Source organism: Sphingobacterium sp. UBA6645 (genome assembly GCF_002455685.1).
GTDB lineage: Bacteria > Bacteroidota > Bacteroidia > Sphingobacteriales > Sphingobacteriaceae > Sphingobacterium > Sphingobacterium hotanense.
This window is the reverse complement of record NZ_DKLH01000003.1, coordinates 1-57,671: the sequence shown is the minus strand read 5'-3', so window position 1 is coordinate 57,671 and position 57,671 is coordinate 1. Positions and strand designations below refer to the sequence as shown.

At 40.5% G+C, this 57,671-nt stretch carries 49 protein-coding genes and 1 pseudogene (1 of these 50 running past the window's edge); 32 read left to right on the top strand and 18 right to left on the bottom strand.

What is annotated here, in order from left to right; genetic code table 11:
* From B2400_RS00475 to B2400_RS00435, 9 genes are all read left to right on the top strand, one after another.
* Positions 1 to 1,360, top strand: partial view of an acyl-CoA dehydrogenase family protein gene (locus tag B2400_RS00475; RefSeq protein WP_286651329.1) — the 3' portion only. It extends 143 nt beyond the left edge of the window; only the last 1,360 of its 1,503 coding nucleotides appear in the window; the start codon falls outside the window, past its left edge; it ends in the stop codon at positions 1,358 to 1,360.
* 683 nt (positions 1,361 to 2,043) lie between these two features.
* A complete protein-coding gene (locus B2400_RS00470) occupies positions 2,044 to 2,481 on the top strand; it encodes a hypothetical protein (RefSeq protein ID WP_149525505.1) in 438 nt (145 codons plus the stop codon).
* Positions 2,482 to 2,534: 53 nt separating this feature from the next.
* Positions 2,535 to 3,212: a hypothetical protein gene (locus B2400_RS00465; RefSeq protein ID WP_286651328.1), complete on the top strand. Its 678-nt coding sequence runs from the start codon at positions 2,535 to 2,537 to the stop codon at positions 3,210 to 3,212.
* Positions 3,213 to 3,433: 221 nt separating this feature from the next.
* Complete coding sequence (locus B2400_RS00460; protein ID WP_149525507.1) at positions 3,434 to 4,567, top strand: NAD(P)-binding domain-containing protein; 1,134 nt, start codon at positions 3,434 to 3,436, stop codon at positions 4,565 to 4,567.
* 292 nt (positions 4,568 to 4,859) lie between these two features.
* Positions 4,860 to 5,837 carry a helix-turn-helix transcriptional regulator gene (locus tag B2400_RS00455; RefSeq protein WP_286651327.1) on the top strand — a complete coding sequence of 326 codons (978 nt, stop codon included), beginning with the start codon at positions 4,860 to 4,862 and terminating at the stop codon, positions 5,835 to 5,837.
* Positions 5,838 to 6,077: 240 nt separating this feature from the next.
* A complete protein-coding gene (locus B2400_RS00450) occupies positions 6,078 to 6,269 on the top strand; it encodes a hypothetical protein (protein WP_223110877.1) in 192 nt (63 codons plus the stop codon).
* Positions 6,270 to 6,315: 46 nt separating this feature from the next.
* Positions 6,316 to 8,229: a fimbrillin family protein gene (locus B2400_RS00445; protein WP_293930121.1), complete on the top strand. Its 1,914-nt coding sequence runs from the start codon at positions 6,316 to 6,318 to the stop codon at positions 8,227 to 8,229.
* 387 nt (positions 8,230 to 8,616) lie between these two features.
* Positions 8,617 to 8,808, top strand: a complete 192-nt coding sequence (locus B2400_RS00440; RefSeq protein WP_149525510.1) for a hypothetical protein — start codon at positions 8,617 to 8,619, stop codon at positions 8,806 to 8,808.
* Between the two features lie 29 nt (positions 8,809 to 8,837).
* Positions 8,838 to 10,760, top strand: coding sequence for a fimbrillin family protein (locus B2400_RS00435; RefSeq protein WP_293930119.1), 1,923 nt, complete (start codon positions 8,838 to 8,840; stop codon positions 10,758 to 10,760).
* Positions 10,761 to 10,990: 230 nt separating this feature from the next.
* Here the strand turns inward: B2400_RS00435 and B2400_RS00430 are convergent, their stop codons facing one another.
* Positions 10,991 to 11,602 carry a Crp/Fnr family transcriptional regulator gene (locus B2400_RS00430; protein ID WP_286651324.1) on the bottom strand — a complete coding sequence of 204 codons (612 nt, stop codon included), beginning with the start codon at positions 11,600 to 11,602 and terminating at the stop codon, positions 10,991 to 10,993.
* A gap of 270 nt (positions 11,603 to 11,872) precedes the next feature.
* Here B2400_RS00430 and B2400_RS00425 point away from each other — a divergent pair, with 270 nt between their 5' ends.
* From B2400_RS00425 to B2400_RS00365, 13 genes are all read left to right on the top strand, one after another.
* On the top strand, positions 11,873 to 12,349 hold the full coding sequence (locus tag B2400_RS00425) for a c-type cytochrome (protein ID WP_286651323.1): 477 nt from the start codon (positions 11,873 to 11,875) through the stop codon (positions 12,347 to 12,349).
* A gap of 38 nt (positions 12,350 to 12,387) precedes the next feature.
* Positions 12,388 to 14,376, top strand: a complete 1,989-nt coding sequence (gene nosZ / locus B2400_RS00420) for a Sec-dependent nitrous-oxide reductase (RefSeq protein ID WP_286651322.1) — start codon at positions 12,388 to 12,390, stop codon at positions 14,374 to 14,376.
* Positions 14,377 to 14,387: 11 nt separating this feature from the next.
* A complete protein-coding gene (locus B2400_RS00415) occupies positions 14,388 to 14,984 on the top strand; it encodes a hypothetical protein (RefSeq protein ID WP_246172516.1) in 597 nt (198 codons plus the stop codon).
* A gap of 2 nt (positions 14,985 to 14,986) precedes the next feature.
* Positions 14,987 to 15,436, top strand: a complete 450-nt coding sequence (locus tag B2400_RS00410) for a nitrous oxide reductase accessory protein NosL (RefSeq protein WP_223110878.1) — start codon at positions 14,987 to 14,989, stop codon at positions 15,434 to 15,436.
* A 10-nt stretch (positions 15,437 to 15,446) separates the two neighbouring features.
* The gene (locus tag B2400_RS00405; protein WP_293930114.1) at positions 15,447 to 16,697 is read left to right on the top strand and encodes a nitrous oxide reductase family maturation protein NosD; all 1,251 of its coding nucleotides are present in this window, start codon (positions 15,447 to 15,449) and stop codon (positions 16,695 to 16,697) included.
* Positions 16,694 to 17,431, top strand: a complete 738-nt coding sequence (locus B2400_RS00400) for an ABC transporter ATP-binding protein (RefSeq protein ID WP_286651319.1) — start codon at positions 16,694 to 16,696, stop codon at positions 17,429 to 17,431. The genes B2400_RS00405 and B2400_RS00400 overlap by 4 nt, the downstream gene beginning before the upstream one ends.
* A complete protein-coding gene (locus B2400_RS00395) occupies positions 17,424 to 18,191 on the top strand; it encodes an ABC transporter permease subunit (protein ID WP_286651318.1) in 768 nt (255 codons plus the stop codon). Before B2400_RS00400 ends, B2400_RS00395 begins: the two co-directional genes overlap by 8 nt.
* A 30-nt stretch (positions 18,192 to 18,221) precedes the next feature.
* Positions 18,222 to 19,187 (top strand): DUF542 domain-containing protein, encoded by a 966-nt coding sequence (locus tag B2400_RS00390; protein ID WP_286651317.1) that lies wholly within the window; start codon positions 18,222 to 18,224, stop codon positions 19,185 to 19,187.
* A 31-nt stretch (positions 19,188 to 19,218) separates the two neighbouring features.
* Positions 19,219 to 20,004: a FixH family protein gene (locus B2400_RS00385; protein WP_286651316.1), complete on the top strand. Its 786-nt coding sequence runs from the start codon at positions 19,219 to 19,221 to the stop codon at positions 20,002 to 20,004.
* 59 nt (positions 20,005 to 20,063) lie between these two features.
* Positions 20,064 to 22,082 carry a TonB-dependent receptor plug domain-containing protein gene (locus tag B2400_RS00380; RefSeq protein WP_286651315.1) on the top strand — a complete coding sequence of 673 codons (2,019 nt, stop codon included), beginning with the start codon at positions 20,064 to 20,066 and terminating at the stop codon, positions 22,080 to 22,082.
* A 188-nt stretch (positions 22,083 to 22,270) separates the two neighbouring features.
* A complete protein-coding gene (locus tag B2400_RS00375; protein WP_286651314.1) occupies positions 22,271 to 24,385 on the top strand; it encodes a ribonucleoside triphosphate reductase in 2,115 nt (704 codons plus the stop codon).
* A complete protein-coding gene (gene nrdD, locus B2400_RS00370; protein ID WP_149525522.1) occupies positions 24,369 to 24,554 on the top strand; it encodes an anaerobic ribonucleoside-triphosphate reductase in 186 nt (61 codons plus the stop codon). The genes B2400_RS00375 and nrdD overlap by 17 nt, the downstream gene beginning before the upstream one ends.
* Positions 24,535 to 25,212 carry an anaerobic ribonucleoside-triphosphate reductase activating protein gene (locus tag B2400_RS00365; protein ID WP_286651313.1) on the top strand — a complete coding sequence of 226 codons (678 nt, stop codon included), beginning with the start codon at positions 24,535 to 24,537 and terminating at the stop codon, positions 25,210 to 25,212. The genes nrdD and B2400_RS00365 overlap by 20 nt, the downstream gene beginning before the upstream one ends.
* A 78-nt stretch (positions 25,213 to 25,290) precedes the next feature.
* On the opposite strand, the gene B2400_RS00360 is transcribed toward B2400_RS00365, so the two are convergent.
* From B2400_RS00360 to B2400_RS00350, 3 genes are read right to left on the bottom strand one after another with little or no spacing between them, the layout of a single operon-like run.
* Complete coding sequence (locus tag B2400_RS00360) at positions 25,291 to 25,758, bottom strand: hypothetical protein (RefSeq protein ID WP_293930109.1); 468 nt, start codon at positions 25,756 to 25,758, stop codon at positions 25,291 to 25,293.
* Entirely contained in the window at positions 25,742 to 27,193 is a 1,452-nt protein-coding gene (locus B2400_RS00355; RefSeq protein ID WP_286651311.1) for a S8 family serine peptidase, read from the bottom strand. The genes B2400_RS00360 and B2400_RS00355 overlap by 17 nt, the downstream gene beginning before the upstream one ends.
* 23 nt (positions 27,194 to 27,216) lie before the next feature.
* The gene (locus B2400_RS00350) at positions 27,217 to 27,696 is read right to left on the bottom strand and encodes an HmuY family protein (protein ID WP_286651310.1); all 480 of its coding nucleotides are present in this window, start codon (positions 27,694 to 27,696) and stop codon (positions 27,217 to 27,219) included.
* A 501-nt stretch (positions 27,697 to 28,197) separates the two neighbouring features.
* Between B2400_RS00350 and B2400_RS00345 the strand changes: the two genes are divergently transcribed.
* The 4 genes from B2400_RS00345 to B2400_RS00330 are packed head-to-tail and all read left to right on the top strand — an operon-like array spanning position 28,198 to position 36,921.
* The gene (locus tag B2400_RS00345; RefSeq protein WP_293930107.1) at positions 28,198 to 32,082 is read left to right on the top strand and encodes a PAS domain S-box protein; all 3,885 of its coding nucleotides are present in this window, start codon (positions 28,198 to 28,200) and stop codon (positions 32,080 to 32,082) included.
* Between the two features lie 3 nt (positions 32,083 to 32,085).
* Entirely contained in the window at positions 32,086 to 32,445 is a 360-nt protein-coding gene (locus tag B2400_RS00340; RefSeq protein WP_149525528.1) for a response regulator transcription factor, read from the top strand.
* A 7-nt stretch (positions 32,446 to 32,452) separates the two neighbouring features.
* Positions 32,453 to 33,520 carry a hypothetical protein gene (locus B2400_RS00335; protein WP_286651308.1) on the top strand — a complete coding sequence of 356 codons (1,068 nt, stop codon included), beginning with the start codon at positions 32,453 to 32,455 and terminating at the stop codon, positions 33,518 to 33,520.
* A complete protein-coding gene (locus tag B2400_RS00330; RefSeq protein WP_286651307.1) occupies positions 33,517 to 36,921 on the top strand; it encodes a sulfatase-like hydrolase/transferase in 3,405 nt (1,134 codons plus the stop codon). Before B2400_RS00335 ends, B2400_RS00330 begins: the two co-directional genes overlap by 4 nt.
* Before the next feature lie 6 nt (positions 36,922 to 36,927).
* Here the strand turns inward: B2400_RS00330 and B2400_RS00325 are convergent, their stop codons facing one another.
* The gene (locus B2400_RS00325; protein WP_286651306.1) at positions 36,928 to 38,181 is read right to left on the bottom strand and encodes a YaiO family outer membrane beta-barrel protein; all 1,254 of its coding nucleotides are present in this window, start codon (positions 38,179 to 38,181) and stop codon (positions 36,928 to 36,930) included.
* Positions 38,182 to 38,377: 196 nt separating this feature from the next.
* Here B2400_RS00325 and B2400_RS00320 point away from each other — a divergent pair, with 196 nt between their 5' ends.
* Entirely contained in the window at positions 38,378 to 39,394 is a 1,017-nt protein-coding gene (locus tag B2400_RS00320; protein WP_293930106.1) for a ligase-associated DNA damage response exonuclease, read from the top strand.
* The gene (locus B2400_RS00315) at positions 39,391 to 40,971 is read left to right on the top strand and encodes an ATP-dependent DNA ligase (RefSeq protein WP_286651304.1); all 1,581 of its coding nucleotides are present in this window, start codon (positions 39,391 to 39,393) and stop codon (positions 40,969 to 40,971) included. The genes B2400_RS00320 and B2400_RS00315 overlap by 4 nt, the downstream gene beginning before the upstream one ends.
* Before the next feature lie 20 nt (positions 40,972 to 40,991).
* Here the strand turns inward: B2400_RS00315 and B2400_RS00310 are convergent, their stop codons facing one another.
* The 5 genes from B2400_RS00310 to B2400_RS00290 all read right to left on the bottom strand — a co-directional run bounded on the left by B2400_RS00310 (position 40,992) and on the right by B2400_RS00290 (position 45,184).
* Positions 40,992 to 41,756, bottom strand: coding sequence for a TIGR03915 family putative DNA repair protein (locus B2400_RS00310; protein ID WP_286651303.1), 765 nt, complete (start codon positions 41,754 to 41,756; stop codon positions 40,992 to 40,994).
* The gene (locus B2400_RS00305; RefSeq protein WP_286651302.1) at positions 41,753 to 43,012 is read right to left on the bottom strand and encodes a putative DNA modification/repair radical SAM protein; all 1,260 of its coding nucleotides are present in this window, start codon (positions 43,010 to 43,012) and stop codon (positions 41,753 to 41,755) included. The genes B2400_RS00310 and B2400_RS00305 overlap by 4 nt, the downstream gene beginning before the upstream one ends.
* A 78-nt stretch (positions 43,013 to 43,090) precedes the next feature.
* Positions 43,091 to 43,597 carry a pyridoxamine 5'-phosphate oxidase family protein gene (locus B2400_RS00300; RefSeq protein ID WP_286651301.1) on the bottom strand — a complete coding sequence of 169 codons (507 nt, stop codon included), beginning with the start codon at positions 43,595 to 43,597 and terminating at the stop codon, positions 43,091 to 43,093.
* A 43-nt stretch (positions 43,598 to 43,640) separates the two neighbouring features.
* Entirely contained in the window at positions 43,641 to 44,186 is a 546-nt protein-coding gene (locus B2400_RS00295) for a lipocalin family protein (RefSeq protein ID WP_286651300.1), read from the bottom strand.
* 263 nt (positions 44,187 to 44,449) lie between these two features.
* Positions 44,450 to 45,184 (bottom strand): siderophore-interacting protein, encoded by a 735-nt coding sequence (locus B2400_RS00290; RefSeq protein ID WP_286651299.1) that lies wholly within the window; start codon positions 45,182 to 45,184, stop codon positions 44,450 to 44,452.
* A gap of 161 nt (positions 45,185 to 45,345) precedes the next feature.
* On the opposite strand from B2400_RS00290, the gene B2400_RS00285 reads away from it, so the two are divergent.
* Entirely contained in the window at positions 45,346 to 45,621 is a 276-nt protein-coding gene (locus tag B2400_RS00285) for a hypothetical protein (RefSeq protein WP_286651298.1), read from the top strand.
* Positions 45,618 to 46,325, top strand: coding sequence for a helix-turn-helix domain-containing protein (locus tag B2400_RS00280; protein ID WP_286651297.1), 708 nt, complete (start codon positions 45,618 to 45,620; stop codon positions 46,323 to 46,325). Before B2400_RS00285 ends, B2400_RS00280 begins: the two co-directional genes overlap by 4 nt.
* A gap of 15 nt (positions 46,326 to 46,340) precedes the next feature.
* Here the strand turns inward: B2400_RS00280 and B2400_RS00275 are convergent, their stop codons facing one another.
* From B2400_RS00275 to B2400_RS00260, 4 genes are read right to left on the bottom strand one after another with little or no spacing between them, the layout of a single operon-like run.
* Positions 46,341 to 47,372 (bottom strand): FAD:protein FMN transferase, encoded by a 1,032-nt coding sequence (locus tag B2400_RS00275; protein ID WP_293930105.1) that lies wholly within the window; start codon positions 47,370 to 47,372, stop codon positions 46,341 to 46,343.
* Positions 47,314 to 49,515: a PepSY domain-containing protein gene (locus tag B2400_RS00270; protein WP_286651295.1), complete on the bottom strand. Its 2,202-nt coding sequence runs from the start codon at positions 49,513 to 49,515 to the stop codon at positions 47,314 to 47,316. Before B2400_RS00270 ends, B2400_RS00275 begins: the two co-directional genes overlap by 59 nt.
* A gap of 9 nt (positions 49,516 to 49,524) precedes the next feature.
* A complete protein-coding gene (locus B2400_RS00265; protein WP_286651294.1) occupies positions 49,525 to 50,010 on the bottom strand; it encodes a DUF2271 domain-containing protein in 486 nt (161 codons plus the stop codon).
* A gap of 6 nt (positions 50,011 to 50,016) precedes the next feature.
* Positions 50,017 to 51,501: an ankyrin repeat domain-containing protein gene (locus B2400_RS00260; protein ID WP_286651293.1), complete on the bottom strand. Its 1,485-nt coding sequence runs from the start codon at positions 51,499 to 51,501 to the stop codon at positions 50,017 to 50,019.
* Between the two features lie 159 nt (positions 51,502 to 51,660).
* On the opposite strand from B2400_RS00260, the gene B2400_RS00255 reads away from it, so the two are divergent.
* Entirely contained in the window at positions 51,661 to 52,668 is a 1,008-nt protein-coding gene (locus B2400_RS00255; protein ID WP_286651292.1) for a helix-turn-helix transcriptional regulator, read from the top strand.
* Between the two features lie 84 nt (positions 52,669 to 52,752).
* Here the strand turns inward: B2400_RS00255 and B2400_RS00250 are convergent, their stop codons facing one another.
* The 4 genes and pseudogenes from B2400_RS00250 to B2400_RS00235 form a co-directional block, all read right to left on the bottom strand.
* Positions 52,753 to 53,364, bottom strand: a complete 612-nt coding sequence (locus tag B2400_RS00250; protein ID WP_286651291.1) for a DUF4374 domain-containing protein — start codon at positions 53,362 to 53,364, stop codon at positions 52,753 to 52,755.
* An 80-nt stretch (positions 53,365 to 53,444) separates the two neighbouring features.
* Positions 53,445 to 54,056 (bottom strand): annotated as a pseudogene (locus tag B2400_RS00245) (DUF4374 domain-containing protein); the annotation flags it as partial.
* A gap of 25 nt (positions 54,057 to 54,081) precedes the next feature.
* The gene (locus B2400_RS00240) at positions 54,082 to 55,998 is read right to left on the bottom strand and encodes a TonB-dependent receptor plug domain-containing protein (RefSeq protein WP_286651331.1); all 1,917 of its coding nucleotides are present in this window, start codon (positions 55,996 to 55,998) and stop codon (positions 54,082 to 54,084) included.
* Positions 55,999 to 56,496 carry a carboxypeptidase-like regulatory domain-containing protein gene (locus tag B2400_RS00235; RefSeq protein WP_286651290.1) on the bottom strand — a complete coding sequence of 166 codons (498 nt, stop codon included), beginning with the start codon at positions 56,494 to 56,496 and terminating at the stop codon, positions 55,999 to 56,001.
* A gap of 365 nt (positions 56,497 to 56,861) precedes the next feature.
* Between B2400_RS00235 and B2400_RS00230 the strand changes: the two genes are divergently transcribed.
* A complete protein-coding gene (locus tag B2400_RS00230; RefSeq protein WP_286651289.1) occupies positions 56,862 to 57,467 on the top strand; it encodes a porin family protein in 606 nt (201 codons plus the stop codon).
* The last annotated feature ends 204 nt before the right edge of the window (positions 57,468 to 57,671 follow it).

Sequence of the window (57,671 nt, the reverse complement as noted above, 5' to 3'; positions counted from 1 at the left end):
TATGGAAAAGAAGCCTCTTTCAGTTGCTATTCCCGAATTGCATGGTGGTAGAGGAGTGCAGGTAAAAGAATGCTTAGGTGTTCTTTCGGCCGCTTCTTATGAGTCGCTTGCATTATCGCTAATGTTCGGAATCAATATTGCCTTGTTTTTAGAACCATTGGCAAAATATGGTACTTTTCCAGTGCAGGAACGAATTTTCAAAGAGTTCTTAGAAAACAACGCGATGGGCGGTTTGATGATTACTGAGAAAGCTTACGGTAGTGATGCTTTGAACATGAAAACAGCATACCAGCAGCTGGCCGATTGTTATCAGATCAAAGGCGAGAAGCATTGGCAAGGCCTTAGTGGTGCAGCAGACTTCTGGTTGGTTACGGCAAGAAAACAAGCGGAGAATGGAGATCTATCTCGCGATATAGATTTCTTCGTTACAGAAAACAGTAAAGAAGCTCAACATATTCCGATGGTAGAGCGTTACGATAATCTAGGATTATATGCAATTCCTTATGGGATCAATGTAATCGATGTGGTAGTTCCTGCGGAGCAGAAGCTCGTCCCGGAGAGCACCGGCATCAAATTGATGTTGGATATGCTACACCGTAGCCGTCTTCAGTTTCCGGGTATGGGGCTGGGCTTTATCAAGCGTCTATTAGATGAGTCGATACAACATTGCCAACAACGTATCGTTGGCGGAGCACCGTTGATCAATATTGATTCCGTAAAATATCAATTGGCTAGAATTCAAGCGGCCTTCACGATCTGTTCAGGTATGTGTGCCTTTAGTGTTAAGAGCAGTGGGATAGAACACGACTTAGCGACCATGAGTGTTGAGGCAAATTCGTTGAAAGCTTTGGTAACAGATATGATGCAAGAGTCTGCACAGATAAGTCTACAGTTGGCAGGAGCTAACGGATATCGCTTGAACCATTTAGCGGGTAGAGCAGTGGTGGATAGCAGACCTTTCCAAATTTTTGAGGGTTCGAATGAGATGTTATATGCGCAGATCGCAGAAGCGGTGTTAAAACTCATGAGAAAAGCAAAAGAGACCAACTTCTTGGCTTTCTTGAAATCTTATAATCGCACAAATATCAGTGTCGACTACTTTAAAACGCAGGTAGATTTCAATCTAGACGGAGGCTTAAACCAACGTGACTTAGTTACCCTAGGTCGTATGATCTCACGTATGATCTGTTTTCAATTCGTGTTAGAAATGGAAGGCTTCAATGCGCAGTTAGTAGAACTAACACGTCAGCATATGCTAATGGATCTGACGATGTTAAATGGACAGTTTATGAGCAAAAATCACGCGGATCCTATCGTGAATTACGATGAGAATGCTGATTGGATGAATTTTATTTCTTAGAAAACTTGCTGTTTAATTATTAAAATAAATTAGAGGACTTTATTTTAATTGCTTAATTGTGAGAAAAAGAGGCTAAGTAGACTGACTACTTAGCCTCTTTTTTTCTAAAAGCATTTGTTTTTAAAGGCCACCAAGAACTTTCATTCCTATTGGCGTTTCAATGGAATCATGAAAGATTTATCTGATTCCGATTAAAGTATGTGACGATAATCTACTCACAATAAGACAAATTGAGGAAAGCTAATACATGCGATTTTTTTAAGGGTTTGATGAATTTAACAAAACTTACATGACCTTAAGGAAAGACTTGCTTTCAATTGTGGCTATAATTTTACAAATGAAAATTAATAGGTTGTTGCTGATATAGGTAAAAATTACATATAAGTGAAATATAAAACTTTATTATTTCAATAATACACTTTTTGTTATCCAAGTTTATTTTTGATGCATTTTATTTATTAATGTATTAAATAATATTCTCGTTGTGATAAAGTTGCTAAAGCTTGAATTTTTGGCTAAGTGCTTCAATTGCACTTATTTTGGTTGTGATTATTTTATCGAGTGAACACGTGTTGGATATAATTTAGGAAGGTTATTTCATCACGATTAAATGAGTTAGAAACGATGCCGGGAAAGATTGTATAGCCTGCATCGAATATTTACCACAAAATATTGAGAGTATTATGTTAAAAAGAATTCTAGTCGTTGGATTCTGTATCGGATTAATGGGCTGTGACGATGATGCAATCGTTTATCCACCAGATGTTAAAGAGACGGTAGCTACCGAGCTAAAAAACACCGTTTGGAAACCAACGTACGCTGCATCTAATGAGTCGGGCACTCATAAGCAAGAAAGTTTAAGCCAGGCTTATATTCAAGAGATCAAATTTGAAGATAATGTGGTGGTGGTTACTGAGCGTTCAGGCAAGGTGACACGTTATGGGTACGACGTGAGCAATGCGAACAACTCAACAAACTTTCCAGATCCGGTTCAATTAAATGTGAAAACAAACTACGCGAATTTATATCTGACATTGCCACGAGATTATTCGAACATGGAAATGTATTTGAGAATAAAAGAGAAAGAAGCGCTCTTTTACGAAGCGAGATATAAAAAATAAAAAAAAGCAAACTACCTACAAGAATAACAAATCAATAATAATTTTTAATACAGATGAAAAATTCATTTTTACTTAGTGTTTTATCCTTGCTAACCTTTGTTTCTACAGCATTCGCAAATAATCCGTTAGAAGATAAATTGCCTGTTTCAAGATACCAATTCAATGGCTTATCGTCGTATTGGTTTTTTGGCGCAAATGTGGGAGCAAACGTATTCTTTGGAGATCATGATAAACAATATGACTTCGGAAAGCGTATCGGTCCAGCTTTTGAAATATACGGTGGTAGATGGTTTACCGACGCATTCGGTGGCCGTTTGGCTGTTTCTGGAGGACGTATGAAGGGTTTGACTCAAGACGAGAGCCTTTCAAATGGGGTAGAATACGATCCTTCACAATGGTTGAAAGAGCAAAGATTCAATTACTTCAACTTAAGAGCTGATGTAATGTTTAACTGGTCGAATGATATTTCGGGTTTTGATGCCAATCGTATCTACACAATGATTCCTTATGCTGGAGTTGGTGTAACGACATCATTTGACGAACCTGCCGTTACTAGATTCTCTCCACATGTAGGGTTTTTGCAAACTATCCGTATGTCAGAAAAACTAGATTTAAATATCGACATCCGCGGAAATCTGCTTGGTGATGGCTTCGATAGAGAATACGGAGGTCGTAACTTCGAAGGGATTTTAACAACAGCAGTTGGTGTTAATTTTAAATTAGGAAACTAATTCAGAATATTCATATTCCTCTATAATCAAAGTCCCTGAGTTCTGCGAACTCGGGGACTTTTGGTTATATTAATATTTCTAAATAGTTGTGCTTTGTGAAGTATGCACAGGAATGTCATAGAAGCACTTTATTATGACATTAAATTAGGCGTACAATCAATCATTTTGTAATTTGTGGTAGTTAGAGATAATTAACACATTAACATTTTACAACAGATCCTATGGGAAATCAAGCTGGTAAACCCGATTCAGGAAGGCCTACATCCAGTGCCGTTCGTCCGGAATTATTCTACAAGGTTGATATTGTGGTTATTGGTGCAGGACAAGCCGGCTTATCGGCGGCTTATCACCTGAAACGCGAAGGTTTGGAACCAGGTAAGGGCTTTGTCATTCTCGATGATGAGTTCGGCCCTGGCGGCGCTTGGCAACATCGATGGGATTCGCTCACCCTCAGTAATGTGAATGGTATTAATGACCTACCGGGCTTAGGATTTGCGGATGCTGTTAACACAAAAGATAAGGAGCTACAGGCAAATGTAGCTATTCCGAAATACTACGAAGTTTACGAGAAAACATTTAATTTACCTGTCATCCGTCCGGTTCAAGTTACTGAAGTGATCGACAGAAATGGTCGTTTTCTTATTCGAACAAACGGTGTACAGTTCAATGCTCGAGGAATTATTAATGCAACCGGTACTTGGAAAACACCTAATTGCCCGAAATATCCGGGTTGGGAAAAATTTAAAGGTCGCCAATTGCATACGGGCGAGTATAAAAATGCCGATGAGTTTATTGGCAAACATGTCATCATCGTTGGTGGCGGGATATCGGCTGTGCAACTGCTTGGAGAGATATCTAAAGTTACTCAAACCACATGGGTCACTCGGAGACCTCCAGACTTTCGTCATTATGAATTTTCGCCAGAACACGGTAGGGAAGCTGTTGCGATGGTAGAAGATCGTGTTCGTGAAGGTTTGCCTCCCAAATCCGTCGTGTCTGTTACGGGGCTGCCTATCACTCCTGCAATAGAAGACATGTTAGAACATGGTGTGCTCGATCGAAAACCTATGTTTCAGGAAATAACCGAAACAGGCGTAAGATGGGAAGATGGAACGACGATGGACGCTGATGTAATCTTTTGGAACACTGGATTCCGACATTCCTTAGATCATTTAGCGGGCTTAAACCTCCTTAGCGAAAAAGGCGGTGTCGTCATGACAGGGCAATTGGTCACACAGGTCGCTGCGGACCCTCGTATCCACTTAACGGGTTATGGGCCGTCCTCTTCTACCATTGGTGCTAATCGTGCAGGCAGAGCCGCTGCGAAGGAGTTAATGGCGTATTTGAAACTCTAAACAATACGGGCCTACTTTCCCTAAACCGCGATGTACTCCCGAATATCTTCATATGGCTTAATAGCTACATAATTTTCTTTACAGGAATATCATTTCCTTATTGTTGTTGAATTGTGTTTTATATTTCACTATTTTAGCGTATCTATGAATACGCGCATGGCGCACTAACGAAATATATTTTTCAGCATTTGTAATTTAAGTTTAAAATAACTTTAAACAGTAGCTTGAAGTTATGGTTTAACTAATTTTTAAGTGTTGAAGGTATTCTTACATTATGTTATCGGATAAAAGTATGGGAATACTGAAGTTCTGGGATTTTATTTCTAATCGACATCTATCACCACATTTGGGAGGTTTAGAATATGTGAAAGCAAGGGTGCTAAATCAATATGCGTTCTTGCTATGTATCTTCTTCTTCGTTGATGCGATCAAAGATTTATTTGATGGCTTCTTCTTAACATCCTTATTCCTTTTTTCCTTAGGTATTATCATCTTAATGCTTTTCTTTTTTACGAAAGCACGTTTTCGAGACTCTTTCGTCTTTTCCATCGTCCTGTTCTGTAGCGTCCTGATATTTGTGTTTTCTTCAGCCAAAGGTTTTGATAATGGATTAACATTCTATTATTTCGGCATTCTTCTCGCATGCATCTTCCTATTCAATGAACGGAAAAATTATTTTTATGGACTTACCTTATTATTGCTGGTGCTAACGTTCTTTTATATTGGTCACCGCTACGACTTCGAGCTCTTTGATATCAAAATGGGGGAATCGGTGGAGTTTGCTCGTCGAACCAGAATTCATACATTCTTGCAATTGGTTGTTTTTACGGGCTTCAATGCTATTTTCATCATTACAAAAAATAGTGAGATTACGCGTCTCTATGAACAAAAAGAACGTAGTGATCAAATTATTATGAAATTAACGCGCAAATTAAATGATAATTCTCAATCTGCTCAAATCGAGCGACTTGTCAAGCTAGCGATGGAAGATAACGTCCTATTTCTATCTGTGTTTAAAGAGGTGTTCCCGGATTGCTACGAAGCCCTGGCGGATATCAACCCCAACATGACACAGGAAGAATTTCGTTTCTGTGCGATGTTGAAGCTTGGCTTTACGACAAAGGAAATCGCGAGTTATACCCACCTTGCCATACGAAGTGTGCAAACGAAAAAGAATCGCTTAAGAAAGTCGTTCCAAATAGCTTCGGATGAAGATTTGTATGTGTGGATAGATCGTATCGCTACAAAATCTTCAGAATCCTCTATATAGGGCTTCCCCAAGCCTTCCTTTCTCATTCTTTCCTTCCTCTAAAAATCTCATTTTTGCCGATTTCAATTTGTTTATCGCTCTTGATTATCAGCTTGTTGATTCAGGTTTTTTGATGTTGTATGTATGTTGTATTGTTCAAAAGTACCTGTGTGGTAGCATAATGTTGTTGCCTTTTTTTTGATTTCTTTAACCTTGCACTCTCTTAACCTATGAACAAATATTAATTAACTAATGCGAATAATGAGTATTAAGCAATGGCTAAAAATGGAGTATCTCGCTCCAAGTATTATGGTGGCCGAAATTGAAATGGAGACTTCCATTGCCACAAGTTCAGCGACAGTTTCTCCGGGGGGTGGAAATGGGAACAACAATCCTTGGATTACAGAAGAGGACGAAGAAGTCAAAAACAACGAATGGGAATTATTTGGTTAGCGCAATGGATATGATGACAACAGCTATAATAAATACAATATCTAGGATGTTTTATTTATTGCTAACCCTACTATTTAGCAGCTCTATCTTTTCGTCCTGCTCCAAGGATCAATATGTCGACTATTCTCAAACTTCAAAACTTAGTATAGCAGTCGCTGGAGTTGTAGAAACGAAAGATGCTTATGATCTGTCTAAAGCTGTAAATGGGGGCAGGGGTGGACTCTCCTCGAACTCAAACAATAATGACCAATCATTCGCGGTTGACGAATTTACGGTAGAAATCAATTCCCAAACAACATCTGACACTGAACAGATCAATCTTTCTAATAGACTAAGCAGCACACAGAATAGTCCATCTATCCATGGAAATTCGAGGGCAGCGGTTGTTGGGATGGAAAATGACGTCAAATATCGTATCCTGCTCTTTAATCTATCGACGAAGAAATTTGAACGTTCTGAGATTGCAACTGCGGGGACACTTCTAGAAATTGATGTGTATAAAGGCCAGGAATATGAGTGGTATGCTTACTCCTACAATACGGCAGATCACATAATCGCTCCAGATATCAATAATCCGCAGGTAGAGTCTAAGACAGATCGCCCATTGTTGTACGCAAATGGGACTGTAACAGCCAACGATGTAGGGTCGACCCCCATCAATATCAATTTTCAGCACCAATTAGCGCAAATTAAAGTTGAGGTGGATACCAGGGGCGTTTATGGTGATATTGAAGAATTAGCAGCCGTATTTAATGCGAATTATGTCAAAACGGGGAACTTTAATATTCGTACGGGTGCATTTGAGGGGAATCTTGCAGAAGTTTCAGTCGGACAACTGAGTTTTATCACTACTGAACCCAATAATAATCGGGTTAAAGCTGCTCGCTATTACACTGCTGACGTTACGCTAAATGCGTATCAGGTAAAATTTACTAAGTTAGATATCAAGCTTCCGAATGGAGCCATTGAATCTCTTGCTTCCAAATTTCCAGACGGCGGAATTGTAACATTCGATAATTACGTAGGTTCAAGCAAAGGGAAGATTTTAGCGGGAAATCTTAAAATGTGGACCGTATTTCCTCAAAAATCTATACTGCATGTCGAAACCTATGAACACTATGGTACGGCGGCCTATAATACAAAAGTTGCTTCAGGTGCATTTATCAACAATCCTTTAAATTTTGGACCAAAGAGTAATTATTTTAGAATTGCAGGATTTACACATACAAAAATCAATGCCGCTGCGGGAAAACTTGCAGATGCTCTTGCCGATCCATTGAATTATCCAGATATCATTATCGCATGTATGGAGCCCAAATTTAATGATACGGACTACACTGCCTTAAGAAAATACTTGGATAAGGGCGGTGCTGTATTCCTTATGATCGAAGAAACTGGTACAACGCACAATCAAGCGGCTTTAACCTTTTTTCAAAACCTATTCGGAAGTGGAATATCATTAGCCGAACATGATGCTGGAGGCGCTGTTTATACCATGACGGATCAATTTCAGGAATATCTAAGTTGGCCTTTTGGAGATGCCAGAGGAACGAATTGGGGACAGCACGACTCAAAAACGCTGTATGTTAGTGGTCTTCCTCTGAGCGATATAGATATTTATAGCACAAGCTCACGAAACTTCGCACCACAAGATGGCGCAACCATGTTTAGACATAAAACGAAGAATTTCGTTTTCGTTGGAGATACCTATTTTTTAGCCAATTCTGCAAGAAACTATCAGTGGGGCTATAACTATAAAAAGCCATTTGTTACCTCCGGTGCAAATTCCAGTGACTTTCCAATCGCCCATACAAAATATGGCGTAAAAAGTAGCGTAGGCTCCTTAGACTATCCGATGTCAGCAGGATCATGGCAGGTTGAAAATTCCATGATCTTCGGAAATATCTTTTCGCAACTTGTTGCAACCTCCCATTATATGGGGATAGACAGAACTCCTTAGTCTATCGTGTGTTAGTGTGTAGCTAGCGTAGGACCTAATCCTGCGCTAGCTTTCGTTTTTACTGTCTATTTGACAAGCATAATGCGATTTTAATTCGCAAAAAATCTTGTAAAAAGGCATCAAATGATACAATTTAATCCCTCTCAACCTAATCTATCTTGTCATTTCAATAATCATATGGGACACAGGAGCTGTGTGCCTAATTACTAGAAGCTTGATTTTCAGTTTTATACTGTGAAGGGGGTGGACTTGTCCTCCTACAGCGTATATCTGACGTATATCCTATTGTATATCCTTAGTATAGAGGTATTCTTTCATATTCCGTCCATTATTGACATTTGACGCGATTTATCAGTTGAGTAAATCGCTTAAAATATTTAAAACACGATGGATAAACGTAAAATTTTAATCAAAGACTATGTTCCACCGCGCATAACGAGTGAAGAACTCGAACTGGAGTGTGGCGTTGCTGCTGCCTCAGCGACCATGCAGCCGGGTGGAGGACCGGAAATTTCGAGTCCCTGGGTGACCGAAGAAACCGAAGAAACAATTAACAAAGATTGGGGATTTTTTGACTAGCCATGAAAATGATTTCAATATTAAAAAATATGGGAGCATCGAGGATGTTCCTAACCTGCGCAGGACTATTAATTGCGGCTGTAATGCTAGGTTCATGTAGCAAAGAGAATTTTACCGGTAAAAGCGGAGACCCTAAATTGGTTATCAATGTTGCTGGTATTGTTGCACAGAGCCAACCGGCCACCAATAAAGCAGAGTCTGCCGTGGAGCTTGGTGGTATCTCATCGAGCAGTAAATCAAAACCATCTATAAAAGTAGGTCAATTTACGATGGATGTCCATACTTCTAAAGAAGAAATGGATTTGAATTTGAAACAGCCAAGCATTTTAAATAGTACTGCTAAAAATGTATCAAATAATGGTTCGTTGAGGAGTGCGGTTGTTAAGATGGACGACGGTGTAAAATACCGTGTATTACTTTTTAATACAACGACAAATCGCATGGAAAAAGCTGTTGTTGCCACCGCGGGAGTAGCATTAGAGATTGATGTTTTCGAAGGCCAAACCTATAAATGGTATGCTTATTCTTATAATTCAAGCGATCAGGCTGATTTAGGGTCAATCGACCTAGAAACACCGAATATCTATTCACAGCCCGATATGCCCTTGTTGTATGCCAGTGGCGAGGTAACTTCCGTGCATGGATCCACGCCAATTTCAATTAACTTTCAACACCAAATGGCTCAGTTGAGAGTTGAAGTTGATACAAAAGGAATGTTTGCTGATATTGTCGATATTTCAGCCAACTATGCAGCAAATACGATTAAAGGTGGCGAGTTCAACTTGTTGACCGGCGCATTCCAAGGAAACCTTTATACCGATGAGAGTATTGGTTTACTCAATTTTACGAATAAAGATGCTGATTCTGAACAAGTAAAGGTGGCGAGTTATTATACGGCAGATGTCAATACGAAATCCTTTGAAGTTGAATTTTTTGATCTTAAAGTAAAATTGATGAATGGTACTACCGAAACACTTACAGAAAAATTCCCTGATGGTGGAACTGTTGTTTTTGGGGATTACACAGGCTCTAGCAAAGGAAAGATATTAAATGGCGTAATGAAAATGTGGAAGGTGTTTCCAAGAAAGACAATTTTGCATGTAGAGGGAAATTCTGCCTATAGCTATGGCGCGTCCGTTCCAACATTGGCTTCAGGTGCATTTTTAAGAAGTCCGTATAATTTTGGGCCTCAAAGTAACTATATGCGGGTTGAAGGATTTAACCACGTAGTGATTCCAGCTGACGCAGGCAAACTGCAGGCTCAATTAGCAAATCCTGCTACTTATCCAGATGTCGTTATCGCCGGAATGTTTGCCGGTTTTAATGCCGCAGATTATGATGCTTTGTATAATTACATCGAACGCGGAGGAGTTGTCTTTTTAATGGTAGAAACTGAAACGATCAATGTGGAGAACTTTATGAGCAAATTATTTGGTACGAAAATCGATGCAGTAATAAATGATGTCGCCGGAGCTGTATATAAAATGACTACAGAGGATCCAGATGTGTTGAACTATTGTTTTGGCGACGTCAGAGGCGTGTATTGGGGCCAAGATGGATCGCATAGTTTGTATCTAAAGGGCATTCCAGAATCAGCGGTAGTCACTTATACAGGTTCATCGCGAAACCGTCCGCCCGCTACGGGATTGACCATGTTTAGACATAAAACAAAACATTTCTTTTACGTAGGTGATACTAGTTTTTTATCCTGCAATCATCAAAACGGTGAATATCCGAACTATATTTATTTTCCTTTCGCGACCACTTCTGACGGACATGATTTTCCTGTGCCTAAATCTAAATTTGGTGCAGCAGCAATTTCGGGTGCCCCAGACTATCCGCAATTCAATTATATTAACTATACTAAGGTCTATAATTCTGTGATTTTCGGAAATGTATTTGCTCGATTGGTTGCAACTTCGCACTATATGGGAATAAATAGAAACCCTTAAACAATTTTATGTTCGCTGTAGCTTGCGAAAGACTTAGTCATTAAGCTACTTTTAGTTTTATAAAATGGAGAGGCTACTCTAGCGAGTAGTCTCTCTTGATTCTTTGGTAAGGCCTAATAGATGTATTCAGATAATTACCGAACTGCCTCCACAAACGCGTCAATATCCCAGTTATAGGACCCCTCTAAACTTTCCGCCGCCACGAATAACTTGTGTTCGTCTTATCTCTTCTAATTAAGTCCATCGGCCGGGACAAATACTTTCCCTTTAATAATCTGCAAGATTTCCTTTCTTTCCATCTGCTTCATCGTCCGGATGATGGTTTCTACGCGCAAGCCTGTCATATTCGCAAGCTGTTGCCTAGTCAACATGAGGCGATGGCATTCCTGGCAGATCAATTGCCGATCTTCGTTCAATTTATGAATCAGCTTGAGCAAGATGTCCTCTGGTGCGAAATTACAAACGAGACTCGTTAAGAATTGCTTAAAATGGAGGTCCTTAGCAATTTTTTGCGCAAAGAATTGATAGAAGCTACTATATTCCTTTAAGATTTCTTTAAAACCATCTTTGCTAACCTTGATGAGTGTAGTGGGGGAGTCAGCGACAGCAGTAATTCCGTGAAGACCTTCATCGAAAATAGCAACTTCGCCGAATCCATCGTTCGCACAGGCGACCTTGTGGAGTACTTCGCGACCATCGTCTAGAAAATTGCTCAGGCGAACCCGGCCAGTAAGGATTTGATAGTAATAATTACAATTACTATTCTCGTGGTAGATCACTTCTCCAGCATCAACATTCTTTTTGACTGCCCCTTTTTCCAAAAGTATTTCGATTGGAATCATAGTCTAAATGTTAGTGAAATAATAAGTTTTAATCAAAAATATCCAGAAGAAGGCTTAAAACGTCTGATTTGTATCAACTCATATTGTGATTAAAATCACAATATGAAGTAATACCCTCGTCTATAAAGCGCTATGGTACTTTTTACCGCTTATCAATAGAAGTCATTGTGTAAATATGATTGAACGCATAAAATCACTACTACCCTTCACGATACCTTTGTAATAACAATAATACATAAACCTCCTTAGAGGTTGGAAAACTGACAAACTATGAAAAAACTAATGGTATTTTGTTTGATGGCGATGTTTATCTACGCATGTTCATCAAACAGCAACGAGAGCAAAAAAGCAGAGTCTACTTCAGAAGTAAGTGCTCCTGCAGGCAATGACGCGAGTGCGTATGACGAACATCGCGGAGAAGGAAAGTTTACAAACGTTGAAATCGGCGAAAAGCTAGATCCGGCTATGGCTGCTGAAGGCAAACTTGTTGCCGATGTGAAGTGTGCATCATGCCACAAGATGAGCGATGAGCGTTTAGTAGGACCAGGATGGAAAGGCGTTACTGAACGTAGAAAACCTGAGTGGATCATGAACTTCGTAACAAATCCAGACCCGATGTTAGACAAAGACCCAGCTTTACAAGCGCAGTTAGAATTGTGTTTGGTGCGTATGCCGAATCAGAATATTACTGATGAGGAAGCTCGCCAAATTTACGAATACATGCGTGAGAATGATGGTGTCAAATAATAGATAGCACATTTTATTAACCCCAAATTCATAATATAATGGAATTTAAAAAGTATGTATTAGCAGGGTTGGCAGCGGCGACGCTGATGTCAACTTTCCAGTCCTGTAAGCCGAAAGGCGCAAGCGAAGCCGTAAGTGGCAATGCTGCCGAGAAAGCTTACGTTGCCCCAGGGAAATACGACGAGTTTTACAACTTCGTTTCTGGTGGTTTCAGTGGACAATTAGCAGTTTACGGTTTACCATCAGGTAGATTGTTACGTGTTATTCCGGTCTTTTCGTTGGATCCGGAAAAAGGATGGGGATTTAGTGAGGAAACCAAACCAATGTTGGAAACATCACATGGAAATGTGCCTTGGGACGACTTGCACCACGTGCAAATCTCTAAGACTGACGGTGAATATGATGGTAAATGGGTATTCGTAAATGCGAATAATACGCCACGTATTGCTCGTGTAGATTTAACAACTTTCCGTACTGCGGAAATCCTGGAATTGCCAAATAGCGGTGGTAACCACTCATCGCCATTCATTACTGAGAATACAGAGTATGTAGTAGCAGGTACTCGTTTCTCTATTCCACCGGATGATAGAGACGGTGATGTGCCTATCAATTCTTATAAAAAGAATTTCCGCGGTACGTTAAGCTTTGTCAGCGTGAATAAAGAAAACGGTAATATGGACTTGGCATTCCAGATTGAAACTCCCGGCGTGAACTACGATTTAAGTCGCGCAGGTAAAGGCAAATCACATGGATGGTTCTTCTTCTCGACTTATAATACAGAGCAAGCAAATACTTTGTTGGAAGTGAATGCTTCGAAAAACGATAAGGATTTTATTCTTGCCGTTAACTGGAAAAAAGCCGAAGAGTATTTGAAAGCAGGAAAAGGCAAGAAGGTTTCTAACTTGAAGTATGCACATAACAAGTACGATGAGAAATCTCATACTGCAAAGACTGAGTTCAAAACAGAAACGATCGTTTTAAATGCGGAAGAGCTGGAAGGCCTTTGTTACTATATTCCATGTCCTAAATCTCCGCACGGAGTCGATGTGGATCCTACAGGTGAGTATATCGTAGGTTCTGGTAAATTAGCGGCTTTGATTCCTGTATTTTCTTTTGACAAAATGCAGAAAGCAATTGCCGGTAAAAAATTCGACGGACAATTCGGTGGTATTCCAATTATCAAATACGAAGAGGCGTTGTATGGCGAGGTTGAAAAACCAGGTTTAGGTCCATTGCATACAGAGTTCGATGGTAAAGGAAATGCGATTACTTCGTTCTTCGTATCATCTGAATTAGTAAAATGGAATATCAAAGACTTGAAAGTTATCGACCGTGTTCCTACTTATTACTCAACAGGTCACTTGATGATTCCTGGCGGTGATACAAAAACTCCGGATGCGAAATACGTCGTAGCTTATAACAAAATCACCAAAGACCGTTATTTACCGGTAGGTCCTGAATTGTCACAAAGTGCACAGTTATTTGATATTTCCGGAGATAAGATGCAATTGATTCTTGACTTCCCGACTATCGGAGAGCCTCACCACGCGCAAGCGATGCGTGCAGATAAGATCAAAGAACGTGCGCTGAAGATCTATAAGATCGAAGAAAATGCACATCCTTATGCAGCAAAAGGTGAGAAGGAAGCTCGCGTCGAGCGTAAAGGAAATCAAGTCCATGTTTATTTAACATCCATTCGTTCGCACTTTGCGCCGGATAATATTGAAGGAGTTCAACTGGGCGATGAGGTTTACTTCCACGTAACTAACATAGAACAAGACTGGGATATGCCGCACGGATTTGCTGTAAAGGGTGCTAGAAATGGTGAATTGTTAATTATGCCAGGAGAGACTCAGACTTTGAAATGGGTACCGGATCGTGTTGGTGTATTCCCATTCTATTGTACAGACTTCTGTAGTGCATTACACCAAGAAATGCAAGGATATATCCGCATCTCTAAAAAAGGAAGTAATGTACCAGTGACATATAGTGTGGGTACTAATTTACCTGCAGAAAATGCTAACTAAAACCCCCAAAGATGAAAACTAACTACAACATGTCACCTTTGCACCGCTTCCTGATTGGGCTATGCGGGGTGGCTTTAGTAGCAGTCATCTTCTTACCTATTTGGCGTATTGAGCTGGATGCAGCTCAATACCCCGAAGGGTTAGAACTGCAAATTTACAGTAATAAGTTGGCCGGAGAAGTGGATATTATCAATGGATTGAACCACTATATCGGTATGAAAACACTTCATGCAGAGGATTTTATTGAGTTTACGGTACTTCCGTATATCATCGGAGTCTTTGCTGCATTATTCCTTTTTGTCGCAATCAGCAATAAGAGGAAAGCATTGTATTTCCTATTCTTTGCCTTCTTGCTTTTCGGAGTAGTGGCTATGGTAGATTTCTACATATGGGAATACAATTATGGACACAACCTTGATCCCAATGCTCCCATTAAGGTGCCGGGAATGTCCTACCAACCTCCGTTAATCGGCTATAAGCAGTTGCTCAACTTTGGAGCCTATTCCATCCCTGATATTGGAGGGTGGATCTTTATCCTAGTTGGTGTGATCATCGCTTATTGCACGGTGCAAGAATGGAGAAAATCAAAAAACACAAAACTAAATTAATTATGAAGAGCTGTAAGATTTTATTGCTATGCCTGAGTAGCCTAATGTTGCTGATGTTTGGATTGCAAGCTTGTCAAGGCAACAATGAACCTAAGCCGATTAAGTATGGATCGGATCAATGTGCGTATTGTAAGATGACAGTGAGCGATCCTCGTTTCGGCACACAGCTACTTACGAAGAAAGGTCGGGCCTATAATTTTGATGATGTTCAATGCATGGTCGCTTTCGTTAAAGAAAACCAAGTGAAGAAGGAAGATGTCGCGGTATTTTTCTTGCCGGATTATTTAACAAATAAATTGTTGCCGGCAGAGAAAATGTTCTATCTAAAAAGTGAAAAACTAAAGAGTCCGATGCGCGGAGATATTGCTGCCTTTAGCAATAACGCAGATTTGGAAAAAACAAAAGCCTCGGTAGGTGGGACTACCATGACATGGGACGATTTGTGGAAATAGTTTGAACAAGATGAAAAGCTTAGCCTTAAATATATTTAGTACAATGTTTGTTTATTTTATGGTAGCAGCGAGTTCTCATGCTGCTACCATTGAAATAGGCGTTGGAAAACGTGTGAAAACGATAAAAGAAGGGATTGCGTTGGCCAAAGAGGGCGATACTGTATTAGTGCACGCAGGCTTATATAAAGAAGGTAATATCGTTATCGACAAACCAATTACTTTCTTAGGAAAAGGGAATCCAACCTTAGATGGTCAAAAGAAGTATGAGCCTTTGTCTATCAAATCACATGGCGTCCTCGTCAAAGGATTCACATTCAAGTCGTCCGGACACTCATCGTTGGATGATATCGCAGGGGTAAAAATTTATAATACCTATGATGTCAAAGTGATAGACAACATTCTAGATGACAATTTCTTTGGGATCTACTCGCAGAGCTGCAAGCGCTTAGAAATACGCGGAAATAAAATTCGTGCTTATGGAAAAGCGGAACAGCTGATCGGGAATGGTATACACGGTTGGAAATCTGATAGTTTGGATATTCAACAAAATGAGATTATCGGACATCGTGACGGCGTGTACTTAGAATTTGTGACGCATACTCATGTATTGAATAACTTGTCGCAAGATAATCTTCGCTACGGACTACATTTCATGTTTTCACATGATAATAGCTATGTAGGGAATACTTTCCGCTCGAATGGGGCGGGCGTAGCCGTGATGTACACCAAGAATGTACACATGGAGAATAATAGATTTGAAGAAAATTGGGGAGATGCGGCCTATGGTCTTCTCCTAAAAGATATATCCGATAGCCAGATTATTAATAACCATTTCGACAGAAATACTACCGGAATTTTTATGGAAGGATCCAATCGGATCCATCTAGAACAAAATAATTTTAAGGACAACGGCTGGGCAATTAAAATACAGGCAAGCTGCATGGACAATAGATTTAAAGACAATAATTTCATGCAGAATACTTTTGACGTAGCCACAAACGGATCCTTATCGCTTAACTATTTTGAGAATAATTTTTGGGACAAATATGAAGGGTACGACCTTGATAAAGATGGGATAGGGGATATTCCTTTCCGTCCTGTTAGTTTGTTCTCCATGTTAGTGGAGCGCTATCCCTCGGCCATGCTACTCTTTAGAAGTTTTATGGTCACGTTATTTGATCGTACAGAGAAGTTATTACCAAGTTTAACTCCCGAGAGCCTCAAAGATGAAAAGCCTCGAATGAAATCGATGAAAGTATGATTCAGATTCAACATATCACAAAAGAGTTTGGAAAGCTCAAGGCATTAAACGATATCAATCTTCAGTTGGAAGGAGGAGAGTGTATCGCTTTGATCGGACCAAATGGAAGTGGTAAGACCACTTTGATAAAGACGATTCTAGGTATGGTTGTTCCTAGTGCGGGCAACATCCTTTTCGAAGGGCAGAATATCCAACAGAAGTGGATTTATCGGAACGAAATTGGGTATATGCCGCAAATAGGGCAATATCCTGAAAATATGACTATTGCTCAGGTATTGGATATGATGAAAGATATCCGCAAGATGCCAGAGAGCGAGTTGGATTTGGAGCTTTATCAAGCTTTTAATCTGCCATCACTGCTAGGTAAGCGGATGGGAACCCTATCGGGTGGTACCCGCCAAAAAGTAAGCGCCTGTTTGGCCTTTATGTTTTGCCCGAAAGCGTTAATTCTGGATGAACCCACCGCAGGTCTGGATCCACTATCCACCGAGATTCTGAAAGATAAAATCCAAAAAGAGAAGGATAAAAACAAGCTGATTATTATTAGTTCACATGTGCTAAGTGATTTGGATGATATGGTTTCACAAATCATTTATCTGCAAGATGGTCAATTGATCTTTCACAAAACATTGCAACAATTAAAAGAAGACACAGGCACACAAAAATTATCGAAAGCAATTGCCCAAGTAATGACTGTGCCAAACCACCCTAACAAAGGAGCTGTCCATGAATAAAATTATTCGATATGTATTTGTTGACCTATTGAGGAATAAGACTATCCTAGTCTACACGTTATTGCTGCTTGTGCTGTCAATTAGCGTCTACAGTATGGAGGATAACTATGAAAAAGGCTTGGTTAGCTTACTGAATATTGTGCTTTTTGTTGTTCCTTTGGTGAACATTGTGTTTACAAGTATTTACCTATATAATAGCGCCGAGTTTATTAACCTGCTTGTGAGTCAGCCTCTTAAGCGTACTCATATTTGGCTTAGTATATTTATTGGATTAGCAGGCGCTTTGACACTATCATTTATCATCGGTGTCGCTGTGCCAACCTTTCTTTATGCTTTCAGTATATCTGGTTTAACATTGATAGGATGCGGTATATTGTTGTCGTTGATATTTGTGTCAATTGCCATGTGGACATCAGTATTGATAAGAGATAAATCAAAAGGGATCGGACTTGCGATCTTATTATGGCTTTATTTCGGGTTGCTTTTTGACGCTTTGGTTCTCTTTATGTTATTCCAGTTCTCAGATTATCCGATTGAGAATCTAATGGTCGCCTTGTCTATGTTCAACCCGATCGATATTAGCCGTATTCTGATTCTTTTAGAACTTGATCTATCGGCCATGATGGGTTATACCGGAGCAATTTTTCGAGATTTTTTTGGAACAGCATTAGGCATGGGGATTACGCTGTTTGTAATGCTATTATGGTGCATTATTCCTTTATGGCTTTCCCTTCGTTATTTCAAGAAAAAAGATCTATAAGATACAATAATGTGTTAAATTTTAAGTGCCATGATTATTTCTAATTTACTTGATGTCTGCAATTTAACGACTCAGGAAAAAATAAGAACCATATTTGAATATTTTGATGCGCTCTCTGAAGGCGAATCGTTTATCATCAAGAATGATCATGATCCGAAGCCGCTTTACTTTCAACTCTTAACAGAGAAAGGCGATGGCTTCCAATGGGAATATTTAGAATCGGGACCCCAAATTTGGCAGGTGAGGATTGGAAGGACCCATGTTTCAAAGGCTGAGGAAACAATTGGAGAAATCGCGGCGAAGGATATTCGGAACGCGTCGCTATTAAAGAGTTTGGGTATTGACTTCTGTTGTGGCGGTAAGCAGACTCTTGCTGAAGCGGCTGCTTCTATTGAGCTTACTGAATCCGAGCTTCAACTTAAATCAGCACAAGCGGCGAAAATCGAAGCGCCCACTAACTACCTAAATTTTGAGAGCTGGGAGTTAGATTTCCTTGCGGCATACATTAAAAATGTACATCATTATTATATACGTGAGCATGGTCCCGTTATCAGTAATTTAGCAAGCCGAGTTGCTATGGTACATGCTAGTGAGCAACCTGAGTTGGTCACTTTCGCAAAAGAAGTCGATGTATTCTTAGCTGAGTTATATAACCACATCGACATGGAAGAGAAGCAACTGTTTCCCGGAGCACATAACTTAAGCATGCTAACGACTGAACATACTTGTCAATTGGTTCAATACCTTCGTTATGAACATGGGGATTTAGGTGACGAGTTACAAGAACTGCGTAGGATCACGAATAATTACGTGCCGCCAAAGAACGCTTGCTATTCTTATATCTCATTACATGCCCAGTTAAAGGCGCTTGAGAACGACCTGCTTCAACATATTCATTTAGAAATCAATATATTATTTCCTAAACTTTTAAAAACTTATGATCCTCCTTTAGACTCAAAAACGTTTTATGAGGATGAAGGCATAAGTAGCATTTAACAGCGATTAAAAACACAAAAAATATAATACAATGAAAAAGATAAGCTATCTCCTTACGCTTTGCATGACGCTCTTATTTATGGGGTCTTGTTCGAAAGATGATCCAATTGTGGAGATCGAAACAGATAAGCAAATTATTGCGAAAGCTACTTTAAGCAATGATGAAGAGATCACGCTCATGGGCGACAAAGATCTAACGGTCGGTTATCAGAGAATTTATATTCAACTTACGAAAGACGGCCGATTACAGACCTCTTCCAATATAAGTTTCTCGCCGATTATGGACATGGGAACCATGACCCACGGAGCACCATCGAGTGCTTTAACATATTCGAATCAAACGAATAGTTTTGAAGGGTATGTCGTGTTTACCATGCCCTCGGGTGAGTCAGGTTCCTGGGAAATGAAATTCAAAGTCAATGGAGAAGAGATCAGTATTCCGATTGATGTGAAAGCCGCGCCTGCTGGCAATGTGCCGGTGAAGACTTTTACTGCATCAAATGATAAACGATACGTGATGGCACTGGTTGAACCAGCATCGCCAAAAATAGGATTGAATGATTTAGAAGTTATGATCTTCCAAAGGGAAACCATGTTTTCATTTCCCGAACAGAATGGATTAACACTAGACTTTGATCCTCAAATGACTTCCATGAACCATGGTTCTCCTAACAATATCTCACCGGTGGGTGCTGGCAACGGCCGTTACAAAGGCAAAGTGAATTTCACGATGACCGGTGATTGGAGATTGTTTTTCGATATCAAAGAGGGGACTACCGAACTAGGAAAAGATGTATTCCTTGATGTTCTCTTTTAACTTATGATAATCTGCGCCGAAGATTAGGCACAGAGTGGTTGTACCTCAATTCAAAGCTTATGAAACGCATACGATATATATTATTTTTAAGTGCATCGGCACTAAGTTTTAATGCGCTCGCTCAACACCATCAGGAGCAAGACTCTCTAAAACATGTAGAAATAGAAGAAGTCGTAGTGACGAGCCGGGTTGGCGTGAATAAGCAACTTGAAAAGGAACTGCGCGCTTCCAAGCAAGCAAATATCGACCAGTTGTTGGACAGAATTGCCGGTGTGCAGATGATCCGACGAGGTGCTTATGCTTGGGAACCAACCATACGCAGTCTCAACGCTGCGCAGATTAATTTAAGTATTGATGGTATGGCAATTTTTGGTGCATGTACAGACCGGATGGACCCTATCAGTTCATATATCGAGCCTAGCAACCTTCAACAAATAAACGTCAATCTGGAGCCTTCCTTTAATAATTATGGTGCAGGTATTGCCGGCGGTGTTAATTTTAAATTGGCTACCCCTGAGTTATCGCAACATCCAAAATTAAGTGGGATGCTCGGAACCGGCTTTGAAACGAATGCCGAGGCTATTCAAACCTTAGCTTCTTTACAATACAGCACTGACCGCTATGGTATTTTGATCAACGGGATATTCAGAAAGGCACATGAGTATCGGGCAGCAAATATGCAGGTCATTCCACATTCGCAATTCCAAAAGTGGAATGGTTCATTAGCGTTCAAATATAAAATAAACGATCGCAACCAGCTCACTGCTCAATATCTAGCTGATTACGGACAAAATATAGGTTACCCTGCTTTAACTATGGATGTCGCCTATGCAAATGCGAACATTGCGTCAATAAGCCATGTCTATTCGATGAAATCCACCGGAACAGATCTTCGCAGTAAAGTATATTTTAATCACATCGACCATGCGATGGATGATACTAAGCGTCCGGCCGAAAGCGTTGCGATGCATATGGATATGCCAGGCGTTTCTTGGACTGGTGGATTCTATAGCGAAACCTCTTTTCAAAAGGGTAAGCATTATTTACAGGCTCGTGCAAGCGGCTATGTAAATAGATTGACTGCTAACATGACGATGTATCCTACACAAGGAAGTCCAATGTTCATGTATACCATTCCCGATGCGCAACGCAATAATGTCAGCTTAGATATTTCTGACAAGTTCGCTTTTTCCGAACATTGGGGACTCGATCTACTAGGGACTTATAGCTTCTCGCATTCGAAGCTTTATAGCGAAGAAGGGGAGGCGCAGCTATCGGGAATGAAGAATGGAAATCTAGATCGGAGCAACCACCTAGCGAATATAAGTCTGATGGGGCATTATCAACCCAGCGCTCATTGGCATTGGATGGCTAAATTAGGATATGCTACTCGAAGTGCGAGTCTACAAGAGTATTATGGTTTTTATTTGTTCAATCGCTTAGATAACTACGATTACTTGGGCAATATGGATCTCAAAACCGAAAAAGCTTTGCAAGCGAGTTTGGGAATGAGTTACCAATACGCTTGGATGCGATTTGAAGCGACTGCTTACAATTATTTCTTCAGAGACTACATCGCCGGCGCCATTAATAGTGATTTTCAAGTGATGACCATAGGTGCGACAGGAGTAAAACAATATGCTAATCTACCTTCTGCGAATATTGTCGGGGCTGAGTTTGCGTTACGTCTAAAACCTTTTAAATATCTAGAGTGGATCTCTACGATTGCTTATACTGAAGGGATAGATAATAGCAACAATTCACTTCCCTTGATTTCACCTTTTACTAATAACAATAACCTCCTACTGAACTACAAAGGATGGACCGGACAGGTTGAATTGGCATATTATGCTGCTCAAAACAAAGTGAGCCCTGAAGTTTATGGCGATACTCACACGCCGTCCGCGACTTTATTGAACGCGGGATTGCGAAAGACCTTTAAGCTGAAGCAACATCGACTGATCAGTAATATTCGTGTGGAGAATATCTTCGATCGCTACTATTACCGTCATCAAGATATTATGAAAATAGCGAGACCAGGACGAAACTTTGTAGCACAGATAAGTCTATCGTTTTAAGCATTTTCTATTCTTGATATTCCCCTTGGCTATCAATATTGGCCAATACTTTTTGCATAGATTTTGTTTTTCTGAAAGTTTTTTAGAAAAAAATGAATATGTGTTTTGTGTCATTTTAATTCTGCGTACTTCTGGGTAGCTTTAGGTAAATCCTAAAAATTCTTGCTCTTAAAACTCAAAATTGTGATATGAAAGACGTAATTAAACGAGACGGTTCCTTAGAGAAATTTCAGCCATTTAAAATTGAAGACGCGATCAAGAAAGCCTTTCAGTCGGTATCCATTCCTTATGATGAGGAGATCATGGAATCTGTACTTACTGATATCGGACAGTCTGCGCTCGTGGATGTTGAAGATATACAAGACGTAATTGAAAAGAAGCTCTATGTGGGCGGTTATTTTCAGGTTATGCGCTCCTTTATGCTTTTTCGACATACTCGAAAGTTGCAGCGCGAGCATATCGATCGATTTGTAGATTCAAGTACTTATGTCGATAGCAGCCATGCCGTCGAGGAGTATATTTATCAGAATGATTGGCGAATCCAAGCGAATGCGAACAACTCATTTTCTAACGCCGGTTTGGTCAATAATACAGCAGGAAAAATTATCGCAAATTATTGGTTAGATAAAGTTTACAATCGGATCGAAGGCCATGCACATCGCAATGCCGATATTCATATTCACGATTTAGACTGCCTAACGGGTTACTGCGCCGGTTGGAGTCTGCGTGTATTGCTCGACGAAGGCTTTAATGGTGTTCGTGGGCGTGTCGACAGCAGACCTCCCTCACACTTCCGGGAAGCATTAGGGCAGATGGCTAATTTCTTAGGTATTTTACAAAGCGAGTGGGCCGGTGCGCAAGCATTTAGTTCATTTGACACTTACTTGGCGCCGTACGTATTCAAAGACCGATTAAGTCAGATCGATGTGAAGAAAGCGATCCGCAGCTTTGTATATAATTTAAATGTACCAGCGAGATGGGGTCAATCACCATTTACCAATATTACGCTCGATTGGAATGTTCCTCAGGACTTACAAGATCAGATTCCAACAAAGTCAGGCATCCATTTATTCCGTGGCTTGCAAGACGAGGAACTAAATAAGTTTGCCGCCGAACGGGGCGCAGCTAATTTAGAAGATTTGACCTATAAGCATTTCCAAAAGGAAATGAATATGATCAACAAGGCTTATTATGAGGTCATGACGGAAGGAGATGCGAACGGACAACCCTTTACTTTCCCTATCCCTACAGTCAATATTACCGAGGATTTTGATTGGGAGGGTGAAAACGTAGAAATCTTATTTGAGAATACAGCAAAAATTGGCTCTTCTTATTTTCAGAATTTCATCGGTAGCCAATATATATTAAATGATGCAGGCGAGCGGGTTGAAAATCCTGATGCATACAAACCAAACGCGGTTCGTAGTATGTGTTGTCGTTTGCAGCTCGATTTACGAGAGCTATTGAAGCGAGGAAATGGGCTGTTCGGGAGTGCCGAAATGACGGGCAGTATAGGTGTGGTTACTATCAATATGGCAAGGCTGGGCTATCTTTATAAAGGTAAGCCTAAGGAATTGTATGAACGGTTGAACGAGCTCATGGAGATCGGAAAATCTAGCTTAGAGAAGAAACGTAAGTTTGTACAAGAGATGTATGACAACGGACTATATCCATATACCAAGCGCTATCTCCCTCATTTCCGGAATCATTTCTCTACCATCGGTGTCAACGGCATGAATGAGATGATCCGTAATTATACGGACGACCAAGAGAATATCGTATCGCCATGGGGAAAAGAGTTTGCTAGCAACGTATTAGATTTCATCCGAACCCGACTTAGGGAGTTTCAGGAAACTACGGGTAATCTCTATAATTTGGAGGCGACACCGGCTGAGGGCACGACCTATCGATTTGCAAAAGAAGATAAAAAACGCTTTGACGATATTCTGCAAGCAGGGACGCATCCACAGATTTATTATACCAATAGTTCACAGTTGCCAGCCGATCAGACTGATGATCCGTTTGAAGCTTTGCTATTGCAAGATGATTTGCAGTGTAAATATACAGGCGGTACAGTACTGCACCTTTATATGCGCGAGCGAATCAGTACCTCGGAAGCATGTAAAGAGTTTGTGAAAACCGTATTAACGAACTTTAAACTGCCATATATTACCGTGACACCGGTGTTTAGTGTATGCCCTAAACATGGTTACCTGAATGGACAACATGAATATTGTCCGCAATGCGATGAAGAAATTATCAATAAACATAAATTAGATATCACACATGAAAATTTTGAATGATGAAAGACAGCAGGTGTTGCAGCAACATCAGCAAGAGCGTAGTAAATGTTTAGTTTATACACGCGTCATGGGATACCATCGTCCTGTAGAAAGCTTTAACATTGGAAAGCAAGGGGAACATAAGGAGCGAACCTTATTCTGTGAGCAACATGGCAAAGCCGCTATTTGATATCACCCCCTTCACCTTACTCGATTATCCTCATAAAGCAGCCTGCATCTTTTGGTTTGTAGGCTGCAATATGCGTTGTCAGTATTGCTACAACCCTGATATTGTTTTTGGAAAAGGGAAGATTAGTGTGGAAGACGCAGTATCATTTTTGCGGTCGCGGAAAGGCCTTTTGCAAGCCGTGGTGCTCAGCGGGGGAGAGTGTAGCATACATAAAGACGTAAAAACCATTGCCCAAAAAGCAAAGGATCTTGGTTATTTAGTCAAGATCGATACAAACGGAAGCAGTCCTAAGACGCTGTCAGCGCTTTTAGATGATGATCTTATAGACTATGTTTCCTTAGATTTAAAGGCTTTGGAAGCTGACTTTAGAGCCATTACAGCCGCTAGTACTTTCCATGCCTTTGAGGAATCCTATCGTATTCTTCAATCCTCCAACATTTCTTTTGAAGTGCGCTCTACCGTTCATTCTGCACTGCACAGCCGTGCAAACATCGAAGCGATGATCGAATACCTATATGAACTGAACTATCGTGGAACTTACTACCTGCAAGTCGCATTGAACAATGTAAGGACAATAACAGACCTGCCAGATTCTACCTACAACATCGCTAATTTGAACTTCGAGACTACGAAACTTCCGGTTGTCATTCGTGGTTGAGCTTCTTAGAAAATCATTAGAATATTAGTTATTTAAAATGATTATAAATAATATTCACTATCTTAATAGCGAATTTTATTAATCATAAGGAAAGTAGATTGGGTTCGGGTGCCATTGGTACTGCTTGTTGCTGTTGGCCTTTGCTACGCTGTTGTAATCTTTCGCCAAGATTACTCCGACTTTAAACCCGCGTGTATTATAGGTCGATAGAGAGTCCGGTAAGTTGCTTTTGTTGTTTGTGTCGTAATGTGCTTCAGCAATCAGCTGCAGTTGGCTGATATTGGCATGGCGCTCGCCACGGTATATCTTAGTGACCTGATATTGATCGTTATACTGAAAACTATATTTGATCATGTATAGATTTTCAAGATCCAAGATATAGTCGACGACGGCTTGTTTTTGTTTGATGTGTTTAATGTTTACTTCACTATCTTTTTGGCAGGAGCTTAAGGAACATGCCGCAAGGAATAGTGCTATGCCGGTGCTGATTAACGATGTATGCTTTGGCATGGCCAAAGTTTTTGGATTTCTATTTGGCTTGTTCATATGCTTTTTTAAAGTTTGGTACACCATAACCCAGCTTGTTGTCTGGATTTGTACTTTGGCTGGCTGTTTGTTGCAATAGTTCTTTTATTTCCTTGGCATTTTTGTTTGGCAAGGCTTCCCATAAGCAGGCAATCAACCCTGCCAGAATAGGAGGGGTATCCGAGGTGCTGTATGAGTCTCCCCATCCATAGATGACAGGAATTTCTTGCGCCAGCACAGCTAGTTCAGGCTTTATTCGTCCATCGGCGGTTGGCTTGTTCAAGACATTCCACAATGGCTTATTCCGCTTGTTGATATTGCCGGCTGTAATAATATCCTTGGCATCTGCTGGAGGGAGTATAAAGGTGATACCATTGGACTCTTGCGGAAACATTTGAACCGTGATGATGCCTTTTTTGAAAGCCTGATCAGCCACTCTACTGCTGATGGAGCGACCATCGGCTTGTTCGGCCTTCATATCAAATTGAGGTTGATTGAATTTCACGCCATAGACACAAGATGAGCTAATGATGTCGACGCCCAGGCTATCGGCTCTTTCGACCCCTGCGACCCAACTGGTTTCATAAAAGGGCTCTTGACTACCGTTCTGATCCGTACGAAGCAAAATGTAGTCGGCTTTTGGTGATAAGCCAATAAACTTTTGCGGATTAATGGCTCCGAGCATAGCTAGGAGATTGTTACCATTGGTGGTCGTCGTACTGATGTCGCTGCGGTTATAAAGCAAGTCGTAACTATCCTTGATCTTTTGCTCCGATATTAAATGGATTAGTTCAGGTTTTTCATCTAAATACCCAAACCCTTCGCTGAGAATTGCGATGGTCTTTCCTTTGCCAAAGAACTTCTTCTCGTGTAATAAATTAGCCTCGTATTGTTGTAGTAAACCATAGGTTTTTCCATAATTAACAGCACCGACCTTCAAGGTGTCTAAGATGTTGGTAGAGGCAATTGCGGCAAACGGTGTCTCGTTTTTGATCGGAGGTACAACAGGTTCCTGGTAAGGTAGATGTACTCCAATTGTTTTGATTGATGCAACAAAGGATAAAGATTTGATCTTTTCCAAGTTATCTTTATGTTCTGGTAAGTGAATAACCGCATAGTTCAACCATTTTGAGGTGTTAAGTAGCTTGCCTTCACTTTCTTTCAGAAGCTCGCTCAAATACTTCCTGCTTACCGGTAAGTCGGTAGAATCAATCGCTATCTTTTGTATCTTTCTGCGTTGTATCGCTTTGTCACTAAGGTAGCTTGACGGATCTAGAAGGGTGTATTTATTATTGTTTTTGTCTTTAAAATAAACAATGATTGCTTCTTTATACTCCGTTTCTGCTGGTTTTTGGTCTATGTAAGTGCCAAATGGAGAGATGTCCTTTCGGCAGGCGCTGGGTTGTGTTAAGAGACATAAGCTTAGGATTATAGACCAGTTACTTTTAAATTTCATATGTTTGGTATGTTGAATGTAGATTAATGGAATCGTTGTCCTTTCTCTATGTATTGATATCGGAAGGTGAAGAAGCCTGCGCGCGTGCTGATGGACTCATAAGACTCACCTTTCAGCTTAGGCATATCTCGGTAGAAGCTTAAGATCTGTAGTTTTACAAATCCCTTTTGATCGGCCGTTTGAATAAACATTGTCTTTTCAGGATAGGGCATGTAGAAATTATTTTCATCCATGTAATACCAAGTTTTCCCACCGCTGCGATAGCCTAAGGCGAAATCCGTCCTGCCGTCATCTTGCTTTAAGTCGCTTAAATTTGGGATGTCTTTGATATTCTGATAGGCCGTATGCACAATAATGGCTTTCGCATTGCCTGTACGGACCGGGTTGCCCATGGTACCACCATTAATTTTCAGCTGTGCATGCTCAAAGCAAATGTCCCAGTTATCATCTCCTGGTTTTTTGACCACTTCGCCCGTGCTAAACTTAAAGTAAGGCTTGGTCATGTAGTCTGCTTTTAAATTTCTGACGACCTTTTCCCCTTGAATAGGATCCGTTGGTAGTTTTGGTTTGTCTTCCTTTTTGCATGAACAAAATAGGAGGAGAAAACATAGAAAGGCTTTGGAAAGCCTTGATAAGTAATAAATTCTCATCTTTTTTGTTTGTAATGATTCTAAATAATAGCAAAAGTACGTTTAGAGAAAAAATATCTACCTATTCATAATGGCATTTAGGTTATGCGTAATGATATATCGTTTGGATTGGGAGGCTATGCCTATTGTTCGTCATGAAAAATGAAACATTTTTCATCGATGCTATAAAATGTTTTTACCTAATCGCCAATCTTTCTGTTGTTGTGAGGCTTGAAACAATAGATAAGTTTTAAGAATCGTTAAGATAATTTTAAAACTATTCGGCAAGTTTATCTGTTTTACTCAAAAAAACAGGACTGTGCCGCTTTATATCGCTATCTTGCGGTGCATTAATTACTACCTATAGAAAGCAACATGAACTCGCAGTGTACTCCGACAAATGAGTCAGAGCGCTTGGATATGTTATACTCATTCGGTTTAATGGGACTTGGCAAGATGCCAGAACTCGATATTTTCGCCGAATTGGCATGCAGGATTACCGCATGTCCATCTTCCATCATCGCAATAATGGAAGAAGATATGCAACGTATTCAAAGCTGTTTTGGCATTAATTTAGAAACCGTAGAAAGAAGGAATACCGTCTGTCAATATACGATGATGAGCGAAGAGCCGCTCATGATTGAAGATACATTTCAAGATCCTAGAACGAAGGATAACCCATTGATTCGTGCTGCTGAAATTCGGTTCTATGCCGGCGTTCCGCTTTTAGACGATCGTGGCTTAGCCTTAGGCACCTTATGTGTTGTTGATTTTGTTACCAAAACGATATCGGAGGAACAGCTTTCGGAACTAGCGAAGCTAGCGGATGCTGTTGTAGCCTTATTATTAGCTAGGAGGAAATCGACCCAAGCGGCGTATTTTAAACAGATACTTTCTGTAACACAAAACATGATTTGTGTGCTCGATGACAATTTTATAATCAAAGAAGTCAATCCTGCGTTCGCTGATCTCATGGCTTTCTCGACTCGGGAAGCCGTGGGCATGAGTTTCCCTGAGGTGCTTCAGGCAAATGAAACTGTGCTCAAAGCACTACAATCAACCATAGAAACAAATGGAGAAGTACAGGTTCAGACACGCACAGAAACGCCTTCGGAAGAGGAAGCTTTCATCAATTGGAATCTAAAATACAATCCCGACAATAAAGAGATCTTTGCATTCGGCCGCGACATAAGTAAGGAGAACGCTGAGAAAGTGAAGCTTTTGGTTTCCGAACGGAGATTCAGGAACTTCTTTGAGAATGGTATAGGGCTGATGAGTATGCATGACTTGGATGGAAATATTCTTCGGGTCAATGAAATGGGAAGAAAAGTCTTAGGCTATTCTTCGCATGAAGTTCAGGGTCTTAATCTTCTTGATCTTGTACCTCCTGAAAATCGTTCGCTAATTAAACCCTATCTAGAGCGAATAAAGCAAAAAGGTGAAGATAGTGGCATGATGGTGTTACGTCATAAGGATGGCGAATGGATCTATTGGTTATATAATAACATTTTGGAGATCGACGCGGAGGGTAGTGCCTATGTAGTAAGTTCCGCGCTTAATATGAACGAGCGTATTACCTTAGAGAAAGATCTTCAGCACACAAAACAAATTCTAGAGCAAAGTAGTCAGGTCGCACAAGTTGGGGGCTGGGAAGTGGACCTCGCAAAAAATGAAATTTATTGGTCTGGTCCTACGCGCCAAATCCATGGCGTATCCGACGATTTTAAACCTACGCTTGAGAATGCATTCTCTTTCTTTGATGATGAGGACAGTCAAACTTTATCAGAACTCTTTAAGACGGCTATTTTATCCGGCAAATCCTATGATATTGAAACTCGACTGAGAAGAGCATCGGGCGAATATATCTGGATTCGAATTAAGGGTGTTCCGGAGATAATTGATGGACGATGTACGCGCGTTTTTGGGATTATGCAAGACATCGATCAAACGAAACAGTTATTTCTGGAGCTAGAGCGAAAGGAGTCTATGTTGCAAACGTTCGTCGATTATGTGCCTGCATCCGTAGCCATGTTTGATCAAGATTTGAATTATCTAACGATAAGCAAACAGTGGAAAGAAGAATTTCATTACATCGACAATCATGTGCCAAATCGTAATCTTTATGAGGTATTCCCTAATATTCCAGAGCGGCGCAAGGAAATCTATCGTAAAGCTTTAGAAGGAATACCGTATAAAAATACAGATGAGGTTGTTAAGCGTGAAGAGCATGAACACGCCCAGCATTACAATTGGGAAGTGAGACCATGGCGATTACCTGATGGGACCATCGGCGGAATTATTATATTCTCGCAAAATATATCCGAGTTAGTGGCTAAGAACGAAGAGCTGAAAAATGCCAAAAAACTTGCTGATATAGGAAGTAAGGCTAAATCAGAATTCTTAGCAAATATGAGCCATGAGATTCGTACGCCTTTAAATGGTGTTATCGGATTTTCGGACCTACTATTGAAAACTCCACTGAACGATTTGCAGAAGCAATATCTAAAATATGTTAATGAGTCGGGAAATAATCTGCTTTCTATCATTAACGATATATTGGATTTCTCAAAGATTGAATCTGGAAAATTGGAGTTCTACATAGACCAATACAATCCCTATGAGCTCGTCAATCAAGTAATACATGTTATTCTATACCAAGCGCAAAATAGGGCCATAGAGCTGCTCCTAAATATCGAACAAGGTCTTCCAGATCTTATTTATATTGATGAGTCGCGAATAAAACAAGTTTTGATCAACCTCTTGGGGAATGCTGTGAAATTTACCGAGACAGGAGAAATTGAGCTTCGTGTTGAAAGAACCAATATTGAGCAGGATAAAGTGAGACTTCGATTCTCGGTCCGCGATACGGGCATTGGTATATCGGAAGAAAAGCAACATCGCATATTCGATGCCTTTATGCAAGAAGATAGTTCTGTGAGTAAGCGTTTTGGTGGTACAGGACTTGGGCTGACAATTTCCAATAATATTTTGCGCTATATGGGCAGTGAATTGTCGCTAGAAAGTAAGGTCAATGAAGGATCGATTTTCTCATTTGAGATTGAAGTGCCCTACGAATATACAGAAGAGCAGAATGATGACTTATCGGTGGAGAATGTGCTCATCGTTGATGATAATGTAAATAACCGCGTAATTCTTGAGCATATGCTCGCTTATAAGGGAGTTAAGACGACTTCTGTCGGCAATGGGTTTGAAGCAATACAGCTTTATCTAGACGGAAAACGCTTTGACGCTATTTTGATGGATTACCGTATGCCAATATTGAATGGTTTAGAAACCATCGGAAAGATCAAAGAATTCTTGAACCAACAGGGCGAACCTATCCCACTTCTAGTTTCACATTGTTCGTCTGAAGATCAGGAACATATGACGCAATTCCGTCAGGAACAGAATTCCTATTGTCTGACAAAGCCGATTATTTCTGAAGAATTATATAGGATTCTTCGACAAACCCAGACGACCGAAAAGTCTGTTGTTGAGGAACAAGAGTCTGCTAAGCACCTGGAAAAAGCGTTTCGTGTGCTTGTAGCGGATGATAACCCTGTAAATATGGCTTTGAACCTAAGGCTTGTTGAGGGCGTATTGCCACAATGTGAAACCGCCAGTGTGGAGAACGGTGTTCTTGCCGTAGAAGCCTGCGAAGCATCTGTTTTCGATTTGATTCTGATGGACATTCAGATGCCATTGATGGATGGAATCGAAGCCACACAGCGCATCCGAACGATGAAGGGATACGAACAGGTGCCTATTATCGGTATCACTGCAGGGAATGTCATTGGTGAAAAGGAGAAATGTTTAGAAGTTGGAATGACCGATTTTCTCACGAAGCCAATTAAGGCTGGCGATTTTAAGACTATGGTGACGAAAGCAATGCAGGCTTTAGAAGCTGATTTAGTCAGCGAAGTCGAAATGTCTGTTCACTTCGACGAAAGCATAATGGATGAATCGACCGATAATGATGCCGACTTCAAACAAGAGTTTATCGGTATTGTTTTAGGAGAGTTGGAGCTGCAAAAAGAGCGGCTGAATCTCGCTCGCGAGGAAAGCGACGTTCCGCAGATCAAAAAGCTATTGCATAAACTTCGTGGAACGTCCAGTACAGCCGGGTTGATCCTGCTAAATAGAATGGCAGCTGATATGGAGGAGAAGTTTATAAATGGCAATTTACCATTCGATGAAATATCGAATTTGACCAACGAAATTGAATTATTACAGAAACTATTAATAAAAATTAAAGCGTAGAAGATGGTTGTGTTATTAGCCGAAGATGATGAATTGATTCTTAAAACTATTGAGCATAAACTAAAAAAAGAAGGATTTGAAGTAATTCTTACGAGAAATGGGCAAGAGGCGATCGAATTGATAAGAAGTCAAAAGATTGATTTAATCATTAGCGATATCATGATGCCTTTTGCTTCTGGAATAGAAATTCTTGCTGAAGTAAAACTGTTGGAGCAACCTATTCCAATCATCATGCTCTCTAGCATGGGACAGGAGGAAATCGTCATTGAAGCATTCGAAATGGGAGCTTCTGATTATATGATCAAACCTTTTAGTCCTAATGAATTGATTCTGCGTATTAATAAATTATTGAACAGACCATAGGAGGAAGATGGAGCCGGTACTCACCCTACATGAACTAATGATCGGAATCTTAACAATTTTGATTCTCGTTTTTTTAGTTATTCTTGCCCTTTTGATTTTCAGTTTTCGCGAATATAAGATCGTAGAAAGCAGACAGCTGTGGAAGAAACTGGTGGAGGAGTATTTAGCCAAAGTCATCATAGAAGGGTCTGTTGATGAGGTGTATATCGATAAGGATATCACGTATTACTTAAAATATAGAGAGTTTCGTCGTTATTTTCTTAATCGCTTGGTTGAATCTGAACGCAAGTTCTCCGGCGTCGCTGCTCAAATATTGAAACGCGTATTCTACATCTATCATTTGAATGAGGAAGCTTATGCACTATTAAGGAGCAAAAAGCCCTATTTGATAGCTAGAGGTATTCAGGTTTTGAAGGTGATGCGAGCCGAAGAGGCTCTTCCAGAAATCAAGTCAATGCTGAATCACAATCACCTTAGTGTTAGGCAGGAAGCACAATACGCTATAGTATACTTCGAAGGCTTTGAGGGATTGGCTTTTCTGGATCAGTTCAACGGAGTACTATCCGACTGGCAACAGTTACGTATCATCAGTTTTATTAAGCAGTTGCCAAAGGATGCAATTCCAAGATTGCTCAGTTGGCTTTATGGCGCAAACCCCTCCGTTATCATATTTTCACTAAAACTTATTCAAAAATTCAAAGTGCTAGAGCTACATGCTGATTTAATTCAAATATTGAATTATCCGAATCATGCTGTGCAGCTGGAAGTGATACGCACAATGTTCAGTCTTGATGTATTCGATACTTCGGAACAGCTTGTGGCGCGATTTCCGTTCATGGAAGAGGCACAGCAGCAGGAGATCATCAAAGGTTTGGGTTATACCCGTGCAAGAGATCAGATTGACTTTTTAAAAAAGGAGTTGAGTATTTACCCTACGCAAAGAGGAAGAGTGAATATTGCTGATTCACTTTTTTCGATAGGTGAATTTAATTATTTGAATAACTTAAGGTTATCTCTTAACGAAGGAGATCCAAATCTACTAGTTTTAAACCACGTATTGGATAATAAGCGATGAACGAAATAGCAAAGGTCATTTACGAAATTGTTGTCTGGCTATTCTTGATCTATTCAATGGGAATATTCAGTGTCTATACTTGGATCGCCATATTTTCCTATGGCGCCGTAACGCGTTATAAATACGGCAATATCTATACGGACTATTCGTTAATTGCCACGAATCCGAATGCACCAAGTTTTAGCCTGATTGCGCCTGCTTATAATGAGGGAAAGACAATTGTAGAAAACGTGCGATCCTTGTTATCGATCTACTACAATAAGTTAGAGATTATTATTGTCAATGACGGTTCTAAAGATGATTCCATCGAAAGACTTGTCGAAGCTTATCATTTAGAGAAAGTAAGCTACGCAATAAGCGGCAATTTGAAAACTCAAGAAGTAGTTCAGGTTTATAAGAGTAAGAATCCTGCATTCAGGAAGTTAATTGTCGTAGATAAGAAGAATGGGGGTAAGGCAGATGCACTCAACGTAGGGATAAATATTTCCAAAAGCGATTATATTGTCTGTATTGATGTCGATTGTATTATTGATCAGGAGGCGATACTAAAGCTTGCCAAGCCTTTTATGGAGCAAGAGGATAAGCGGTTAATTGCGTGCGGAGGTGTTATTCGTTTAGCGAATAATTGTAAGATAGAGAATGGCAAGGTGGTCGAAGTTAATCTGCCTAAAACCTGGTTAGGGCGGAGCCAGGCGTTGGAATATATCCGAGCATTTGTGTTAGGCCGAATGGCATGGTCAAGAGCGAGCGGATTAATTTTGATTTCAGGGGCATTTGGAGCCTTTGACAAGGAGATTGTGCTTGCCTGTGGAGGATATGACCATAGCACCGTTGGAGAGGATATGGAGCTTGTCGTGCGGATGAGACGCTACATGATTGAAAAAGATCTACCACATCAGGTTATCAATATTCCGGATCCTCTTTGTTGGACGGAAGTACCTGAAGATAAGGAAGTGTTAAAAAAGCAAAGAAACCGCTGGATGCGGGGCACCATGGAAACCCTTTGGACACATCGTAAATTGATGTTCAACCCGAAATACGGTAAACTGGGTATGCTAAGCCTACCGTATTGGTTTTTCTTTGAATTCTTGGGTCCCTTTGTGGAATTTACAGGCTATATTATCTTCATTCTTTTTGTACTGTTTGGGATTATTAATTGGACATTCTTTTTCGCCTTATTCCTGCTCGTTGTATTTTCCAGTATTCTGTATTCCGTCTATGCGGTTTCGGTGGATTTGGTTAGCCATCAAGTATATTCCAAGCGAAAAGATCTAACCACACTGATTGCAACGGCTGCCCTCGAACCGTTTTATTTCCATCCCTTGGTCGTACGCGCCGGAATTGCCGGTATGGTCGATTATTTTAGGAAAAAGAATGGATGGGGAGAAATGACGAGACAAGGGTTCTCGCAGGAGAAGGACGAAAGCTTTAAAGAAAAAGCCTTGCGCTATGGCAAATGGCTCATGGAGCAATTTAGTCCAGTGGCGCTTGTTTATCTCATCTTTGTTCTGCTTACAAGCATTGCGGAATGGTTTATTTATGGAAGCAGCGTTCAGCAGTTTAAAACCATGGAATCATTTGCTGTGCTGTTGGCCAATAATGCCCTAACGGCTATGGTTTTTCTTTTACCATTAGCGGCAGTTTATCTTTTGATTTCATTGTTCAATGAACGCTTAGCCAATTGGATGTTGCCAATTATTACAGCCGCTGCAGTGACCATTCAATTAATTTTAGCTTTCTATTTTATTGAGTCCCGAAACCTCTTGGGAACAGATCTTTTCTTTTACTCTTCCGAAGAACTAATTGGAATTCTTCGTGCAAGTAATGTTCTTAATTGGTTGAATGTATTTCTGTTAATGATAGGACTGCTAGCCCTAATCATGAGTATAAAATTCCTGAGCAGTAAAATTAAGGGTTCGACGATAAAGGGGCTTTCCATTTTATCAGCAGGTTTTATAGCATTGATTTACCTCGCTTTATTTGGTGCAGTAACCGGGAGCTCCAAGGATGACTTTATGCAGACGGCTGAACGCAGTAAGCTAGGGTTCTTTCTCTACAGCAACGCCGATTTATTATCGGATAATATAGGAGATCGTGTATTTGCTAGTTCGATTGAGTCGTCCGTCGGTTCACTGAACGCAGCTTACCCATTCCTGCAGAATGAGCAGACTATGGATGTGTTTGGCCAGTATTTCCAGAAAGCTGAAAAAGCACCCAACTTAGTTTTAATTTTAGTTGAAGGCCTCGGCAAAGCATATAGCAGTTCGGATGGCTACATAGGAGACTTTACGCCTTTCTTAAACCAGCTCAAAGACAGTTCCTTGGTATGGGATAATAATTTAAGTTCCTCCGGAAGAACATTTTCAGTACTGCCGACGGTACTAGGTTCACTACCTTTTGGTACCTCCGGTTTTCTTGAACAAAAAGATTATCCTGAGCACTTTAACTTGCTGAATGTTTTAGCTTTTAACGGATTTAAAACAGGGTTTGTTTACGGTGGAGATGCTAACTTCGATTTTATGGCGAAGTATCTAAAAGCTAATAATATTGATGTACTCCTTGATGAGTCGAGCTTCCCTGCCGGCTATCAAAGACTTCCAAGTGCTAATGGCGAGAGTTGGGGTTATGAAGATCAAGCCGTGCTTTCTCAGCTAAATGCACTGTCGGAAAAGCAGTCCGAACCTTATTTCCATATTGCACTAACACTATCCACGCATAATCCGTTTTTGATCAATGATGCACAAAAATACGAGGCATTTTTTCAAGCGCGCTTACAACAGCTTAAACTGCCCAAAGCCAAATACGGCCTGGCAATGGAAAATAAAAAGCAACTGATTTCGGTCATCAACGCCGATGATGCTTTGCGTCAATTCTTTGCAGATTATCGTCAGCGCGAAGAGTTTAAAAATACTATATTTATTATCACTGGGGATCATGCCATGCCTGAGATACCGTTGCAGAGCAAGATCGATCGTTATCACGTGCCATTACTTGTGTACTCGCCTTTATTAAAAAATAAACGCAAGTTTCATCATACCGTAAGCCATTTTGATATTGCACCATCCATTTTAGCTTACTATCGAGAAAATTACCAGCTACGAACTCCTCAACAGGTAACTTGGATAGGGAAGGGTCTAGACGTCGGTGCTGCCAAGCAGAGCATGGGGGTTCCTATGATGCAAAGCAAATCTCAACTGATTGACTTTGTGTATTCCAACGTGCATATCAATGATAATCGTGCATTTAAGTTGGATAGTAAGTTGTCTGAAGATGCGATTGGCGACGCGAATGCGAATCCAACAACGAAAAAACGATTTGATGCGTTCCGCGAGATGAACAAGCAGTTTATCAAATCGTCTTCTCTGCTGCCAGATTCAATCTACAACAAGTTTTTCCAGTAGCAGATTTTAGAATCTGCGTCTGTAACCAACCGTTATGTCTATTTGATTGTCTTTAACTTCTGGCTGATACTCTACATTGTAGTATGTGCAGGAAATGGAGAACAGGTTTTTCTCTTTTACACTCAGGTTATATTCTAATCCGGTTTTAAAAGTTTTCAATTTATAGCTATCGCCCGTTAGGAGATTCTCTCTGTTCTCTTCCGGACTTATACCAGAGCCAACGATTAGACCAAAGTAATCGTCCGCACCTTTTGTATAATAGCGTACTGTACCGGCGTAGGAATGCGAAATATTATCATCGCCAGGTGTTAAATATGTCCGAGCGTTGAACCAAAAGTTCTTATAGTACTTTCCGACGGATGCGGTATACATCCATACATTCTCAGTGAATTTCAATTGCCTATATCCAACTTCAGCTTCAAAGCTTGCTGGCAAATTAGCGTATAAGGAGGCTCCGGTTCTAAACTTTGGGAAAATACCGTCGCTATTGGAATAGCCAGTTCCTAAGTACATATAGAACATTTTAGATAAACGTGGGTAAGCTTCAAGTTCAAATTGCGTTCCGTTGCTACCAAATTTATTTGCAAAGTTGGTTCTAAAAATGAAGGAGCCAATCGGCGTGCGTCTCTTATAACTTACACCCACAATATGCCAATCATCCGCAAATTGCTTGTCGAAGTGCATCCAATTATATGTAACGCCTATCTCATTTCCACCAACCTGCTCACGGATAGCATTTACTAATTCGCGTGCATCGCTATTCTTCGGGTCTACGGCAAGCAGTTCATTTAGCTGTTCGTTGGCTTCCGCGTAACGCTTTGAGGCGTTTAAAACCTTTGCCTTCAGCAATAATAAATCCGTCGATTGCGGATGTGAAGATAGACCATGGTTCACAATACGAAGGGCCTCTTCATTTTGGTCTTCCCAATATTCTAAGGATCCAAATGCTAAATGGAAATCCTCGTCTGTCGTATTTTTTAATTCTAATTGCTTGAATACCATCCTCGCAGAATCAGGCTGATCCATCCAAGTATATAATCTACCTAAAAATACGCTGATGTCGGTATAATCGGGACTTTTTTGTAAGGCCTGTTTTGCTAAACCAACAGCTGCCTTATAATTTTTATTGTCAAAAGCTTCGGTACGTGCTCGTAAGAATAGTTCGTCTGAATTAAGAGTTCCATCCTGTGCAAAGAGCACATTTAATTGAATGGAGCATAGCATGGCTAGGGTAAGAAAGCTAATTAGTGTTGATTTCATAAGCAGAATCTTCTGTAGATGGGACAAAGTTACTTGTTTTTACGGCTTTAAGTATAGAAAAAGCCAATTTATTTGTGTGATGTTTTTCATTTCCGTGCACTAGAGGTTGATAATCGATGCCATCTGAAAAAATGGAAAAGATCCATTGATCTGTGGCTTAGCCAAACAATTGCATGCTCATGCTCGTTCTCTTGATATGCAGATCATTGAATTTCGACCCCAAGGCATCTATTGTATCCCTGGTAAATTTTATATAGACCCCTGGCTTCCGGTAGATAGGGCAATTATTACCCATGGGCATGCTGATCACGCACGTGCTGGAATGGGAAGTTACCTATGCCATCGCTTTACCACACCCATTCTTAAGATACGTATTGGAGAAGCTATACAAGTGCAGGATGTAGATTACAACGAGGCTATAAACATCAATGGAGTCGAAGTTTCTCTGCATCCCGCGGGGCATATTATCGGATCCGCTCAAGTGCGAATAGCTTATAAGGGCAAAGTGGTCGTAGTATCAGGCGATTATAAGTTACAAGATGATGGACTGAGCAACCCTTTTGAACTTGTGCGTTGTCATGAGTTCATCACCGAGAGCACCTTTGGACTGCCGATTTATCAATGGGAATCAGTAGAAAATCTCAATAAGCAGCTGCAGGATTGGATTTTAAAAAATCAATCGTTCGGAAAGACTTCTGTGTTTGTAGGTTATTCACTGGGGAAAGCTCAACGTATTATGAGAGCAGTGGCGGGAATGGCGCCCATCTATGTGCATAGCTCCATTGCACGCTTAAATAAAGCCTACGAAAGCGTGGGAATTGTATTGCCGGAGTATGAAACCGTCGATCTTCGCGAAGACTTAAAACATATAGATAAAAACATCGTGATCCTTCCACCTTCGCTTGTTGGAACCAATGTAATCAAGCGGATTCCACATATGGCCTATGCTATCTGTTCAGGATGGATGGCGGTACGGGGCGCAAGGAGATGGCGAAGCGCGGATGCCGGATTCGCCGTAAGCGACCATGCCGATTGGAACGATTTGTTGCGCGTGACCAAAGAGACAGGTGCTGAGAAAGTCTATGTCACACATGGACAAACCGCTGTGTTCAGTAAATATTTAAATGAAAATGGGATACTGGCAGAGGAAGTAAAAACGGATTTTGGCGTGGAAAAGGAAGAAGCATTGATGAAAGAAAACGAAGCGATATGAAAGAATTTGCTCAGCTGATCAATACATTAGACAGTACTAATAAGACATCGCTGAAAACCGAAGCGATCGTTCAATATTTGGAGGTTGCGGAGAACAGGGATAAGCTTTGGTTTCTGAGTCTTTTTACCGGGCGTCGACCCAAGCGACAGATCAGTACCACGCTGATGCGCGAGTGGGTCAAAGAAATTGTCGATATCCCGGATTGGCTTTTTATGGAGTCTTATTCATCTGTTGGAGATCTTGCAGAAACGATCTCTTTACTTCTGCCTAATCCAACCGGTAATATCGATTTGGCATTGTCCGAATGGATGAATCGCATACTAGACCTGAACACGAAAACTGATGAAGAAAAAAAGGCATTTGTGCTTCATGCTTGGGAGAACCTGCCGCACCAAGAACGATTTATTTTTAATAAGTTGCTGGGAGGTAGCTTCCGTGTCGGTATTTCCGCGAAAAGCCTAATCAATGCAATTGCTCTTCATAGCGGGCTCGATGCATCAGCAGTTGCGCACAGCATTATGGGAGAATGGCTAATAGATGATGTCGAGTTTGATCTGCTCATACGTGGGCACTATGTCAACACCAACCTTTCCAAACCCTATCCGTTTTGCCTGGCATATCCTTTAGAAAATTTAGAGAAAACCCTGATCAATCCACAGGACTGGCAGGCAGAGTATAAATGGGACGGAATACGTGGACAGATTATCAAAAGAGCCGACCAAGTCTTTATTTGGTCAAGAGGTGAGGAACTTGTCACCGATCAATTTCCCGAATTAGTAGCGGAATTCAGCAAGTGGCAAGGAGATTTCGTGCTTGATGGGGAGATTCTAGCGTTCCTTGATGGTGAAGTTCTGAACTTTACATTTCTTCAAAAACGCTTGAATCGAAAAACCGTCACGGATAAAATGCGGCGTGAGATTCCGGTAACTATGATCTTATACGATATGCTCGAACTGAATCAAGAAGACCTGCGCGATAAACCGCTAGCATTTCGTCGACAGCAACTAGAAAAGCTTTTCCATATGAATCAAGCGGGGTCACTGATGCTATCTCCGATAATCGAATTTCAAGAACTCGACACGCTCGGATCGCTGCGTGCTTCTGCCAGAGATAAAAATAGCGAAGGCCTGATGCTAAAACACAAGAACTCTGTTTATCATGCCGGCAGGAAGCGTGGCGATTGGTGGAAATGGAAAATCGACCCGCTATCCATTGATGCTGTGCTGATTTATGCGCAAAAAGGAAGTGGAAGGCGTAGCGGCTACTATACAGACTATACATTTGCCGTGAGGGATGGAGACAAACTCGTCAGCATAGCCAAAGCGTATTCGGGATTGACCGATAAGGAAATTCAGGAAGTGAGTCGCTTTGTAAACAAAAATGCAATCGAGAAGTTTGGGCCTGTCCGGACTGTTAAGCCTGAGCTCGTATTTGAAATCGCTTTTGAAGGGATAGGTTGGAGTTCCAGACATAAATCAGGAATAGCACTACGATTTCCCCGGATTGCTCGATGGCGTAGAGACAAGACGGTTGAAGAAATTGACGAGTTGGAAGAGGTAAAGAAACTTATTAAATAGGCAATACCTGAATAATCTATCTAATCCTGTTTCTCGACTAAGTACTTCCAATACCGTTTAGGAACATGCTGAACATGTAATTTGATATTCTTGCGAGCCACGATATTCGTCGCCTTAAAGTAAGCTTTCCATAACTGTTGGTAATGTGTTTCCTGTTGATCCAGTTCGATCTGAATGGCTAAGTCAGCGCCGTTATTTGAGGCTTCAGACAGGGTGACTTCTTGGATATCCTGCAAATTATAGAGATATCCATAACGTCGTTTTACATCATATATTAACCAGCGCTGATCGGCAAAGCGCTTCTTGAAGAAGGAGATAATGAGCGGCAACACATTAAAATCTGGCTCTATAACAGCGCTGTATAGCTCATCTGCCGATTTGCTGAAACGTATAAAAGCTTTCATTCTATGGCTCTCTCTCCCCATCTTCTTAATAGTCTGAGAGAAGGCGAGCGCATCAGCATCCGCATAGTTTTTTAAGATGCCAGGGTTGTTTGTAAAAATGCTTCGCATCAGTTTAAAGCCAATATGCCAAGCTTTCGGATCCTCGGACAAAAAGTTTCTATAAAAATCATAAACACGCTCCTTACCTATATGCTTTTCCAAACCCTTCAATATCCGCTTCGCGCGTTCTGAATCCGTCTCAACATAAGTCTTTACAGCAAATAAACTGGATCCTAACTTTTCATCAATCATCGGAATTGCATCCACCTTTCTTTCTTGAAAAGACTGGAAGAAGGCACTTAAATAGCCCAAATAGCTACCATCAAAAATATAGTAGGTCATGCGAACAAGCTTAATTGATTACTTGCTGCCTTCGGCAGATACTTGCTCGTTCCTGAAGATAGAATCGAAGTTTTGATCGCATGCATTTGAAGGTCGCCCCAATTCCTTACAGAGTCGGCATAGCGCATAAAATACTTTGCCCGATTGAAGGCGATGCCGATTTTTTTTAAGTGATGCTCATAGAGTTTGCCAAATTTCCTCGCCTGTATAATTTTTAGTGCCGAACCACGGCCAACACCAGGGATACGCAGAATCGCGGCATAGTCCGCTGTATTGACATCGATAGGAAAGTATTGAGGATTTCGCAGAGCCCAGCTTAGTTTCGGATCTATATCTAAATCCAGATCTTGATGTTCAGGATTTAGGATCTCATCCAATTTAAAATTGTAAAATCTTAACAACCAATCGGTTTGATAGAGTCTGTTTTCTCGAATCAGGGGAGGGGCAGTGCCAACTTGCGGAAGCATACTGTGTTCATTATTTATAGGGATATATCCGCTATAATAAACTCGTTTAAGATGGTATGTCTTGTAGAACTCTGACGAAATCTTCATAATATCATAATCCGTCTCTGAAGTTGCTCCGACGACCATCTGCGTGCTTTGTCCGGCAGGCACAAAGGTAGGGACGTGCTTCATTAGCTTCTTTTCCTCAGAGAGCATAATCTTTTGCTGATCTACAAACTGCAGCGGTTTTCGAACAGAATCATGGTCTTTTTCCGGCGCCAATTGTTTTAGCCCTTCCTCAGTAGGAATCTCTAAATTGACGCTCATTCGATCTACATAAAGCCCAGCTTCTTTAATAAGCTCTTCACTCGCACCAGGAATTGTTTTTAAATGTATATAACCAAAGAAGCGTTCTTCGGTTCGCAACTTTTTCACGATTCGCATAAGTCGTTCCATCGTAAAATCTGCCGATTTAAAAATTCCAGAACTCAAAAAAAGCCCCTCGATATAATTTCTACGATAGAAATTCATCGTTAGTTGAACCACTTCATTTACCGAAAATGCGGCTCGCTGAATATCGTTGCTGCGGCGACTGACGCAGAAAGCGCAGTCGTAGATACAATAGTTGGTGAGCAAAATTTTTAAAAGGGAAACGCAGCGCCCATCTTCGGTATAGGTATGACAAATACCTGAACGAGATGAGTCACCGATTCCGCCCTCGTTTTTTCTTTTCCCCCCGCTGGAACTACAACTTACGTCATATTTCGCAGCATCTGCTAATATCGATAGCTTTTCCTCTGCTGTAATCATAATAATGATAGATGATTACAACAAAAATACTAAAAATATTAGTAAGCACAAAGGGGATATTTAAAGATTCTATCTCTCTTAAATTGATAGTTTCCCATCTCTGCCGACATCGAAATTATTGCCGGTTACAGCGTTCGCAGCTACCTTCATCAGCGTAATAAGTTTATTTGACTTCTGGTCCCAATAATATGCGTCGTTAGGAACGATTTTTAACACCTGAATGTTTGGATCTTCTTTTCCTTTTTCAAACCAGCCTTCCATCATCTTGTTCCAATACTTTTCAATGCGAGCTTCATCTCTAGAGATTTCGGCATGTCCATTGATGGTTAAAAATTCATAATCTTTAGGTTGGGCATAAATTAGAGAGACTTGACGGTCAGCTTGTAAATGCTGATAGGTTTCACTTTGTTTCGAAAATAAATACCAAATATTGCCTTCCTCATCAACTTCCTGTCGACTCATTGGAACAGCATGGGGCTGCTTCTCATCCTTTTTAAAGCTACATAACATGCCGATATCTATCTTATCGACCATTTCACGTAATTTATCGATTGCTTCTTTATTGCTTAAGTTTTCTGTACTCATCGTGTCAATTTTTGCCCGAAGGCGCTTAATAATTTTTGTTTATCTATTTCTGTTCTGTCCAAACAAGTCTGCTCATGTCATATCCTGCATCCATCGCTTTCTTTACAAAAGTTTCTTTAACACGTTCAGGCATAGTTTTATTTCGAGACAAGAACCAGATATAGTCAGTGCTTTCTCCAAACACCAATACATTTTCATAAGCAGGATCCATAGCGACCACGTTATAGCCTGAATAAAATGGTCCAAAGAATGATACTTTTAAAGCACCTTTTGTCGGGTCGCCAACAAAGTCCGCTTTCCCTTCTGACTCCTTCCATTCTCCTTTTTTCGTGTCATAACCTTTATTCAACACTTTAATTGTGCCATCTTCGTTCAGCGAGTACTCCGCAGTTACTTGGTTCATGTCCTTCTCATGCTTAAAGTCAAAGCGCGCTATCTCGTACCATTTTCCCGCATAGGATTTAATGTCGAAATTGTCCACAACATTGACCCCGGGAGGTACTTTCACCGACTTACATGCACCAATTAAAAAAGGGGCAATTAATATAGCTGAGCCCAACGCTATTTTAAGACAGGTTTTATAATTCATAGTATGTGTTTCTTAATGAAACAACTTTTAGGATATAATAGTTTGCTTTAGCTATGAAATTTAGGATTCTGACGAAGAGGGGTGCTTTATGCCATACGGCTTTAGGAAGTATTGAAGATAGGCGAGTTAAACCTTAAGCCCGCCCGGTCCCGGAATAAATAATTACTAATAAGACCTCAACGTCTATTCGGGACCAGGCAAGTTTAAGGAAATTAATAGGGCAAATTGTCTTCGTCAATTTGCTGTTTAAACAAAAAGTAATTCTAGAGACCGATTTTCCCCTCGGCCCAATAGGGATAAGTTTGTATCTGTTTATTGCTGTATCCTTTTCGGATAAGTTCCTTTCGGAAGAGCTGAATCGTCGCAGTATTCCCTGATAGATAAAAGGCGATGTACGATGGCAGAATGTCATTGTTATCAATCCATTCAACATATTGTCGAAACGAATCTTCTAGTGCCCTCATATTGACTGTTCTATAGCTGCAATCCTCTAAATTAATCCATTCAAGCCAACTGTTGTGTTTTTGCTGAATATCAATAAAACAAAAACAGGGACGCGCTTTCATCTTGGACGCGTTATTGATGCTTTGCATCAGCCCGATGGCAGTTTCATCGCCAATAACAACATGTGCACTGGCATATTTCACAAAGGACATTTTGCGTCCCGGACCAAGAAGTTTAACCGGATCACCAACGCGCAATTTTTCTGCCCAGCGGCTACCAGGCCCCTTGTCGTGCAGATAAAATAAAATATCGCAAACACCCTGCTCCCTATTGAAATAGGAAGAGGTATAATGCCGAAATTCAGTTGCATTTACTCTAATTTCGATTACATTACCCGCGACAAAATCGGTTTTTACACCCGAGAAGTCGCCTTCAAAGCGGATGTATTTAAGTTCTGGCGCGAGGTACTCAATTTCCGTGACTCGGGAGGCATGGTAACTGCCACTAAAAAATTTCTCCATGGCGTCTGCCATCCATTGTGGAACTCTAGGCATATCGTCTTTTATTAATTTTTAAGATGGTTATTTTTCTTAATGATATTTATAATCATTCTAAATTAATATTATATTTATACAAATGTAACCTATGCGACAATATGGTGGGTTCGAATAAAGGAATAAAAAGTTTAAATAAGGGATAACCTAAAGGATGAAGAATGAATCTGAAAGTGTATGATAGCGAGACGGGTATTTTAAGTTTTAGTAAGGATTTTATTAGCGTTAAACTCCTGGGAAGCCAGGATCTGGTAGATGATTTAGTGGATTTGAACTATCTGGTCGATCAGGGTTATTACCGAGAATTATCTTTTGAAGGTGTGCATATTGGTTATGGTTATCTATCTCATAGGAAACGAATCAGATTTAATTTTGAAAGTGATTTTGAAACGATAGAGATGCATTTTGCATTGAAGGACATAGTTCTGCTCAAGTGAATTTAGAACAGGGGACAATTGAATACGCTGCGTTCGACCATAATATCATTTACGGCAATTGCGTCGCAGGACATATGTTGTGGGATGACCCAGAGTTGCAAGTGTTCGAGATTAATTTTACGCCTTCATTCTTTCAACGCTTCTTACCAGAGGGGACAACCTTATTTGATCAGTTTAGAAACCGAATAGAACAGCGAAAATCTGCTTCATTTGGAAAAAGAAATGCTCGCATCAGTGCTAAGATGTACCAGATAATCAAAGATATTCTAGATTGCAAACGTCAGGGGATCTTCAAACGTATGTTTCTAGAATCCAAAGTTATCGAGCTATTGATGTTGCAATTTGAGCAGTTTTCGAAAGATGGAGATTTTGATACGGCATTAAGTAGGACAACGGTCGAGCGGATATATGCTGCGAGAGATATTATAGTCAATCAAATTGATGCAGACTTTACCTTAATGGATCTTGCCCACCAAGTGGGAACCAACGAGTGCACCTTGAAGAAGGGGTTTAAAGAGGTTTTTGGCACCACCGTTTTTTCATTTTGGCGTGAAACGAAGATGGATCGCGCTATTGAATTGATAGAGGGTGGAGAGTTGCGTATTGCGGAACTTGCTGAATTATTGGGATATAAGAATCAGAAGCATTTCTCGACGGCACTTAAGGCAAGATTTGGAATTAGTCCTAGCCAGTTTAAAACATAGACTAAAGGAAATGCGTTATCGGTATATCCGTTTATTATCCGAAATAATGATGAACCTATATTCCGGAAACCTCTTCGCTAATTTTTTACCTTTTTTAACTCCCAGAACCATCATGGATGTGGAAAGTCCGTTAGCAAATTCTGCGGAGGGTCCATAAACTGTTACACTCACAACGCCAGTGGCTGGATAACCTGTTTTGGGATCGATAATGTGAGAGTACCGCACATCATCAAATTCAACATATTTCTCATAGCTACCAGAGGTCGCAACAGCATGTTCATTGAACCTTAAAACCTTAATCATTTTATGCGATCGGAAAGGGTTCAAGACACCAATAGTCCATGGTTTTCCATCTTTTTGTTGACCCCAGGATGCAATATCACCGGACGCATTAATCATACCTGCTGGAACGCCCAAATCCTGCATCAATTTCCGGCCACGATCGGCGGCATAACCTTTACCGATAGAACCAAATCCGATTTTCATATTCGGTTTTTTAAGAAATATGGTAGAATGGACGCTGTCTAGTTCAATATATGGATAGCCCACATGCGCGATAGATTTCTGTATTTCTGCTTCACTCGGCATGTGTTCCATGCTGCCATCAAATCGCCAAACTTTGTCCAACGCAGCGATACTGATATCAAATGCTCCCTCGCTGATTTTCGAAAAATATAAAGCCCTTTCCGTGAGTTCAAAGACCTCGCGATCCACTTGAACCGCTTTGATTCCAGCGTTACGATTAACTTCGGATATTTGTGTATGCGGGCGCCATTCAGAAATTAAATTCTCAATACGTTCTATTTCAGCAACAGCTTGATCAATATGATTATTCGCGACAATGCTGTCCTGATCTACTAGGGTTATTTCAAATTGGGAACCCATCAAGGTCATTGCGCGACGAATCTGTACCTGTGCAAGGCTGACTTGTAGCCCCGCAAGAATAAAAGTTAGGCTGAGTAGGATTCGCTTCATGATCTCGATATTATTAATAACAGTCGTGAAGGATTTGTTTGCTGTCGTGATAGAACGATAGTGGTTGACCATTTCTTTCCTTTACGATGTCGTTTAAGACCTTTTCAACGTCACGAAGCATCGCAAGCGATCCACAGATCATTATACAGCCACCATTGCGTAGAAGTTCGGCAAAGCGTTCGGCATCCTTTTCTATCAATTCCATCACGTACTGGCCAGGGGTATGTCTTGAGTAAGCGAACTGGTAGTCAACTAGCTGTTTCTGATTTATTTTTGATTCTGCAAATTTTTGATATTCCTTCACCCAATCATTTTCATGGCGGAAGCCACCGTATAGATAAATCGGAATTTGCTTATTGTTTTGATCGATCATTCCTAGAAACGGCGCGATACCTGTTCCGTTGAATATCATGGCTACCTCCTTAACTTTCTTTGGAAAGTTAAAGTCCTTATTCGGCATCATACGCGCTTTAATAATCTGCTCCGATTGCAGGTCATAAAGGAAACCGGAACCCAGGCCGAACTCATGTTTCTTCACAATCAATTGCAGCAAATTATTACATCTACCGATGGAATATAGACGCTCGCGTTGATCGTTTGCCGGATAAATAGCTAGTAAATCGCCTGAATTGAAACTAACGCGAGAGAGAGGCTTCAGGGTGACGCGGAACGTACTATTGTCGGCTGTAATTGCCGTTTTTTCAATTACTTTCCATTTATGCAATCTCTTCTGTTTCTCCGCATATACCGAAGCCGCTGTCGCTAGGGGCAGCAACGATTTCTCAATGTAATTGTTGATCCAAATTAGAAGGTCATCAATAGATCGATCATTAACGACATGAGCAGGGAGATAGGGGCTTGCCCATTCCTGAACAGAGAGTGCTTTATCGACCTCCAAAGCAAATGCACAAAAGTCTGCATAGGCTTTCGACCCAAAGCCAACAACGCTATATTCAACATGCTGCTTTTGTGGATACTGTTTCAAAAGATCAAAAAACTTGCCCGCATTGGATGGAGGATCTCCTAATCCATAGGTTGAAGTAAAAACGAGCAGTTGTTTAGCTTCGGGATAAGATTGGTATTGATTTAGTCCGGCAATAAATGACTTTTGGCCGGCGGCAAGTAATTGTTGATGGACCTTATTTGCATAGAATAACGTGCTGCCATTCTCGGATCCATATAGAACAATAATTTGTGCTTGTGCCGCTTTAAATTTGTTCTTGATCTTGGTCTTGCTTCTTTTGAGCGTGATTACAAAACCGGTATAGATAAACGCCAGAATATTGATAGAGGCGATGCCTAAGATAAATGCCCAAATCATGTTGGTTCTACCGGTATGCATGTCGAGGTTCCATCTTTCCCAACCTTTTTGCTTCGGAAAGATGGTCTGCTCTGTAATTGCCCCACTGATTTGGTTCACGCTGATCGATTGATCCTTTAACTTGATGATGAAGAATTCCTCAGGATCGTCTGGAATAAAAGGAAAATCAATTTGTTCCACATCTTTCAATAAAGTTTTTTGAAAAACAGGGAAATCTTTTGCCGCTAACACCTGCTCTTCCTCCGTCTCATTGATGGGGATATTTACCTCTTGATTTTCCCCTTGGAAGCTCGCTAATCGCAATAAAAATAGACAAGTACCTGTAAACGCGATGAGTAGGATTGGAATAAGCATCCAGCGCCCTGTGACAACATGGAAATACTGTGCAAAGAAATCGTTTTGGATTTTCGCAAAAAAGTGACGGATTCCTTTTTGACGTTTTAAAATCAGTGCAATACCACTGATACTGATCAAAATCAATAGGAAAGAAACGACGGCTACAATGATACGTCCTGTTTCTTTAAGAAATAAGGAACGGTGTAGGGCAGTGGTCCACTGTATAAAAGAACTTTGCTGAACGATAGGAGCGATTTTCTCGCCACTGTTGACATCGATATAGCCCTTTACGGATTCGCCTTCTTCGTCGATAGCATCGATGCTGACGAATCCTCGGTGGTCTACTGAGATAGATATGATTTCCGGGTAAATCTCCTGCAGATTTGGGATAACCTGCGCGAGATTTACCGTTTCAAAATTATCAACTTGGAGATCGGGAGTTTTTTCATATATGGCATTTACCGATAGGATAACTCCTGTGAGCGATAAAATTATCAGGAAAATTGAAGAAATAATCGCTAGGGCAAGATGTGCATATCGCCAAAGGGATAATACCATATTTTAGTGTTATTGAACCTTACTTAGTTTAACAAATCGTAAATAACCTGTTCCAGCTGCGCGTTCAGTGATACCTTGCGTCGTCAATGGAATTTCTATATCCTTTACATGATACTTCTGTTCCTCTACAGCAGTTTCAAAACGTAATTTGTAGCCCTTATTCAATTTACTATCCTCGATACTGATGGTTTTGATTGCGCGGTCACCACCACCGATGGAAGCACTGGTTACAGCACTTAATTTTTCCTTAGATTTCGTTTGAAACTTGTACCACTCTTTTAAAGTATTGTACCATTGCTTGTCAGGACCGAGTACAGCAAGAGTTTTCTCATAACCACCTTTTGGATTGATTAACGAGATAACAACGTAGGCTGCTTCCCCTTGGTAGCTGTTCATCTGCAACATACATTTGTACTTGCTCGATTGAGCAAAGGAAGTCCCCATTCCGAACAGGACAAAGAATAAAACTGTAAGTACTTTATATAGTTTGTTCATTTTCTGTTATTTAAGAAGATCTAAAGCCGTACTATTTCCTTTGATAAAGTCATTTTCACTCGCTAAGTCCAATGGCGTTTCATCAAATTCTGTTTTCAATTCTTTCTTCGCACCAAGCTCTACAAGTTTCTTCAAGAATACATCATCTTTTGCGATCAAGGCTGCCTTGTGAAGAGCAGTCATCCCGTCTTTATCTTGTGCATTGATGTCAACATTTAATTCTGCTGCTTTATTGATCAAGTCCATGCTTTCTTTTGTGATTGCAATGTGGTATAATGTGCTACCATTCTCTTGCGGCTTAGCCACATCAAGGCCCGCTGCTTTTAAGATTTGCAATTTTTCAGTGAAAGGATCCGCTTGCTGACCAGCCGATGCTGGGGCAGGACGGAATGAGTTGAACCAATGAAATGCAAGGTTGTTGCCATCTTTATCTAAGACATTAACGTCGGCCTTATTTTTCAATAAAACTTGTACGATTTCAGGTGCACCAGTTGACACCGCTTTCGTTAATGCTGATTCACCTTTATCGTTCTTCGCATTAATATCCTTTGTTTTGGATATCAATAGCTCAACAGCGGCTACATCACGACCTGCTGCGGCACCCATCAGCGGCGTATTGCCTTCGCGGTCTGCAATGTTAGGATCTACGCCCTTGTCTAAGAAATAGTTGATGACAGCCATGTCAGGACGACGAACCAATGCATTAAGGATGGTTGCCCCGTCTTTATTCGTTGATTTTGGATTCAATTTTAAATCCTCAACGAGGTATTGATAAGTATCTAGACCATTTGATTTTTGTCTTGAACCCATTGCAGCAAAGAATAACGCGTTGCCTGTAGGTTGAACACCTTTAGCAATTAATTTCTGGATCAATGCTTTATTTCCGAAGCGAGATGCATAATCTGTAGCAGTTGCGCCGTTGGAATCTTTATCTTTGATAGAAAGGCCCTTTGTTGTTAAGTATTCAGCAATCTTTAGATCCTCATCCATGGAGATAGCCAACAACAGTATGTTTGCTCCATCATCGTAAGTTTGTTTTGGGTCAACACCCGCTTTAAACAGCGATTCGTAGATTGCGAAGTTGGTCGTTCCGGAGCTTGCGGCAGATCCTGCAATAGATGCGCCATGACTATCCTGATACTTTACATCAGAACCTTTAGCGATTAAATAATCAACTAATTCAGCATTTCCAGAACCGACTGCCCAGTGAAGGTAGCTTCTGCTATGGTGCGTTTTTTTATCGATGCCATTTCCCTCTTGCTCAATCATGTATTTTAACACATCTGTCGATGCGCCGTTAACTATCGCAATGGATACAGGATCCCATGAACCAGCATTGGGTTGCGAAGGGCTATTCCCTTTCTCAATTTCTGCTTTTACAGTATTAAGATCAGGTTTTGTTTTCCAGAAATCATGATTTAAAAGGGTACTTTGTTGTGCGCTTGCACAAAGTCCCAAAAATAGGAAGGCAGGTAATAATAGCTTTTTCATTTTTGTTTTTTTTATCTGTCTACGCTTATTATTTCATAGTAAATAAAGGGAGTATCGACTCCGGGAGCAAATCTAGCAAATTTTAAGTACTTTAATTAGATTAAATCTAAATTATTTACTTTTGTCCGTATTAATTAACTGAATTTTGTTTTAGTTCACATGCATCTTTATTCTAGAATTCCAGAACTCGATTCGGTAGCATATGATTTGGATATTCCGGATGAATTTTGCCAAAATGCTGAAATACAGCAGGAAAGTTTAGATTTTGAACGCTTCAATGTTGCCTCGATTCACATCAAAAAGTTATACTCATCTGGTTTTTTCCTCGAGGAGTGTAAGCTTAAATCGGCCCAGACCTTATCGGAGGAATTTTCTGCCACTGGCGATCATATTCGCTTTTTCTTTTATTTAAATGGCAAGACATCAGTGCTGAATGGTGCTGGAATGCAGAATTATTCTCACCAGATAGGGATGTTGCTCCATAATTACTTAAATGAACAAGGTGCTGGAGGAAAGATGCAAATAGCTCCGAATAAGGAATTGAACTACATCATTCTGAAGATGTCCAGACCATACTATCTCACGTTGACAGCAGGGGAGACCTGGTTAACTAATGATAAGTTCCGTCAATATATCCTGTCGGGATTTCCAGAAAACCGTCCCAATGAATCTTTTTTATTAGACTTACACATGTTGAAGGTAATCGAAGAAATCTTCCATGGGCCGGAACGTTTCGCTAAAAATACCTACTTGTATATCGCCATCAAGTTGAAGGAACTTCTTTTTCTCGTGCATCAGTGTCGCAATTATGCGCAACTCAATCAAATTGAAGCTCCCTTTAGGGATACCCTGTTAAAGATAAAATCGTATCTGGAAGTCAATTTGGAAAGACCGCCAAATGCTCACGAATTAGCCTTGCAATTTCGGTACAATGAAAAGAACCTGAAAAGAGACTTTAAGACCTTGTTCGGAACGTCGATTTATGCATATATTGTGAAATGTCGGATGGAGCTTGCCCGGAGTTTACTCGGAAATAATTATAACGTCAATGAACTATCAACGCGACTTGGATATCGAAGTGTCTCGCACTTTATAAAAGTATTTAAACAGCATTTCGGCTACACCCCACACGAGTTGCTGAAGCGAGAGTCCTGCAATCATCCATAATAGCGTCTTAATAATTAATGTTTAGAAAAAGAACGCAGACCGAAGTCCGCGCTCTAAGGGTGTATGGATTGAATCGTCAATTCCTTATTTGCTGAGTTTTCCGATTGCTGTTATTTCGCTCGCTTCGACTTCCAAGCCTTTTGTAGCTGTTCCGCTTGCCGCATCAATAATATAGATCGCCGGGTTTTTGTCTGTTTCTGTTACTGGTATGTAAAGTTTTCCATCCTCTGCAATTGGTAATCCAAATCTTGGATTAGCATTGAAATCAGGAAGTCCCTTCACCCATTGGAACGTTTTGTTAACCGCATTTAAAATGGCGATATCATTGGGTTGCGCTGGACCTTTTTGAGCGGTAGTTGCCGGACGTACATAGGTTAATGCAAAGTAGTCGCCGGCAATATGATATACTTTCTGGAATTTTATTTTCGCGTCTGTCGAACCTGCAGCCGTAACAGCGCTTTCTAGGTTCCAATAATAAGATTTATCGAATGTTTTTTGTCCTGCATTGATACGGATAACACCTGCTGGCTTTGTTGAGCGAGCGTCGTTTGCAGGCGAAAAGACATATACATTATTTTTACCGTCTTGAGCAATAGAAGAGTAATACTGCGAACGGAAACGACCCGACGCATAGCCGATACGATCATCCCGTAAATTTGTTTTATATTCAGATCCTTGTCGTAAGAGGCAATCCATACCGAGTCAGGGTACTTCGTCTCACCGGTGGAAGCACCACCGCTGCCCGTATTTGAATTGATAACAGAAGGTACCAGTGCCGTTAAGAACTCTTTCGGACCGAACGGTACTACGCCGGAAAGCGTTGCATATTCTCCATTTCCAGTTAAATTCGTCGTGTTCTTCGTGATCGTTGTAACAGCATTTCCATTTGCAGGGTCGATGAAATTGAAAGTCGAATAAATGTTCTTAGGATCATCTGCCACTTTGATACCACCTACGATGGATAGCACTTTCTCTTGGAAAGGGCCGTAGGTGGTAAATCTTGATTTTATTTGGAACTCACTGCCACTTTTGACAATTTTTCCATCAGGACCTAAGGCAACGCCGATACCAATTCCAGGATCCCCTTTTTGATATTTCAATCCGATACCAACTTTAGGAGTAGGGAAGATCCATGCGGTATAAGCATCAGCTTCTAAACCTTTCCCTTTGATAGACGTTGTACCTTTCGTCACGTCCGGAACCGCAAGTAGGTACGACGCTTCTCCCTGCGTTGCCGCGATGAAGAATTCTACTTTTTCTGATTCACGTGGCTTCTCTTTTGGTACTTCCTCATCAGAACATGCGGTAAAGCTTGTTCCGAATGCTAGTGCGCAGATGGTAAAAAATAGTCTGCTATTTGTTTGATTTTTAATTTGAGTTTGGAACATAATAATATGATTGTTTTTGAAAAAATTACATGATAAAATAGCGTAGTTTGACATTGAAGCTTCTTCCTGGTTTTTGCAGGCTATAATTGTCATAGAGGCGCTGGTCGGTTATGTTACGTCCTTCTACGCTGATATTGTAGCGTCCTGACTTCATGGCGTAAGAGGCGATGATATCATGGGAAAGCGTTTTATCGATGCTTGTTTTTTCGCCTGACTCACCCAAGCTTGGCCAACGAAGAAAGAAGGAATGCACATAATGCAAGTGGTAACCCACCGTGAATAGATTGGCCTTTGCGCCTAAGTCGGGGATTCGTATTTCCGCTTCGCCATTGGCGTAGAAGTAGGGTTGGTTGGGCATACGATCGTTATAAGTTTGCGACAATTGTGCATTCCCATATTTATCGTATTTTTCTTTGTTGATTAAGCTTTGATAAGTAACCGTACCGCCCGCGCTGAAAAAGCGTTTATAATAATAGCGACCTTCGAAATTTACGCCGATGTTTTGGACTTGTCCATGGTTTACACTGCTGGCCTCGCCGGTACGAGGTACGATTTGACGTTGAATAAAGTCGGTAACATTCCGGTATAAACCGCTGGCATCAAAATATACCGCATGGTTCTTTGCAAAGTCCTTCTGATAGGAAATGCCGAGATTTACGTTTTCACTCACTTCCGGTCGCAATGATGCGTTGGCACGTTCAAGCACGGCGTCTCCCATGAGTTCGATGGCAGATGGCATGCGTAGCGCTTTTTCGACGGAGATTTTATACTGGAAATCATTCAGCAAAAAAGTGCTCGCTATACCATAGCCGAAAGCGTCTGACTTTGCTGTCATCTCTTTGTATGTTGGAAAGGATTCGCTTTCACCCACATTGACCATACCAGTGGTGCTTTGGATGTAGTGTTTTCCGAAAATAGTACTTACCCACTTTTTATTATAGTTGTACTTATAGGATACCCCAACAACATTTTTATAATTGCTCGAATTATCTTTTGGCAAACTAAACTGATCTTTGATAATATTTTTGTCCGCATTTTCGCGTTGATAGGTCGACCAGTTGTCGTTCAATGCAAAGCTATGCTGCTCGTTGAGTTTATAGATTAGATTAAGCGACGCATTTGCGTTGTTATTATAAAATTCAACTATTGAATTGACGCCTTCACCGACAGTCTTTTTTTGAATAAAATGACCATACCAATTGTATTCTCGCGTTGCTGTATCCGTATTTTGGTTATAATTGCGATTGTAATTTCCCGTTAAAGTGACATCAAAGCCCGGAGTAAATATGTTCTTTTTTGTATAGATTAAGGAAGGCATAACCGTTGTTCCTTTTCTGGATTTTTCGCGATAAACAATCTTCATGATGTTGGCATTCTGTATATCTGAATAGTCTTTGCCTAATGTAATTCCGACAAGGAATTGGTCGGCCCACTTTTTATTAACAAAACCGGTTTTCAAGACAGCGGTCTCGTTATGGTAGTTATTGTGGAACGCTTTCGTCCATACGCTGTCTTTGGAAATAATGCTTGTTTCAAAATCTCGCACTTGTGTATAAACAGGATAGCTATTATCCGAGTAGTTTTGGAAGGCATTTAATAAGACTGTGAATCCCGATTTTGTAGTGTGCCCTAAGTTTATGTTGGTTTTATGCGTATTAAATGAACCGAAAGAGTAGGAGACATCAGCGAACGACTTGCTATTTTTATTTGTGATGATATTGATTGCACCACCTAATGCATCTGCGCCGAGTTCGATAGGTACAACACCATTATAGATCTCTATTCGCTCCGCAAGGTTGATCGGAATGTTGTTCAACTGAAATGCAGAACCCATGCCATCCATTGGAACGCCATCGATAAAGATCTTAACATGGCGTCCGGAAAAGCCATTTAAACTTATGGAACTTCGCGAACCGAGCCCGCCATTTTGCCTGACTTTGATTCAGGAAGCACGATTCAAGACATCCGTTAATTCGACGGGACAATTATGGAATTTCTTCGCGTCTAAAACTGCGACATTGAATGGGCTTTCTTTAACGTTTTTTATAGCGGATTTACCTTCAACGATAATCTCCGATATCTTCGTGTCATCGTGAGCCTCTAGATAAATCGGCGCCAGTTCGTTATAGCCATTCTTGCAGTGTATTGTTCTTTTTGTCGGTTTATAGCCTGTTAATGAAATCTGAAGCGTCTGCTGTCCTGATTTGCATTTTAGGATGTAAAAACCCTTCGCGTCGGTTGTGGTTGAATGTCTGCTGCCTTTAATTATAACCAAGGCATTTGCTATGGCATTGTGCTCCCTGTCGAGCACATACCCGCTAATAGATATTCCTGTCGACCCACTTTTATCTTGTGCCCAAAGATTATTTAAGGCACAAATTGATAATAATAATAGAATGATATAGAATCGCCCGCATGTTTTTACCCAATGTGTATGCATTTATTCTGTTTATTTAGATTAATTATAAATAATAGCGCAAAGATATATTTTAAACTATTAGTGTAATATCGATTTTGGGGATAGATTTTAGCGAAAATGGGGCGCGCATGTCAAGAGCGGTAAATCCAAAGATTTCCCCATACTTTGGTTTTCAAATTTGTGGGATATTTTACCTCCGGCTCACCCATTTAATTAATAGAGGGGAAAGTGATTGATCCGATAGGAAAATTATGTGTATGATATTTTAAATATTGGCATCAACATATATACTTAATAGCTATATTTATCTGATCGTTTATGCGTAAACATCCGAGCCTTCGGGAGTTTAATAAGCGTTCTTGAATTATGAATTTTAACAAACCAACATGAAAAAACTCTATTTTTTTATGGCTTTTGTGTTAGCCATGACAACGGGCGTAATGGCTCAAAACAATTTTGGACTCCGCGCAGGATACAACTTAGCAAATCAGTTTATCCGCGAAGGCGACTATTCTGCTACCACCAAGATGGCTTCCCGATTCCACGTCACAGGTTATTATGATGCCCGTATAAATCAAGGGTTCTCCATACAGCCTGGACTTTCTTTGGAAGGTAAGGGCGGTAAGTCTAAACTACCGGAAGGGGATTACATCGACAAATTTCTTTACTTACAAGTGCCAGTGAATTTCTTAGGCAGAGTGCCAACAAGGAGCGGTGTCTTCTTTTTTGGAGGAGGACCATATTTGGCTTATGGCATCAGTGCAAAAGTTACTAGCGATAACCAAGGTGTGGATTTACACTGGGGAAGCGGCGTTGACGAGCTTAACCCTTTCGACTTCGGATTAGGCGCTATTCTAGGCTATAGATTTATGAACGGCTTCAATCTTAGTATTTCGAGTTCTGCAGGCCTAATCAATATATCGAATACCGATACGAAATACTTAAATCGCGTAACCTCTTTTAGCGTAGGCTACGAGTTTGGGAGGAGATAGTATTTAGTAGTTAGTATTTAGTATAAAGACCTATGGCGGCCGATAATGGTCGCCATTTTTTTATTGTTTTTTAGGATGATATGGCTGTCTTTGAACTAGGAAAGGAAGGATGTTTGTCTTTGAACCAGGAAAGGAAGGATTTAAGGATTGAAAGGATCCTGCTAATCTTTAAATCCTTTTTTTCCTGGTTCAAAACAACGCATC

Excerpts from the sequence above, each read along its gene's own strand:
- B2400_RS00470 (WP_149525505.1), top strand. The coding sequence starts at position 2,044 with ATGTTAAAAAGAATTCTAGTCGTTGGATTCTGTATCGGATTAATGGGC.
- B2400_RS00465 (WP_286651328.1), top strand. The coding sequence starts at position 2,535 with ATGAAAAATTCATTTTTACTTAGTGTTTTATCCTTGCTAACCTTTGTT.
- B2400_RS00460 (WP_149525507.1), top strand. The coding sequence starts at position 3,434 with ATGGGAAATCAAGCTGGTAAACCCGATTCAGGAAGGCCTACATCCAGT.
- B2400_RS00455 (WP_286651327.1), top strand. The coding sequence starts at position 4,860 with ATGGGAATACTGAAGTTCTGGGATTTTATTTCTAATCGACATCTATCA.
- B2400_RS00450 (WP_223110877.1), top strand. The coding sequence starts at position 6,078 with ATGAGTATTAAGCAATGGCTAAAAATGGAGTATCTCGCTCCAAGTATT.
- B2400_RS00445 (WP_293930121.1), top strand. The coding sequence starts at position 6,316 with ATGTTTTATTTATTGCTAACCCTACTATTTAGCAGCTCTATCTTTTCG.
- B2400_RS00440 (WP_149525510.1), top strand. The coding sequence starts at position 8,617 with ATGGATAAACGTAAAATTTTAATCAAAGACTATGTTCCACCGCGCATA.
- B2400_RS00435 (WP_293930119.1), top strand. The coding sequence starts at position 8,838 with ATGGGAGCATCGAGGATGTTCCTAACCTGCGCAGGACTATTAATTGCG.
- B2400_RS00430 (WP_286651324.1), bottom strand. The coding sequence starts at position 11,602 with ATGATTCCAATCGAAATACTTTTGGAAAAAGGGGCAGTCAAAAAGAAT.
- B2400_RS00425 (WP_286651323.1), top strand. The coding sequence starts at position 11,873 with ATGAAAAAACTAATGGTATTTTGTTTGATGGCGATGTTTATCTACGCA.
- nosZ (WP_286651322.1), top strand. The coding sequence starts at position 12,388 with ATGGAATTTAAAAAGTATGTATTAGCAGGGTTGGCAGCGGCGACGCTG.
- B2400_RS00415 (WP_246172516.1), top strand. The coding sequence starts at position 14,388 with ATGAAAACTAACTACAACATGTCACCTTTGCACCGCTTCCTGATTGGG.
- B2400_RS00410 (WP_223110878.1), top strand. The coding sequence starts at position 14,987 with ATGAAGAGCTGTAAGATTTTATTGCTATGCCTGAGTAGCCTAATGTTG.
- B2400_RS00405 (WP_293930114.1), top strand. The coding sequence starts at position 15,447 with ATGAAAAGCTTAGCCTTAAATATATTTAGTACAATGTTTGTTTATTTT.
- B2400_RS00400 (WP_286651319.1), top strand. The coding sequence starts at position 16,694 with ATGATTCAGATTCAACATATCACAAAAGAGTTTGGAAAGCTCAAGGCA.
- B2400_RS00395 (WP_286651318.1), top strand. The coding sequence starts at position 17,424 with ATGAATAAAATTATTCGATATGTATTTGTTGACCTATTGAGGAATAAG.
- B2400_RS00390 (WP_286651317.1), top strand. The coding sequence starts at position 18,222 with ATGATTATTTCTAATTTACTTGATGTCTGCAATTTAACGACTCAGGAA.
- B2400_RS00385 (WP_286651316.1), top strand. The coding sequence starts at position 19,219 with ATGAAAAAGATAAGCTATCTCCTTACGCTTTGCATGACGCTCTTATTT.
- B2400_RS00380 (WP_286651315.1), top strand. The coding sequence starts at position 20,064 with ATGAAACGCATACGATATATATTATTTTTAAGTGCATCGGCACTAAGT.
- B2400_RS00375 (WP_286651314.1), top strand. The coding sequence starts at position 22,271 with ATGAAAGACGTAATTAAACGAGACGGTTCCTTAGAGAAATTTCAGCCA.
- nrdD (WP_149525522.1), top strand. The coding sequence starts at position 24,369 with ATGAAAATTTTGAATGATGAAAGACAGCAGGTGTTGCAGCAACATCAG.
- B2400_RS00365 (WP_286651313.1), top strand. The coding sequence starts at position 24,535 with ATGGCAAAGCCGCTATTTGATATCACCCCCTTCACCTTACTCGATTAT.
- B2400_RS00360 (WP_293930109.1), bottom strand. The coding sequence starts at position 25,758 with ATGAACAAGCCAAATAGAAATCCAAAAACTTTGGCCATGCCAAAGCAT.
- B2400_RS00355 (WP_286651311.1), bottom strand. The coding sequence starts at position 27,193 with ATGAAATTTAAAAGTAACTGGTCTATAATCCTAAGCTTATGTCTCTTA.
- B2400_RS00350 (WP_286651310.1), bottom strand. The coding sequence starts at position 27,696 with ATGACCAAGCCTTACTTTAAGTTTAGCACGGGCGAAGTGGTCAAAAAA.
- B2400_RS00345 (WP_293930107.1), top strand. The coding sequence starts at position 28,198 with ATGAACTCGCAGTGTACTCCGACAAATGAGTCAGAGCGCTTGGATATG.
- B2400_RS00340 (WP_149525528.1), top strand. The coding sequence starts at position 32,086 with ATGGTTGTGTTATTAGCCGAAGATGATGAATTGATTCTTAAAACTATT.
- B2400_RS00335 (WP_286651308.1), top strand. The coding sequence starts at position 32,453 with ATGGAGCCGGTACTCACCCTACATGAACTAATGATCGGAATCTTAACA.
- B2400_RS00330 (WP_286651307.1), top strand. The coding sequence starts at position 33,517 with ATGAACGAAATAGCAAAGGTCATTTACGAAATTGTTGTCTGGCTATTC.
- B2400_RS00325 (WP_286651306.1), bottom strand. The coding sequence starts at position 38,181 with ATGAAATCAACACTAATTAGCTTTCTTACCCTAGCCATGCTATGCTCC.
- B2400_RS00320 (WP_293930106.1), top strand. The coding sequence starts at position 38,378 with ATGCAGATCATTGAATTTCGACCCCAAGGCATCTATTGTATCCCTGGT.
- B2400_RS00315 (WP_286651304.1), top strand. The coding sequence starts at position 39,391 with ATGAAAGAATTTGCTCAGCTGATCAATACATTAGACAGTACTAATAAG.
- B2400_RS00310 (WP_286651303.1), bottom strand. The coding sequence starts at position 41,756 with ATGACCTACTATATTTTTGATGGTAGCTATTTGGGCTATTTAAGTGCC.
- B2400_RS00305 (WP_286651302.1), bottom strand. The coding sequence starts at position 43,012 with ATGATTACAGCAGAGGAAAAGCTATCGATATTAGCAGATGCTGCGAAA.
- B2400_RS00300 (WP_286651301.1), bottom strand. The coding sequence starts at position 43,597 with ATGAGTACAGAAAACTTAAGCAATAAAGAAGCAATCGATAAATTACGT.
- B2400_RS00295 (WP_286651300.1), bottom strand. The coding sequence starts at position 44,186 with ATGAATTATAAAACCTGTCTTAAAATAGCGTTGGGCTCAGCTATATTA.
- B2400_RS00290 (WP_286651299.1), bottom strand. The coding sequence starts at position 45,184 with ATGCCTAGAGTTCCACAATGGATGGCAGACGCCATGGAGAAATTTTTT.
- B2400_RS00285 (WP_286651298.1), top strand. The coding sequence starts at position 45,346 with ATGAATCTGAAAGTGTATGATAGCGAGACGGGTATTTTAAGTTTTAGT.
- B2400_RS00275 (WP_293930105.1), bottom strand. The coding sequence starts at position 47,372 with ATGGTCAACCACTATCGTTCTATCACGACAGCAAACAAATCCTTCACG.
- B2400_RS00270 (WP_286651295.1), bottom strand. The coding sequence starts at position 49,515 with ATGGTATTATCCCTTTGGCGATATGCACATCTTGCCCTAGCGATTATT.
- B2400_RS00265 (WP_286651294.1), bottom strand. The coding sequence starts at position 50,010 with ATGAACAAACTATATAAAGTACTTACAGTTTTATTCTTTGTCCTGTTC.
- B2400_RS00260 (WP_286651293.1), bottom strand. The coding sequence starts at position 51,501 with ATGAAAAAGCTATTATTACCTGCCTTCCTATTTTTGGGACTTTGTGCA.
- B2400_RS00255 (WP_286651292.1), top strand. The coding sequence starts at position 51,661 with ATGCATCTTTATTCTAGAATTCCAGAACTCGATTCGGTAGCATATGAT.
- B2400_RS00250 (WP_286651291.1), bottom strand. The coding sequence starts at position 53,364 with ATGGATTGCCTCTTACGACAAGGATCTGAATATAAAACAAATTTACGG.
- B2400_RS00235 (WP_286651290.1), bottom strand. The coding sequence starts at position 56,496 with ATGCATACACATTGGGTAAAAACATGCGGGCGATTCTATATCATTCTA.
- B2400_RS00230 (WP_286651289.1), top strand. The coding sequence starts at position 56,862 with ATGAAAAAACTCTATTTTTTTATGGCTTTTGTGTTAGCCATGACAACG.